Source organism: uncultured Sphingobacterium sp., assembly GCF_964277905.1.
Taxonomy (GTDB): Bacteria; Bacteroidota; Bacteroidia; order Sphingobacteriales; family Sphingobacteriaceae; genus Sphingobacterium; species Sphingobacterium siyangense.
Genome location: NZ_CAXYKD010000029.1, coordinates 57536 through 115206, shown reverse-complemented (window position 1 = coordinate 115206; position 57671 = coordinate 57536). Strand labels below are relative to the sequence as shown.

Here is a 57671-nt window from a genome sequence, read left to right as displayed (position 1 = left end):
GGAAAAATGGCGGGTGATGCAGTTAAATTTTAATGCGGAATATAAGATCACAAATGATTTGATCGCTAAGGGAACAGTAGGCTATTATCTGGCCAATAAATGGATGGATAATCAGGAGTTTACCTATAAACTATATGGCTACGATGAGAAGACAGATACGTATCCGGTAACTTTTAGCATGGACAACCCTTGGCGGGAGAGATCTATTTCGCAGGTTGAAGAAATCTCAACCCAATTTACCTTAAATTATAACAAGCGATTCGGTAAACATGGAATCAATGCCGTGCTTGCTGCTGAGTCCATAAAAAGGGATAATCCAGATGTTTATGTACACGATCGTCCAGCCTCTAATGCCTTGAGTTTGATCTATTTTCAGACGATGGACACCTACAATGATACTGGAGTGAATACCCAGGCGAGAGCCGGTTTTGCAGGGCGGGTCAATTATGATTACGATCAGAAGTATCTTTTGGAGCTTTCTTCGCGCTATGACGGTTCATGGAAATTCGCGCCAGGAAGCCGATGGGGATTTTTTCCTTCGGTATCTGCAGGCTGGCGTGTTTCATCTGAAAAGTTCTGGTCTGAAGGTATGAGAAAGGTATTTGACGATGTGAAGTTAAGGGGATCTTATGGTGTATTGGGCGATGATAATTTGGATGCCTGGGAATATTTTGCTTTTGGTTATCTAAGTGGATATAATTATTTCCGAAAACCAGTCCGTGATGGCTATCAAAATATCGTCGGTTCAACAATTGACGGGAAGTATGTTATCGGTTCTCAAGCACGTGGCCTTCCCGTTAAAACGCTTTCTTGGATTCAGGCCCATATGCTAAATGTTGGTTTGGACTTTAGTACACTAAAAGGTAAATTAACAGGTTCGGTAGATGTCTTCCGTCGAAAAAGAACAGGGCTGCCTGCCAAGCGAGAAGATGTATTGATACCGAATGAAGTAGGCTTTAGTTTACCTTATGAAAATCTGAATTCGGATATTCATCAAGGTATCGATGGATCATTAATGTGGCGGAGTAGCGTCAATGGATTTAACTATTTCGTAGGCGGTAATTTCACTTTCGCACGGCAAACTGACGGCGAACAATATAAACCACGTTTTGGAAACTCTTTGGATCAATATCGAAAATCGATCTATGACCGTTATGCCTTTCTCAATTGGGGATTACATTCCATTGGACAATTCCAGTCGTGGGAAGAAATTGCCAATTATGATATAGACAATGACCGTAAAGGTAACTCATCGTTACGGCCGGGTGATATTAAGTATGAAGATATTAATGGCGATAAAGTGATCAATGAGCTGGATGAACGGCCAATCGGATATCGACAAGGCGGTCTTCCTTATTTTAATTACGGAATTAACCTTGGCGGCCAATTTAAGGGATTTGATTTGGCGATGGATTTCACCGGAGCAGCTTTTGCTTCTTTTAATCCCAGTTATGAAGCTGTTTTCCCTTTCCATGATGGTGGCAACAATCCGCAATACTATATGGAAAACCAGTGGATGCTGAGCGATATTACGGATCGAAATAGTGCATTGATCCCAGGAAAGTACCCTACATTAATTAAAGGAAATAGAGATCATAGTAATTATTGGCATAGCGACTTCTGGCTTACCAATGTCAACTATTTGAAATTAAGAAACCTGCAGATCGGATATACTTTACCAGAGAAGTGGATGAAACCTCGAGGAATTCAGAAATTGAGGATATATACCATGATGCAGAATCTGTTTAGCATAGATAATTTGGGTGATATGAAGATCGATCCAGAAATCACAAGTGATTCGGGCGTTCAGTACCCAACAAACAAAGTTATAAATGTTGGTGTTACCTTAACTTTTTAATAAGATGATAAATAAGAAAGTTATTTTATTGGGTGTATGTCTCGTATGTACATTTTCAAGCTGCAATAAATTTTTGGAACGGGAATCACAGGCTATTTTTACCGACGATCAGATATTTTCGGATCAGAATATGATAAAATCTGTGCTAGCGAATTATTATGGGCGGATTAGCTGGGGACAGCAATTTGGTGATAATGGATCTTTTGCGATGTTAGATGAGGCAGGATTTTCAAGCGGTGGTCCCAATACAATGCAGGAATTTCCGGATGACTTTTGGCGTATGTACGATTATGAACTGATTCGCAATTTGAATCAATTTATCGTAGGTGTTCGTCAGTCATCATTGGACGAAAATAATAAAAAGAGCATCGAAGGCGAGGCCAGATTTATTCGTGCTTGGACCTACTTTAATATGATCAAGCGTTTGGGCGGAGTTCCTTTGGTGGGTGATAAGATCTATGATTATACGGGCGGCATGGATCCAGCAGAGTTGCAGATACCTCGATCAACAGAAGCAGAGAGTTATAATTACGTGATTAGCGAATGTACCGAAGCGGCTAAAATGCTCGGTATAGAGAGAACAATAAGTTCCGCGCGAGCTAATAAATGGACAGCTTTGGCACTCAAGGCGCGAGCAAGTCTGTACGCCGCTTCTATAGCGAAGTATAACTATAAAACACCGGATGTCAAAACAGCAGGTAATGAGGTGGGGATTCCGGCAGCGGAAGCCAATAAATATTACCAGATAGCTTATGAATCCGCATTGGATATTATCAGCAATAGCCCTTATGCGCTCTATAATGGAAATGCCGACAAAGGAAAGAACTTCTATCTTGCTGTAAGTTCAAAATCAAGTAGCAATGAAGTTATTTGGGCCAAGGATTATGCGTATCCAGGTGAAACACATTTTTTCACCAACAATAACATTGCCTCATCCGTCCGTGGAGATATTGATGCCAATTTTGTTACGCCTGTTTTAAATTTGGTGGAAGCATTTGAATATACAGATGATCGAAATGGAGCATTGAAAACGAAGACTGCTACGGGAGATTACATTTACTATAACAATCCCGAAGAGATATTCGCCCATAAGGACGCGCGTCTGTATGGTACTGTGATTTACTCTGGTGCTGATTTTGCTGGTACAAAAATCACTTATCAAGCCGGTGTTAGATACAAAGAAGGAGGTGTTTGGAAGACGATGACCGCAATACCCGGTACTTCTAAGCCCGAATTCGGAGGAATTATTACGAGTAAAGATGGACCTACGACTTCCAACGATATGTATGTCAACAAAACTGGGTTTAATATCAGGAAATTTATCGACGAAAATAAAGATGCCTCTACTCGTGGGCGTGGATCAGATATCTGGTTTGTGCGCTTCCGTTATGCTGAATTTTTGTTGATCGCTGCAGAGGCAGGGCTTGAACTTGGTAAACCGCAAGCTGAGTTAACGGGGTATGTCAATAAGATTAGGGAGCGCGCGGGGATACAGGCATTGACAACCGTTTCCCTGAATGATATTATTCAGGAGCGCCGGGTTGAATTTGCCTTCGAAGATCATCGTTATTGGGATCTGAAGCGTTTGCGAATTGCCCATGAAATCTGGAACGGAAGCGCTGATAATTACAATGCGGTACACTATGCTCTATTTCCATATAAAATATATGCTCCGGGGGATCCGAACGATGGTAAATGGGTTTTTGAGAAACAGAAATCGAGTCATACGCTCTATCCACGAAATTTTAAATATCAAAACTATTATAATTTCATTGACCAAAATTGGATTAATAACAATCCGAAGCTAGTCCGAAATCCTTATCAATAGCATTACTCTTATGAAAACTTTTTTTTGTAAATTAATAGTCAGTTTGTGTTTGCTCTTGGGTGTTTTTGCTTGTGGCAAAGATAATTATGATGCGCCACAAAGTACATTAACTGGTCATGTAACCTATAATTCCAAAGCTTTGGGGCTGAGAGGATCCAATCAATCGGTCTATCTTCAACTCTGGCAGGATGGTTATCAATTTCGGTCTCCTATTAATGTTTACTTGACCCAAGATGGTTCGTTTTCCGCAAAACTGTTTGATGGAAAGTACAAATTGGTGACGACAAGTGGAAATGGACCATGGTTGAGCAGTACCGATACCTTGCTGGTTGATGTAAAGGGTAATACCACAGTAGATTACCAGGTGAAACCTTATTACATGATGAGTAATATAACCTATAACGTACAAGGAAATACCCTTAAAGCATCTTTTGATATCGAAACGATAGATGCTTCAAGAACCATTGATTTAGTCACTTTACTGGTCAATGATACAAAATTTGTGGATTTGGGCCAATATACTTACAAGATTGAACAAACTGGAATAAATGCCGGCCATGTCGAATTAGAACTGGATATCAAAGATATTTTGACGAAGAGTGCTGCAGTGTATGCACGAGTGGGATTGCGGGTAAATGGTATTACTGAAGCCCTGTACGATAGTGAACCAAAGAAACTAAAATAAAAAATGATTAAAAGAATTGGCTTTTTAAACTTATTGATGGGGATTGGTTTAGCTGCGTCGGCACAATCCGGAATTGCGACTTCCGTAAACCAATTGCCCTTAACAGGTAAAAATACACAATATGTAAATAATAGGGCTCCGTTAAAACAAAATACCCTGCTGAAGTTGCCGGTGGGGAGTATTATGCCCGAAGGCTGGTTAGGGAAGTACCTCGAGTTGCAAAAAGATGGTCTTACAGGCCATTTGGGAGAAATTAGTGCCTGGTTGTCCAAAAAAAATAATGCTTGGTTAAGTACGGATGGGAAAGGAGATTATGGCTGGGAAGAAGTTCCTTATTGGTTAAAAGGCTACGCTAATTTGGGCTACATCTTGAAAGATCCTAAGATAATAGCAGAGTCAAAAATCTGGTTAGAGGCCGCGCTAAAAAGCCAGCGTCCTGATGGATACTTTGGCCCATTGATCCTGCGTAATAACAAGCCGGATCTTTGGGGTAATATGTTGATGTTATGGTGTTTGCAGTCCTATTATGAATATAGCGGTGACCAGCGTGTTTTAACGTTGATGACCAATTATTTTAAATGGCAGGCCAATTTGCCGGATAGTTTTTTTCTCAAGGATTATTGGGAGAACAGTCGTGGTGGTGACAATTTGCTATCCGTATATTGGCTCTATAACAGAACACAAGGTAATGAATGGTTGATGGATTTAGCGGATAAAATCCATCGGAATACAGCCAATTGGCGGCAGAAAGATGATTTGCCCAATTGGCATAATGTCAACGTAGCGCAGTGTTTTAGAGAGCCAGCAACCTATTATCTGAAAAGCCAGTCGACTGCAGATCTTAACGCAACCTACGATAATTTTAATTTTGTCAGACAAGTATTTGGTCAGGTTCCGGGCGGCATGTTCGGTGCCGATGAAAATGCACGTCCGGGATATACCGATCCCCGTCAGGGAGTGGAAACCTGTGGAATGGTGGAGCAGATGGCTTCCAATGAAATCCTTCTCGGGATAACAGGCGATCCTTTTTGGGCGGATCATGCGGAGGAAGTTGCTTTTAATACCTACCCAGCCGCTGTGACAGCCGATTTTAAAGCATTACGCTATATCACGAGCCCTAATATGACTATCAGCGATAGCCATAATCATGCTCCTGGGATTGATAATAATGGGCCATTTTTAATGATGAACCCTTTCAGTTCACGTTGTTGTCAACATAATCACAGTCAGGGCTGGCCATATTATGCGGAGCATCTGTATATGGCAACAAATGATAATGGTGTTGCGGCAGTACTTTATGCCGCATCAAAAGCTGAAGTCAAAGTCGGAAACAATCAATCCATTCAGATCAGACAAGAATCCAATTATCCGTTTGAAGAATCGCTGCGATTTGAAATAGGAACACAGGGTAAAACGGTTGATTTTCCCTTTTATCTCCGTATACCTGCCTGGGCGAAACAAGCCAAAGTAACGGTTAATGGTAAAAGTCAGGCTATAGAAGCTGGAGCAAAATATATTCGGATTGAACGGAAATGGAAAGACGGCGACAAGGTCGAACTCTCCTTACCGATGACCATAGATCTGAAAACATGGACTGCCAATAAAAATTCAGTTAGTATCCAGCGTGGACCATTGACCTATGCACTCAAAATCAAAGAGAATTATGTGAAAAAGGATAGTAAGGCTTCGGCAATTGGGGATTCTAAATGGCAGGAGACTGCAGATCCATCAAAATGGCCATCCTATGAAATCCTTCCTGCAAGTGACTGGAATTACGGACTTGTACAAAATCAGCTACAAGCTGTTGACCAACTAAAAGTAGTCAAACGACCATGGCCTAAAGACGCATTTCCTTTCGACGCAGAAGCAGTACCTATTTCGATTCTTGTGAAAGCGAAACGTATTGATGGATGGAAAATTGATGAAAATGGACTAACGGGCGTATTGCCCCTGAGTCCGGTGGAAAGCAAGGGCGAGGTACAGGAAGTTGAACTGATTCCCATGGGAGCAGCACGTTTGCGCATTGCTGCTTTTCCAACTGTGAAATAATGTAAATACGATATATAAATAAATGACTTAACGATTTTTTATGATGAAGAAAACCTTATTTTTTGCCAGTTTGATGATGGCAGCACAATTGAACTTTGCTCAGGATTGGAAACCCGCAGGGTCACATATATTAACCCCTTGGGGCGAGAAAGTAACGGCACAAAAGCCACATCCTGAATATCCTAGACCACAATTAACCAGAACCAATAACTGGCAGAATTTAAATGGACTATGGAAATATGCTGTCACTCCAGTAGGTACTAAAGAGATTCCTCGTCAATGGGACGGCAATATCCTTGTTCCTTTTGCTATTGAATCGGCATTGTCCGGTGTTGGTAAAGAGGTCGGAAAAGATAAAGCGTTATGGTATAATAATACCATAACATTGGACAAGTCTGTCAATAAAAATAAGGTCCTGTTGCATTTCGGTGCCGTAGATTGGCAATGTGATGTGTATGTAAATAACCAATTGGTCGGAAGACATGAAGGTGGTTTTGATCCATTTTCGATGGACGTGACAAGCTTTCTAAAGAAAGGCGCAAAACAGGAAATAGCCATTCGGGTATGGGATCCGACTGATGATGGCCCACAACCACGGGGTAAACAGGTGAACAAGCCGAATGGTATATGGTATACACCAGTGACGGGAATTTGGCAGACCGTTTGGTTAGAAAGTGTCCCCCAAACTTACATCGTGAGTACCAAACAGACTCCGCGTTTGGACGATGGAGTCTTGGCCTTTCAGGCTTCCGTAGAAGGAAGTCAAGCCGGTGACGAAATAAAGGTGCGTGCATTGGATGGCGGAAAGGTTATTAAAGAACAAACAGGACAACCGAATACATCGTTCGATCTTTCGGTACCTAATCTGGAGCCATGGTCCCCAAGTAACCCTAAGCTCTATGATCTAGAAATTCAGCTGATTCGAAAAGGAAAAGTCGTAGATCAGGCGAAAAGCTATTTTGCCATGCGGAAAATAGCCATGCAGAAAGACGAAAATGGCGTTCAACGTTTAATGCTAAACAATAAGTTTACTTTCCAATATGGTCCATTGGATCAAGGCTGGTGGCCAGATGGTCTACATACAGCACCTACGGATGAAGCGCTGAAGTTTGATGTTGTCAAAACAAAGGAAATGGGATTCAATATGATCCGTAAACATATCAAAGTTGAACCGGCGCGCTGGTACCGTTACTGCGATAGTATAGGTATGCTTGTCTGGCAAGATATGCCTAGCGGCGATCTTGGCGGAAACCATTGGGATATGCAACCGGGAAAGATTTCGGGAGGAAATAGGGATAAAGTACGTTCGCAGGAATCTGAAGGGTATTACAGAAAAGAGTGGAAAACCATTATGGAAGTGTTGCACAACTATCCAAGCATCGTCATTTGGGTACCTTTTAATGAGGCTTGGGGGCAATTCAAAACGAAGGAAATAACGGAATGGACAATGGCTAATGACCCTTCAAGACTCGTAAATAGTGCCAGCGGTGGTAACTTTATGGAAACTGGACATATCTTGGATATCCACAATTATCCCGATGCAGCCATGCCTGATCCAAATTTATTCGGCGCTAAACAAGTGCTTGCTTTGGGTGAATTTGGTGGTTTGGGATTACCGATCGATGGGCACTCCTGGCAACAAAAAGACAACTGGGGATACCAAAGTTTTAAAAATAAAACGGAATTATTGGAGCGCTATAAACGTCTGATCCATGACTTGACACGTCTAATTCCTATGGGATTGTCTGCCGCTGTTTATACACAGACGACAGATGTGGAAGTAGAAACAAATGGTTTGATGACCTATGATCGTAAAGTTGTCAAAATGCCTGAAGCAGAATTAAAAGCTGCACATCAGGCGCTTTATAATGCACCTACCAAATAACTGATAGCGATATGGCCGCAACTCGGGTTGCGGCCTAAATTTATCGCTGAAAGTATACCTGTCAACCTAAACCTGTTTTATACAAAATCAATGAAATTAAAATTACTAATTGCAACGGCTATTGTATGTCAATCGGTATCGTCGTTTGCACAAAAACAAATCCTTAAGAATGATCTTCGCGCGCCTGCCTATCCTTTAGTAACAATTGACCCCAATACAAGTGCCTGGTCCTATAGCAACGAATTGAATGCGGATGTTGTACGCCATTGGACCGGAAAATCCTTTCCCTTATTGGGCGTCCTTAAAGTGGATGGGAAATCCTATCGCTTCTTAGGTAAAGAAGAAGCTGAACTCTTGCCTTTGGCACGGATGGGTGAACATGCGGCTTGGACCGGAAGTTATGTTGTCAATGAACCCGCCCCAGACTGGATGAAACCTTCATTTGATGCACGGCAATGGAAGACGGGGGCAGCGCCATTCGGTACCAAGGATAAAGAACCCAATGTGGAGACTGATTGGCAGGAACCTAAAATTTGGATTAGAAGGGAAGTTGAACTGAGTGAGGATCTTACAGACAAATCCGTATATATAGAATTTACACATGACGATGACGCTATTTTGTACGTCAACGGTATTGAGGTTGCTAATACAGGCAATTCGACAGGTAAAAATAGTCGGATCAAGCTGCCCGATCATGTCGTAAAAACATTGAAGAAAGGAAAAAATATACTCGCGGGTTATTGCTATAATAGGGTAGCTAATGGATATTTTGATTTTGGACTCTTTACAGAAAAAGAAGGTAGTATTCAATTTGACAATGAAGCGAAGCAGATTGCTTCCAATGTGCAGGCAACGCAAACACATTATTCGTTTAACTGCGGGCCGGTCGATTTAAATATTACATTTACTGCGCCCATGTTTCTGGATAAATTGGACTTAATGGCTAGACCCGTAAATTATCTTTCCTATACGGTCCATGCGAAGGATGGCAAGAAACACCAGGTGCAACTTTATCTGGAGGCAGCACCAAATTGGGCACTGAATTCTCCACTTCAAGATGCTGCAAGCAGCTCCTTTGTTTCAGGAAATCTCCAGTTTGTAAAGACAGGAAGCAAAAGCCAGCAGGTTCTAGTAAGGAAAGGTGACGACCTACGGATAGATTGGGGATATTTCTATATGGCTGGCGCAAAATCAAAGACAAAGTCTGCGGTCGGAAGTAGCCATCAATTACGGTCTAATTTTCTGAAGAGTGAAAATAGCTCTTCTTCAAATGGAGGGCAACAATTGGCACTGATGCAAACTTTTGATGTCTCATCAAGCTACCAGGATAAGATCTTGTTGGGGTATGATGACCTGTACTCCATCCAATATTTTGGACAAAATTTACGACCTTATTGGAATACCAATGGAAATAGTTCCATTGAGAAACAATTTGAACTGGCCGACAAAGAGTATACGGCTCTCAAAAAGGCTGCTGATAAATTTGATGCCGAATTATGGGGTACAGCTTTGCGCAACGGAGGTGAGGACTATGCCGCATTATGTGCCTTGGCCTATAGGCAGGCAATCGCCGCTCATAAACTTGTAAAAGCACCCAATGGCGATCTACTTTTACTGTCCAAAGAAAATGACAGCAATGGGTCAATAGGAACTGTTGATGTAACCTATCCTTCGGCTCCGATTTTCCTTTACTATAATCCGGAACTGGCAAAAGCACTAATGAACGCCATTTTTTATTATAGTGAAAGCAATAAGTGGACAAAACCTTTTGCTGCACATGATGTTGGGACCTATCCTTTGGCGAATGGCCAAACTTACGGTGGAGATATGCCTGTCGAAGAATCGGGAAATATGTTGATATTAACTTATGCTTTAGCAAAGGTCGAAGGAAATGCAGCTTATGCCAAAAAACATTGGAAAGTGTTGTCTACCTGGGTAGATTATTTAGTAGATAAAGGCCTTGACCCCGAAAATCAGTTGTGCACAGATGATTTCGCGGGCCATTTTGCGCATAATGCCAATTTATCAATTAAAGCTATTTTAGGTATTGCATCTTACGGTTATCTAGCCCAAATGCTTGGTGAAGAGGCTACGGCGAAAAAGTATCTGACCGAAGCAAAAGCAATGGCTATGAAATGGAAAGAGATGGCTGCAGATGGTGATCACTATAAGTTGACTTTTGATAAAACCGGAACCTGGAGCCAAAAGTATAATATGGTCTGGGATAAATTGCTTAAGATGGATATTTTTGATCCCTCTATTCGTGAAACTGAAATTAAATACTATCTCGGCAAACAAAATAAATACGGACTTCCCCTAGACAATCGTCAGCCTTATACCAAAACCGATTGGATTATTTGGACGGCGACCATGGCAAATGACAAGCCTACCTTTGAGGCATTTTTAAAGCCAGTCTACCATTTTATGAACGAAACAACAGACCGTGTTCCCATGTCGGATTGGACGTATACAGACCGTCCTAAGAGAGCTGGATTTAAAGCAAGATCCGTTGTTGGGGGCTATTTTATCAAAATGTTGGAAGAGAAATTGGGAAAAGCAAAATAGCTTTTCCTGTGATGAAGAAAATAATATAAAAAAATAATAAGATGTTGAATGCAATGTTGTTCAGATATTGGATCGGCGGAGTTGCCGTACTGAACTTGTTGAGCTCCTGCGGAAGCTCTACAGGTTCAGTTAAGCAGTCGGGGCAAATAACAAATGCTACGGCTCAGCATAAGACCTACAGCAATCCGGTTTTTGAGCCTATACTTGCTGATCCTACAGTCGTTAGAGATCCACAGAGCAAAATGTTCTATGCGTACGGGACAGCCGACAATTGGGGCGACGGAAAGGGACAGCGTTTGGTGTCTATTCTACAATCGGCTGATCTTGCTCATTGGACCTGGATTGGCACGGCCTTCAGCTCAAAACCGAGCTGGAAAGCCGAGGGGGGAATCTGGGCACCAGATGTGGTGAGGTTAAATGGTAAGTATATCTTATATTATGCTTATTCAACATGGGGAGACCCCAACCCCGGTATCGGTGTAGCCCTAGCAGATAGACCGGAAGGCCCCTTTATCGATCAAGGTAAACTTTTTGATAGCAAGGAGATCGATGTACCAAATTCAATAGACCCTTATTTTTTTACAGAAAATGGGCAGAATTATCTGTTCTGGGGTAGTTTTAGTGATGCGAATACGCAGGGAACATATGGTGTTGAACTCGATGAAAATGGGACTGCGGTACCCGATTTAAATAAAAAATTTAAAGTTGCTGCTGGGGATTTTGAAGCTGTTGTGATCCATAAACGGAAGGGATACTATTATTTTATCGGATCCAAAGGCTCCTGTTGTGAAGGAGAAAAAAGCAGTTATCATGTTCTTGTGGGTCGCTCTCGCAAGCTGAAGGGACCTTATATCGATCAAGAGGGGCGTAATCTTACACAACGGGGGAGTGGAACGTTGTTGTTAAAAGGAAATGATCAATTTGTGGGGACAGGTCATACTTCGCGCATTATTACAGATGATAAGGGAAAAGATTGGATACTCTATCATGGTATGGACCCAAAGCAGCCTCGTGTTGCGACGGGGGGAAATCGTCGGATGCTATTTTTGGATCAGATTGTCTGGGATAAGGACTGGCCCAAAATTGAAGGGGCAACCAGCAGTGTTGCGGCGCAACGGGCCCCAACGTTTAATTTTAAATAGAATTTTCAATAGCTAGCAGCGGATGGTCTACCTTTGTCGGTCTGGATTTTCGCTGTCCATAAAAAATATGATACATCAAACGAAGAAACATTTTGAACTTCTTGACGCCATGCGTGGGGTGGCCGCAATTGCAGTCGTACTGTTTCATTTTATGGAAATTGCACAGCCGGATTATCGCAATAGTTTTATTCCACATAGTTATTTAGCCGTTGATTTCTTCTTTTGTTTATCGGGTTTTGTAATTGCCTATGCCTATGATCAAAAGCTGACCACAATTAGTCTAAAACGATTCTTTCTCTTGCGTTTGCTAAGATTGCACCCATTGGTTATAATCGGCACATTAATTGGTTTATTGGCATTTATTTACGACCCATTCAGTAATTTGGCCGCCTCATTTTCCGTCTTACAGAAGATAGGGATGTTCATTAGTGGGATAACCTTGATTCCATACCCAGCTGTACCAGAGCGATATTTTAATCTTTTTCATTTAAACCCACCTACATGGTCGCTATTTTGGGAATATATCGCCAATATAGCCTATGCTTTGATACTGGTACGGATTCCAAAAAAGGTTCTTTGGGGAATAGTGCTCCTTGGTGCGGCAGCGCTATGTGTCGAATCATTTCGTTCCGGCTATTTAGCTGTAGGTTTTGGGGCAGATAATTTTTGGGCTGGGGGAATCCGTTTATGGTTTTCATTTTCAATGGGACTACTTATTTTTAGGTCGAACTGGACTATTTCGAACAAGCTACCTTTTTTCAGTGTTCTTGGTCTGCTTGCTGTCGTATTTTTCATTCCGTTTTCTGATGTTTATGGTAAGTACATCGATCCTATTGTCGTTATCTTTTATTTCCCTTTATTGCTCATGCTGGGGATAGGAGGACTACCTGTTTTTGGAGGTGTAAAGAAGTTATGCAAGTTCTTAGGTGATATTTCCTATCCGCTCTATATCATTCATTATCCATTTATCTGGATTTTTATGAGCTATGTGGAGCTCCATCACCCATCGAATAAGCAAATGGCTGTGATTATTATAATTGGAATGCTGTCGTTGATTTTTTTAGCTTTATTGGCCTTTAAATATTTAGATGAGCCTATTCGGAAATATTACAGCCGGAAACTAAATTAAATGGCGATGAAGCCAGGTACTGATGAACTGGAATACCTCTATTTTGCAGTCTTCATTTAAAATTTCATGCCGCATGCCTGGATATAATTTAATGGTTATATCGGTCTGCCCCTGTGCACTTAACTGCGCTACGCTCTTTTCAACGCCCATTCCAAAATCTCCAATTGGATCATCCTGTCCGCTGATAAATACAATTGGAAGATTTTTTGGGATATTCTTGGTAGCTTCGATATCTGTCGCTTGCAAGGAAAGGTCTAACACGGTATGAAATCCATTGTTGGTAAACAATCCCCCACAAAGTGGATCTTCCAAAAATGAAATACGGTTTGTCTTGCTTACGCTTAACCAATTGCTGTTATTTTGGTTGGGCTCGTTCTTAAATCGAGCATTATTACGTTTGTCAAAAATACGGTTGATCAATTTACTTCTTCTTTTGGGGGCAATACTATTGAGAAGAGTGAGTAAAAGGCAAAAAGCTGTGGAACCTTTTTGACGTTGGCCTGTCCCCACGATAATGGCCCCCTTAAATTGCTGGCCAATTTTTTGTAAAACGCAGCGTGTGACAAAGGATCCCATGGAATGCCCTAAAATAAATTGAGGCGGTTGCGGATATGTTTTTCTCAAGAAATTACTCATTGTAATGGCGTCATCAATGAGTTGTTCTTTAGCCCCATGCTGTTTAAAATACCCCAATTGATCGGCATCTAGAGCTGTCTTTCCATGACCCAATTGATCGTAGGTTAAAACCGCAAAATTCTGTTTAGTCAGATAATTGGCCAATTCTTCATACCGACCACTATGCTCCTGCATGCCATGTACCAGGAGTATTGTTGCCACTATCTGATTGTCGTCGGGTACATACAAACGATAGAAAATTTTATGTTCATTTTCAGTCGTCACGCTGATTGTATAAAAATTGGATGCTACCTTGCTCATTATACCTCTTTATTTTAAGTAAACTAAGATAATTTTAGTGCATTTGCAAGTTTAACAATCTTCTTTCCGATTTTGTTCGGATGAGACCGAAAGGCTTTAAGGGCAGTTGATCAATGAAAATTAGCACGATTAATTTTTGTGGTTTGGGAATATTTTTTAGATTTGCATTAATTTAGAATTAATTTAAATAAAGTGGTTATTCTATTTTAAACATGGACTTGTCTGTATGCAGAAATTGCTGTACAAAATCGAATTCGGAAAGCTCCCTTGTTCTTAAAATATACGCATTTACACTTATATTCTGATGAAAACAGCACGATGTATTTCGACCCAAGTTATCGTATGACTGTAGCTCAATTTGCCGAATAATTGAGTGGGAATGAATAGGCCATGTTACTTCATCACCTTCAAAAGACAAATAAAAGGATGAAAAAGACACTTTTAGCAGCTTTATTATTCGCTGCAACTTATGCACAGGCGCAAACGAACTCGTTAATGAACGGCGAGTTTTGGAAAGGTAAACCTACCTTGACAATTGTTAAAGAAGAAATCAGCAAAGGAAATAGCCCTTCTCAGCCTAATGCGGCATCCTTTGATCCAGTCACCATGGCGATATTAAATGGCGCTCCGACGGATGTTGTCAAGTTTATGATCGAACAAGAAGGGAATAGTGTAACGAAGAAGACGCATCACAGCCGTAGTTATTTACACTGGGCAGCGTCAAGTGGAAATGCAGAGCTTGTCGAGTTTTTAATTGCAAAAGGATCGGATGTCAATTACCAAGATAGCCATGGTTACCCAATTATTGCTTATGCAGCTTCGACAGGAAATACAAATACTGCCGTATATGATGCTTTGTTTAAAGCAGGTGTGAATCCCAAGCAAAAATATGAAGGTGGTGCTACATTAATGATGCTTGCAGCGTCTGCAGACAAGGACCTTGCATTGACGGATTATTTCATTAAAAAAGGATTATCTATTCAAGATAAAGACGAGTCGGGCCGTACAGTGACGGATTATGCGGCTAAACTTGGAAATACCGAGCTCATGGAGAAATTCATCGCCCGTGGCGTAAAACCAACCAATAATGCGTTATTTTTTGCGACTCAGGGTTCCAGACAAGCATCGAATGGTTTGTCGGTTTATACCTATTTGGTTGAAAAGTTCAAATTGGACCCCAAGGCTGTAAATAAAGAAGGAGCGACAGTGCTGCATGCTTTAGTTCGCAGACCAGATATGGCCGTGATCAATTATTTTTTGGATAAAGGTGTAGATGTCGCAAAAGCTGACAACGAAGGAAATACAGCGCTTATGGTGGCTGCTAGTGGTAAGGATGCTAAATTGGTCGAGCTGCTGCTTACTAAAGCGAAGAACGTAAATGCAGTAAATGAAAAAGGCGAATCTGCATTGACCAAGGCTGTAGCGAATGGGGCTCCCGAAATCGTGGCATTGTTGATTAAAGATGGAGCTGATATCAAGCTATTGGATAAGGAAGGTAATAACTTGGCCTTTTACTGGTTTAATTCCTACAGAGAATTGCCTCAGGGCGGCAGACCCGGTGGACAGGGAAATGCTTCACAAGGGGATGAGTTTAAAGAAAAATTAGCGATCCTTAAGACGAATGGATTGGACGTTGTTGCTCCACAAAAAAATGGTAGCACATTGTATCATTTGGCAGTAGCGAAAGAGAATGTGAAGCTTATCCAGAAAGCCAGCGAACTTGGAGCAGATATTAATGCACAGGATAAAGAGGGAACGACGGCACTACATAAGGCAGCTCTCATAGCAAAAGACGATTCCTTGCTAAAAACATTGGTTTCCCTCGGTGCAAAAAAGGAATTGAAAACAGAATTCGATGAAACGGCTTATGATTTGGCGAAAGAAAACGATTTCTTGTCTAAATCCAATGTGCAGCTTGACTTTTTGAAATAAAATTAGATACAACTGAAGATGAATAACATAGTTAGAACAACGATAGCCACCCTTTTATTTTCGATGGCAGCCCTAAGCTCTTTCGCACAGGCAGCTAAATATAAGTGTATGATCCAAATGAATGCCTATGAAGGTGAGAAAGCCTACGTGGTGATTTCACTGATTAATCCTAGTGGAGCTTACGAAAAAACACTCGCCGTATTGGGATCTGATAAACAATGGTATAATACAATCAAGGAATGGTACAAGTTCCAAAATAAAACCAAAGAAAAGCTAAATGCGGTGACGGGTGCGTCAGTTGGTGGCGGTGACCGTGCCATGCGCACATTGGATATTGATGAAACGAAGTTTAACAAAGGGTATAAACTCCGTTTTGAATCTGCTGTAGAGGAACAAAAATACCATACTGCTGATGTTGAAATTCCTTTGACAAAGGAAGCTATCACTGAAAAAGCTAATGGCAAGGGATATATCAAACTTGTTAAGTTAAATAAAGTACAATAAGAAAAGGGGTAAAAATGCTGGTATCTATTTGGAGGTATGCACATTTAGCCTTAGCTATTGTTTCTTCTATCTTTTTACTTTTATTATCGATAACTGGCGTAATATTGGCCATTGACGCCGTCAACGAAAAAATTCCCCCTTATCGGGTTGAACATATTGAAACGTTAAACCTTGCGCAGTCAGTAACAGCTTTGCGCAAGGTTTATCCTGAAATCATAGCGATCTCGGTAGATCACAATCAATTCGTGAGCATTGATGCCATAGACGCAGATGGCAACACCGTGAAAGGTTATATCGATCCGAATACGGGGCGTCTGCTTGGTCCTCAATTGAATAAGTCCCAATTTGTTCAATGGATTACAGCTTTACACCGCTCACTCTTTCTTAAAGTGACCGGTCGGGTGATTATTGGTGTGGTTTCATTTCTGTTGTTTCTTATTACTATTTCAGGAATTATTCTGATTGTCAAGCGTCAACAGGGCGTTCGACATTTCTTTGCTAAAATCAACCGTGACTTTTTCGCACAGTATTTCCATGTTGTTTCAGGACGTCTATTTTTGATACCAATTTTGATATTGGCCCTAACAGGTACCTATTTATTTCTGGTGCGTATTGAAATCTTAAAAAAGCCGAACCAAACAATTGAATATCCCAATAAGATGAAGGAAGATGTCCAATTGGAGGTGGCAAAATTTTCAATATTCCAAAATACGAAACTTGTCGATTTGAAGACGTTGGAGTTTCCGTTTATGGAAGACGATCCTGATGAGTTTTTTATATTGAAGCTTCGCGATCGGGAATTGACTATAAATCAGTTGAATGGAAGCTTGCATAAAGAAGTAAAGTATCCCTTTACAGCATTGGCCGAACAGTTTTCTTTGGACCTCCATACGGGCAAAACCAATATCATATGGGCCATTATACTGGGGCTCGCATCTTTGAATATTGTGTTCTTTATTTACACGGGCTTTGCAATCACATTCAAGCGCACGCGTACTAAAATCAAGAATAAATATAAACCTGAAGAAGCAGAGATTGTTATCCTTTTCGGAACGGAAAATGGAAGCACGCTTTTTTTCGCCAATCAGATCCATAAACAGCTCTTAGCGGATGGGCAAAAATCGTTGCTGCTCGGAATGAATCAATATCAATGCTTTCCAAAGGCAAAACACTTGCTTGTGTTTACCTCAACATACGGGCTAGGAACTGCACCATCCAATGCACTTCAATTTGAACATAAGCTCAACAGCCATCCACAAGAACAAAACGTACAATTTTCGGTTCTGGGCTTTGGTTCAAAAGCCTATCCCGACTTTTGTGCCTATGCGCGCGAAATTGATCATTTATTAGAAAAACAAGCCTGGGCTTCTCGACTAACAGATTTACACACAGTTAATGATAAGAATGTTGATGAGCTTATTTCATGGATACATCAGTGGTCTGCTCAGACCAATATTGCATTAGCTTCTGCACCGGCCATTTATAGTGCTAAAGTCGTCGGATTGACGAAATTTAAGGTGATAGCGAAGTCTACTGTTTCAGCTAGTAATACTACCTTTACTTTGGTCTTGAAACCTTCAGGTAAAATTAAAATGCAATCGGGCGATTTATTGGCAATCTATCCCGCGCAAGATCAACGTGAACGTTTTTATTCGATAGGTTACAAAGACGGTATGGTTCAGCTTGTGGTGAAATTGTTTCCTGATGGATTTGGCTCGAGCTTCCTTTATCGATTGGAACCGAATCAAACCCTGCAGGCACGTGTCATGGTTAATCCAAGTTTTCATTTTCCGAAAGCGGCAAATGCCGTTGCTTTAATTGCGAATGGTACAGGGGTAGCACCTTTTCTAGGCATGATTTCAGCGAATGAAAGTATGACTCCTTTGCGTCTGTATGCTGGTTTTCGCCATCGAAACGAAATGACAGCACACTATATAGATTTTGCTGATGAGCAGATAAAGCTGGGACATCTGAAACAGCTTGAACTGGCTTTTTCACGCGAGGAAAATGCACAATATGTCATGGCTTTGATTCGTCGGGATGCGCTATATTTTGTCGAATTGCTTGATAAAGGAGGTTATATATTGCTTTGTGGAGCATTGCGTATGCAGCATGATGTTGAACATACTTTAAATGAGCTACTTTTGGAACATGTCGGCAAAACTATTGCAGTATATAAAGAAAATGGACAGATCTTAACCGATTGTTATTAGTAAATTGGTGGTACAATAGCATATTCCATCGGTAAGACTGCTTTTGGTACGCATCGACTTTTTAATCCCTTTTTCAGATCAATCTCATGAAGAACAATAAACAATGTGGCCTGCTTTTAATACTCTGCTTTGTATCCATTACTTCAGGGATTGCGCAGGTCTTGGTAAAGCGACAGGTTACCCTTATGGGCTCTGTTTTCGAAATTAGCTTGGTAGATCGGGATAGCTCGATTACAAATCAACATATCGATGAAGTCATCTCCGAAATAGATCGAATAGAAAATCTGATTTCAGAATGGCGTCCGCAAACCCAAATCGCAGCGGTAAACCGCAATGCAGGGATTAAGCCAGTTAAGGTGGATAGAGAAGTGTTTGAACTAACACAACGTGCAATCCAATATGCTCAAAATTCAGGTGGTGCTTTTGATATTAGTATTGTTGCCTTAGATAAAGTTTGGCTATTTGATGGTAGCATGACCACGATGCCCTCGGAAGAAGTGATTAAGAGGTCTGTCGAGAAAGTTGGCTATCAACATATTCGCCTCGATAGTGCGGCTTCGACAATTTTTCTGGAGTTACCGGGTATGAAGATCGGTTTCGGCTCTATTGGGAAAGGCTATGCGGCAGATAGGGGCAGGGAAATAATGAAAGCAAAAGGGATTGAAGCAGGTATAGTGAATGCTTCTGGTGATCTGTCGGCTTGGGGAAGCCCACCCCAGAACGATGCATGGAAAGTGGGCGTAAACAATCCGTTCAAAGCCCATCGAATGGTCAAAGTTCTTCGTTTGAATGAAATGGCCGTAGCAACTTCGGGCAGCTATGAGAAATATGCGGAGATTAATGGAAAACGTTATTCACATATTATAAATCCGGTGACAGGTTACCCTGCTACGGGATTAACTTCAGTGACGATTTATGGACCCTCAGCGGAAGTCGCAAATGCACTAAGTACCTCAATCATGGTACTGGGCGAGAAAGAAGGAAAAAAATTGATTCAGCGTTTTCCAGCATACCATTATATTTTTATTACCGATAAAGGTAAGGTCATTCCGCAGCGCCGGAAATCTTAAACCATGGAACTACTTTTTTATGTTGCATAAAGTGTATAGAAAGCATAGCCTATTAGCTGATTATCTAGTATATTTATGCGAACAAAGCGTATACGAAAGACGACGAAAAAAGAATGTGTGATGTTGTTCATCCGGTGGAAGTCAGCAAGAAAGTAGATCCTTGAAAATAATTTAAAGTAAAAGTTCGACTAGTTCGTCTATGCTGCTATGGACATTGCATACCAAAATCATATGGCAGAAAAAAATTCCAGATCATTTACGGATATCGTTAAGACTTATGGAAGTCAACTGCTACGTTTTGTTAAGGGGAAAGTAAAGAAAACGGAGGATGCAGAAGATATCTTACAGGAGGTCTGGTATCAATTTAGCCGTTTGACCAATATGGACGAACTGGAGAATGCAGGCGCATGGCTCTATGCTGTCACACGGAATAAGATTACCGATAGTTATCGGAAAAAGAAAAATGAATCGCTTGACGATATGATAGCAGGTGATGATGATAGTGAAAGTACTTTTCCCATTCGTCAGTTCCTTTTGGCCGACGACTCCAACAATCCCGAGCTAAAATTATTTAAGGATATTTTTTGGGATGAGCTGATGAAAGCATTGGAGGAATTGCCGGACAAGCAACGTCGGGTGTTTGTGCTAAATGAGCTGGAAGAGAAAACACTTCAAGAAATTGCCGTTATGGAAAATGAGAACCTAAAGACGATTATCAGTCGAAAAGGGTATGCCGTGAAGCACCTGCGGGTACGGTTGCGAAGTTTGTATGAAGAATTAAAATTTTAAAAGGATTAAGCTATGAATGGAAGAATGAATAGACAGCGGAAGGGTAAATTCGCTTTTATGTTTGTCGCTATTATCATTGGTGTTTTTTTGTTGGTAGCCTTACTACAATATTTATGGAATACATTAATGGTTGATATATTCAATTTAAAAACAATTACCTATTGGCAGGCACTGGGACTCTTTGTTTTGTCAAGAATTCTGTTCGGCAGGGGTTTTGGTAAACCTGGAGGGGGGAGATTTCGAAAAGGTTTTCCGCGTCAGATGGAAAAAGGAGAAGATCTTTCCGATGAGGAAAGGGAGCGTTTGAGGGCAGAATGGAAGCGTCGTTTTGGAGGACGATGTGGATTCTAAAAAAAGAATAAAAATTTTAAAGTAAAAACTGTTGTTGGGCGTCTTCTTCTATAAAGGCGCCTTTTTTTATGCCGGTATCCTGATTCTAAGGGAATAGCAGAACGCGATGTTCTGTCAGAATGGATGTTGGACAGCATAATAATTAATTACAAAATACGAATGGTCAAGGAGAATGTCGTTTTCAATCAGATGAAAATGGAGGAAGCCAGCAACCATTTTACAAAAAAGATGTATTCAAATGAAAAATAAACTTCGATTTATATTGCCTCGCCTGATTGTGCTTACGGCAATAGCTGGATTAGCAACCTTGATTATTGGGACGATCTTTAAACTCTTATTGTTTGGGACAGTTCTCTTCGGAATAGGAAGCTTCGCGGCAGCAAGAATGCGTAGGAGAGATAGACAAGCATTCAAAATGGATAGGACTCCGGTATATCCGAATGTTCACCGTCATTACAACACTGCGGTCGCTATCGTACCATTACAAGGACAAAAACGTGCTAGGAAAGCAACGATAGTTCCCGTTTATTAAGGTTAAAAAACTGCAAAGACGAAGCAATTCGTCATGTATTAGTTCAACGTATTATTCAATATTAAAAATTAAAGACATGTTTAAAAGAGATCATTATACCAGAGGATATTCAAATCATAACAAATTTTGCGGACAACATTTTAAAGACCGTTTTGAAAAATTTCAACAACATTTTTTTGAAGATGAAACCGCACACAGTGGTGGCGGACAGCAATCTGTTCCTGTAAATATTGTAGAGAATCAAGAATTCTATGAAGTACAGCTTTTTGCTGCTGGCCGTAAGAAGGAACAATTCCAAGTCAGTATAAATGACGGAATACTAAAAATTTCATGTACAGAGAATGCACAGGACAATGCCATAGATTATATTTATAAAGAGTACGATGGAATGGCATTTGAACGTGAATTCCAATTAAATGAACAAGTGCTTACGGATAATGTGCATGCGAGCTTCGAGGATGGCGTATTGACCGTCATTCTTCCAAAAGATCTTGAAAAAGTAAAACGACCACAAGAAGTTGCTATTGATTAGTAAAAGCCAGTTTTTGATTTGGGCGCACATCAAAGTAAAGGTTGCTTATGTGCGTAAACTTAAATCAGCATAAGGGCTCATTTTGAAAAAGGACAGCATCGAATTTTGCTGTCCTTTTTTATTTTACGTATTATTTATCGCCAATCTCCACGCAATGCAGTGGATTTTCTTGATCAGAACCTTTTAAGTTTTTTATGTAGTTGTTCGCTGCCAAATCGCCAGAAGAAATAAAACAAGCCAGTAACAACGATTATAGCCATAAAAGGCACAAATATGGCGAGTATGGTTAAAATCGTAGAACCGATGGTTTCCATTGTCGAAATCATAAAATTACCAAAACCGGCCGTTCCGATCGAAGAGGCGGCTCGGGTGCCTGCCAGGGCCGTGCTAATGGTTGCTGCAGTACCGCCACCGGCGATTATGGCCATAGCCCAGCGGAAAAAAGGAGAAATATCTGTAAACTGTATAGCGAAAAGTAAAGTGCCGGCTATGGTTGCTAAGGGGATGGATAGGCTGTCCAATATGTTGTCTATAAAAGGGATGTAATACCCCACTATTTCCAAAATCATGGTTATACTTGTTGCCGCTAAAACAAGCGGTGAACCCGCCCAGGCTAATTCATTGCCAACTTGGAACAATTCCAGCCGACAGCCAAGACTCAATAAAAATAAGGGCATGAAAATTCGGAAGCCAGTGGCTGCTGCCAAACTCACTCCTATAAAAGCACTCACCAAAAATGTAGAAAGTTCACTCATGGCCACTATTTTTTGATACAACCTAATTGTAGAATAATAAAAGAATGGCTTTTGTTTTAGCAATGCTAAAAATCCGCGTTTTCTGGAGTCTCGCTAAAAGATGATTTTCAAGTTTTTATATACCTAATGATGGTGTATATAGATTTTGATTATAGTGTATCGAATCATTCGATGTACAAGCGGGAGCGCATTTGTGTAATTTTATGAAAGTGGAAGTCAAACAATTTGATCACTTAAGGTATTATATAAATAAACTTTCTTTTCATATGGACAACAACGAAAAAGACATTAGCAAATGCCCATTTCACAATGGTACTATGCGCAACGCCGTTGCGGGAGGGGGAACTCAGAATCAGGATTGGTGGCCAAATAGACTTCGTGTAGATCTGTTGAGACAACATGCGAGCAAGTCAAATCCGATGGACGAAGGCTTTGATTATGCAGAAGCATTTAAACAATTGGATTTAGAAGCTGTAAAAAAAGATTTGCATGCATTGATGACCGATTCACAGGATTGGTGGCCGGCAGATTTTGGTCATTATGGCCCATTATTCATCCGGATGGCTTGGCATAGTGCGGGTACCTATCGGGTAAGTGATGGTCGAGGCGGAGCTGGGTCTGGTCAGCAACGTTTTGCACCCTTGAATAGCTGGCCTGATAATGTGAGTTTAGATAAAGCGCGTCGCCTGTTGTGGCCTATCAAACAAAAATATGGTAAAAATATCTCCTGGGCAGATTTATTGATCTTAACCGGTAATGTCGCTTTGGAGTCTATGGGCTTCAAAACTTTTGGTTATTCCGGTGGGCGTGTGGATGCTTTTGAACCAGAATTGGACGTGTATTGGGGCTCTGAAACAACATGGTTAGGCGGTGATATTCGTTATGCACATGGTTCAGAAGGTGTAGTTGAAGCACATGGTGTTTTGTCTGCCGATGATAATGCAGATGGTAAGCAACACTCACGTAATCTTGAAAAACCGTTGGCAGCGGTACAGATGGGGTTAATTTATGTTAATCCAGAAGGACCGGATGGAAATCCTGATCCTATCGCGGCTGCAAAAGATATACGAGATACTTTTGGTCGAATGGCTATGGATGATGAGGAAACTGTCGCTTTGATTGCAGGTGGACATACTTTTGGAAAAACACACGGAGCTGGACCTGCCGACAATGTCGGAAAAGAGCCTGAAGCTGCCGGTATAGAACAACAAGGATTAGGTTGGAAAAGTACTTACGGCAGTGGAGTAGGTGCTGATGCAATTACTAGTGGACTGGAGGTTATCTGGACACAAAAACCGACGGAATGGACCAACCTCTTTTTTAAGAATCTGTTTGAGCATGAATGGGAATTGACTAAAAGCCCTGCAGGAGCACACCAATGGGTCGCCAAAGGAGCCGATTCGAATGTTCCAGATCCTTTTGATCCCAATAAAAAGCGTAGGCCAACGATGCTGACGACAGATTTATCGTTGCGTTTTGATCCAATCTATGAAAAGATCTCGCGTAAATTTTACGAAGATCAAGATGCGTTTGCTGATGCATTTTCTCGTGCCTGGTTTAAATTAACACACCGTGATTTGGGGCCAAGAGAGCGTTATTTGGGGGCCGAAGTTCCTGCTGAGGAATTATTGTGGCAAGATCCTATTCCGGCTGTCGATCATGTTGTGGTCGATGCGGATGACATTAGTACATTGAAATCCGCTCTATTGAACGCGGGTCTAAGCTCTGCCGAGCTCGTAACGACAGCTTGGGCGTCAGCTTCTACATTCCGTGGGTCTGATATGAGAGGTGGTGCAAATGGCGCTAGAATACGTTTGGCTCCGCAGCGGTATTGGCAAGTTAATAATCCAGCACAATTGCAAAAAGTTCTTACTGCGCTGGAGCAGATTCAGCAGGATTTTAATGGAAAACAACAGGGCGGTAAAAAGATTTCATTGGCAGACTTAATTGTCTTGGGCGGTGTAGCCGCGATAGAGCAGGCAGCTCGTGCTGCTGGGCATGATATCAAAGTACCGTTCCATCCTGGGCGTATGGATGCTACACAGGAGCAAACTGATGTGGAATCCATGGGCTATCTTGAACCAATTGCGGATGGATTTAGAAACTATCGCAAAGGTGCTTATACCGTGTCTACGGAATCGTTATTGATTGATAGGGCGCAGTTGCTGACCTTATCGGTTCCTGAATTGACTGTTCTTATTGGCGGTATGCGTGTTCTTCAAGCCAATTTTGATGGTTCTCAACTAGGCGTAATGACTGACCGACCTGGCCAACTGACCAATGACTTTTTTGTTAATCTATTGGATATGGGAACAGCTTGGAAAGCAATCTCTCCGGATCGGGAAGTTTTTGAAGGATCAGATCGTAAAACTGGTATTAAAAAATGGGAAGCAGGAAGAGTAGACCTTGTTTTTGGTTCAAATGCTGAACTAAGAGCCGTTGCCGAAATATATGGCAGTGCCGATGCAAACGAAAAATTTGTACAAGATTTTGTGAAGGCATGGAATAAAGTGATGGAGTTGGATCGCTTCGATTTGCATCGCTAATGAATAAAAATTAAGCCTTTCAAAAAGCCAGTCTCCTATCGAGGCTGGCTTTTTATGATTTTGCTATAGGAGAAAATATCCTGTATTTAGCTGCGACAAAAAATACCCAATTTTTGCCTCTAATATCATTTTAATCTCACTTTAACCAAATTTTAATTTAATATATATAGAATTATGGAATTTTCTTCGGGTGTTTCCTATTTTGTGAAATAAAATTCAAGATTTGTGCTACTTTTTCTTCTTTGATCGGTAGTAACTTTGTATTGGTTTCAAAGGAATCTTTGCAACTTTGTTAGGTTAAAGCTATGTGGAAGCACTTTATTTTTCTGTTTGCAGCACTGTTAATATCATTTAAAATTTTAAATGCAAACAGTCTTGTACTGAAAAGTGATAGTTTTAAATCTCCGTATTTATCTTCAAAAAATTCTTCAGAAAACGCAAGCCAATTGCGTATAACCCATTTTCCAAAAGATCATAGTCACTTTTGTTCGCTCTACCCATCGCTTCAATCCATTGTTGCAGAAATGGACGTGGAAGTGGCACAAGATTGGTTAATGGACCGTTGGTTGGTAACTGTTGATTTGCTTTGGCATGAACTACTGCCATCCCCGTTGCAGAAAGACTATCGGTATGAACATACCTTAGATCTTGAGCCTATACCCATAGCTCGATTTTTGCTGTTTGAGCAAATCAAAATTCCATGCTAAAGCGTAAGCTTTTCTTCACATCAGACCGGCAAAGAAATCTGCCATTTCTTTTCTAAATTTATTTATTTCTTAAAATATACCAATGCACGAGCTAAGTATAGTAAAGGATATTTTTGATACGCTGACCTCGCATTATGAGGCTAGGGTAGATGATATTCAAAAAATTCAGGTTACAGCAGGATTGTTATCCAATGTTCAGCCTGTATTGATTCAAAATGCATTTGATGCTTTTATTGCTGAAAATACGCAATACCAAGATATGGAAATGGAGGTCGTTGTAAACGATATCATTGCATATTGTGAACATTGTCAGAAAAATTTCCCTGTTCATTTTCATCGATTTGTCTGTGACTGCGGACAACCCTCCAGCACAATTGTTCAAGGAAATGAACTCTATATTTCAAAAGTAATTTTTAAAAAAGACTAAAAATCGTTTATCATGTCAGACAATACTCCAAATCCTAAAAGTTTAGGTAACCGTGTAGGTTCGGTTCAATGTGAAAATACAACACTACATTTATTAAAAGCAAATGATTTCGTCGCAAAAGCCATCCGCGATAGACTGAAAGATGTCTGTGTGATCAATGTATGCTCTTCCCCGGGTTCGGGCAAAACAACCTTGATGCAAGAAACCGGTAAACGTTTGTCGAAGGATTTGAATATTGCTGTTTTAGTGGGCGATCCAGAAACTGAACGCGATGCGGTACGTATGCGCGATGTGGGCATCAATGCCTTGCAGATTGTCACTGGAGGAATGTGCCATATTGAGGCACAAATGATCTTACAAGCCCTGGATCATATTGATATTGAAGGAATAGATCTGTTGTTTATCGAGAACGTCGGAAACTTATTGTGTCCATCAGCATTTGATTTGGGTGAAGATTATCGCGTAACCTTATTGGCGACAACAGAAGGGGATGATAAACCAAAAAAATACCCACGTATGTTTTTAACAAGCGAATTGATGTTGGTTTCCAAGGCGGATTTATTACCATATGTACCTTTCTCGGTTGATGCGGTAACGAAAGACGCGCGCGAGGTAAATCCTAATCTGGAAGTTATTACAATCAGTACATTAAATGGTGACGGCCTTGATACCTGGTGTGATTGGTTGAAAGAAAGAGTTCAGGCAAAAAAAGATCAATACAAAGCGCTTGAAGTAAAATAGTGAACAACAGATAAAATGAATAGGATAATAATGATCCATGTTTTATTGTTATCCTGTTCAATGTTGACGCAATAGTGCTGTTTTTTGAGGAAATAAATAGCACTGAAAACAAAGCCAAACGGTGCTGTTAACATGTGATGAAGATAAGTTTACAAAAATGAATAAGCTGCCCATACCAATAGATAAAATTGTCGCAAACAAGGCGTTTGCCCTTAGCGACGTCGATCAAGTGCATCTTGAGTGGTATGAAGTCCATAAAAGACGCCTGACGCGTAATACAATAAACGGAAAAGCAATCCTTATGCAATTGGACCAGGGAGCGGAATGGCACCATGGTGATGGTTTATTTCATCAGGAAGCGTTACAAGCGATCCTGGTTGTCAAGCCTTCGTTGACGATAAGATTTAATCCAACGGATTTGGTTCAGCTTGCAGATTTCGGTTATTTCATCGGAAACAGACATCTGCCGATATTCAACGTAACAGATGCCGAATCGCTTCGTCTTCCTTACGATGGACGGCTTTATGAACAGGTTCTGGCAAAATATGGAACGTCGATTCAGTTGGAGGAAGCCTTACTGTTATCCGAAGATTTGATTCGTTTGCAGGCGAAAAATAAGAATAATCCAGATTTGAAAGGAGTAGACGGGCATATTAGCCTGGGTGAACAAGTTCGAAAAGATAATTAAATGAAAGTGAATCGAATTATAGTTGTATTGCTTTTGGTATGCTGTGGTATATGGAGTGCCTGCCAAAATCGGCAATCCGGCACGCTCAACAGTCAAGTGAAAGCAGTCGATAGTAGAGGGAAGGAAGTTGTGTTGGCGCATGTGGCAAAGCGTGTAGTTGTACTATTCCCTTCGCTTGTTGATGAAGTGTATATGTTGGGCGCTGAAAATAGCCTTGTAGGTATTCCTGAACAGGTTTATCAGCTCGAAGATACCTATAGCTTTTTATCCAAATTGGATCAAAGAATTGCAAAAAAAGAACTGGCAACGCCTACCTTCGCAGGCCAGGCAAATAATGTAGAAAGCATAGTGGGCTTGAACCCTGATCTTGTTTTGACGTTCAATACTGATCAGGATAATATTTCTCAATTAGAAGATCTTGGAATTCCCGTGTTTACTTTTTCTTCGCAGGATGAAAAAAGTATTTTTAATGAACTGATAGGGATGGGAGCCTTACTTGGAAAGAAAGCGCGAGCGGAAGAAATTGTTCAATTTGTTTCGGCGGAGATCAAAAAAATGACTGCTCCCAAGGATCAAATACAGAAGAAGGTTTATTATGCCTGGTCTAAAGGTAGAGTACTTTCGACATCCGGTCGTGGTAGTTTGATTGATATGGCGATCCGGCTTTCGGGCGCAGCTAATGCCTGCCCGTTAGAAATGGAAGCCCCAAATGTCGGTGCGGAAACGATTTATAAATGGAATCCGGACCTCATTATTCTTTGGAATTCTAAATTGGCAGACGTATATAATCTGAAGGAACTCGCGGCATTACCTGCAGTGAAAAATAAACAGGTATTTGTGATGTCACCGTCTTTCCCATTCGATCCACATACCGTCAAATTTATGCTTTTTGCCAAACAGATTAGACATTGGTGTTTTTCGGATTATACGAAACAGCAGCTTGATCAGGATATGACCATAGCTTTTGAAAAACTATACGGTAAAGCAGGACTACTTCAATGATACATCGATTAAAAAAGCTGTTTCTGCTAGTTGTTTTACCGCTGTTGGTTTTATTGCTTTCCTTACTTGTAGGATCGAGTCAGAACATTGGTTTTGTCGAGCTCTGTCAACGCATCGGATTGGAAGTGGGGATTTATATCGGAGACCATAATACGGTATTGAAAGATAACATGGACACGATATTGTGGCAGGTACGTTTACCACGGATTCTGTTGACCTTTATGGTCGGAGCTGCTTTAGCGTCTTCTGGTGGAATTTTGCAGGCCATTTTTAGGAATCCAATCGTTGATCCTTTTACATTGGGTATTTCTTCGGGATCTGCTTTTGGGGCCGCATTGGCCATGTTGTTCCCTTTATTGTCAGTCAATCTATCGGCATTTCTGTTCGGTGTATGTGCTGTAGGTTTGACCTATTTTGTTTCAAATGCGGGCTTGAAAACTTCGATTGTTGGAATGGTGTTAGCTGGAATGGTTATTTCCGGTGTATTTACAGCAATGTTAACCCTGTTACAATACATTAGTGATCCCTATAAATTACAAGCTATTGTGCAATGGACAATGGGGAACCTACATACAGCATCATGGTCGAAAGTACAGCAAGCGTTCCTGCCGATCACAATAGGATTGGGGATCCTGATCCTTTTGCGCTGGAAGCTGAATCTTCTCTCCCTTGGTGATCAAGAAGCAATTGCTGTTGGCGTTAACCCGAAAATATTGAAATTGGTCTTCATTGCTGTAGCAACACTAATTACAGCGTCTGCCGTGGCAGCTGTAGGCGTAATTAGTTTATTTGGATTAATTGTACCACATATCAGCCGCATGATCTTTGGACCCAATAACAATATTATTGTGTGGGCAAATATCAGTATTGGAGGTACTTTCTTATTACTTATCGATGATTTTTCTAGGGCTGTTATGCCATTTGAAATTCCGATAGGTGTTTTTACGATGATTATTGGTGCTCCCTTGTTTATCTACCTGATGCGCCGTAATGAAATCAACTGGAATTCATGAGTAATTCGATTCATATCAAAAAACTTTCTTTTGCCTATGGTAAGGATATCATTTTAAATGATGTAAACATGTCATTTCCGGAAGGAAAGCTTTCTGTTATTCTTGGTCGAAATGGAAGTGGTAAATCGACTTTGTTTAATATTATTGCCGGGCTGGAAAAAAAATATAACGGATCAGTTCTTATCGGTGAAACGGAACGCCGCGATTGGAAGGTTGGTCGGGCCAATTCATTGAAATTGGGTTTTCTGAATCAGTTCCATCAGACCACATTTCCTTTTAGCGTTGTTGATGTTATTCTGACGGGACGAGCCTCATTTTCTCGTTTTTCACCAAGTAAGGAAGATTTCGAGGCAGCTGAACAGATCTTGGATAGATTTAACCTCACACATTTAAAAGACAAACCCTATACCTCTTTGTCTGGAGGAGAGCGACAATTGGTATTACTTTGTCGCGTGTTGGTACAACAACCTGATTTATTATTGCTTGATGAACCCACCAATCATTTGGATCTGAAATACCAGATTGCGGTTCTGCAGACAGCCAAGGAGCTGGTCAAAGAGGGGACAACCGTGTTATGTGTGATGCACGACCCCAACATGGCGTACCTTTTTGGTGATCAGTTTTATCTGATGAAGGACAATAGGCTCGTGGATCTGCACGGTCTGGAGCAGGAGCAAGTACGAGAATTATTGGAACAGACCTATCAACTTCCTTTGATCAGTTTGGAAAATCAAAAGAAATGGATGTTTGTTCCGATGCTGGGTGCGGATAGGGCATTTGACACCATTGCGGGTTCAGCGCATAACGCCGAAGCCAAAACTGAAATGAATACGCCATGACGAAGCTGCCTAAATAGGTGTCTTTATGAAAAATCATGGTTTGTACCTGAGATGCTCAGTTTACTGTGCAAATATTTTAAAAATAGCTATAACGATATGAATACCATCAAAGACAGCGGCAATATATTGGTTAATAATCAACTGATGAGCAAGCGATGTTTTCCCACACAACCCCATTTGAAAAATATCAGCATATCTCGTGTTGAAAAGGAAGATATTGATGTCGTATTACCTTATGTTATTGAATTTCGAAAACAGTTGTTCCCGATGTTGGATGCACATAAGCTTCCCAAAGATCTACTGGCATTTTCAGCCGTGTATCTTGAGGCTGAGGCTGGTGCGTTCTTGCAGGCAAAAGATCAACAGGGTAAACTGATTGGCGTCGTTGGTATGCTGGCTTATGATTACCGTTTCCCGCACTTGGATATTGATAGAAGGAAAACGGTGGAAGTTGCTCGACTTTTTGTGGACCCGAGTTACCGTAGGTCAGGTTTGGGAACGGCCTTATTCAAGGGCTTGGTCGCTGTAGCTAAGGAGAAAAGTATTGAAAGGCTTTATTTACATACCCACCCATTCCTCACTGGAGCCTATGAGTTTTGGGGAAAACAGGGATTTCAATTGAAAGACTTTTGTAATGAATCGAATTTTCCAACGATACACATGGAATTATTCGTTGATCGTATTGCTTAAACCCAACAGTGGGTATGCCAAAAAATATATAATTTATTCGAATGAACAACGTAATGAAAGCGCTAGCTTTCGCTTTATTGACAAGTGCTTCCGTACCGGGAGCGGTGTATGCACAACAAGGTGTGGCACTATTTGGTAAGATCCAGGATGAAAACGGTAATCCAATCTCAGGGGTCACATTAACCCTGGCAGATCGACAACAACAGACAAGTTCTAATGCTCAGGGCGAATTTAGTTTTACCGGAATAACTTCTTTTCCTGTACAGTTACGTGCAGCTGCAATCGGGTATAAGCCTGTATTGCTAGATTTGAACACGGCCAACTGGAATGCAAAAAAAGGAGTTCGATTGCTTATGGTAGCCGGTGATAATACATTGGATGAAGTATTGGTTACGGGTAGACGCAACAATTCATATCTGACAAATAATATGGAGCTGGGGGGTAAATTTGCAGGAAAATTAAAGGTTCTACCGCAATCTGTCGCTGTACTCAGTAAGGAATTTATCGAAGATAAACAGGCTTTTACTACTGGAGCGCTGGTACAGGACCTGGCTGGTGTGACAGAAGCATCTTCCTATGATGATGTTGTTATCCGTGGTTTCAAAAGCGGTTACGAAACGGGTGTTCGACTTGTCAATGGTTTACGCTCGGGGTATGGTTATGGTAACAGTTATTATAATTCACCATTAACGATCAATCTTGAAAATATCGAGGTTTTGAAAGGGCCTGGGGCATCTTTGTTTGGGGATATTGTGCCGGGTGGTACAATTAATATGACGACAAAGAAGCCTTTGGAAGATTTTAAGGGGCATGTGAATTTTGCCGGCGGTAGTTTTGAAACGATGCGAACTACTGTGGATCTCGGTGGACCATTGGATAGTGCCAAGCGTATTTTATATCGTTTTAACGCGGGTTATGAAGATACGAAGACTTTTCGTGACGTAAATCGTCAGAAACGAATGATGATTGCTCCTTCCTTTACCTTCAAACCAGCTGAAGGTACTGTGGTTGATATTGACATGGTCTATAATCAGTTCAACGGTTATCTTGATCGGGGAATGGGTATTAAGGAAAATAACTTTTATGCGTTACCAAGATCATTTACGTTGAGCCAGCCTTCTGATTTTTATAATTCCAAGACTTTTTCATTAAGCGCTCGATTGTCTCAGCGTCTGGCAGAACATGTTAGTTTGAATCTGAGCTACATGAAATCCATCTATCAGGAGGATGTCAATGAACACCGGACAATGAATACCTTTGCTGATGCACCACATAATACCATTATGAATATGCGCTTTTTTGATCGTCATGGACGCGATTATACCGATAATGTTGTCGGTTACGTTAAGTGGGATCTTTTGGGCGATAGAGTTGATCATCATTTGGTTGCCGGGATTGATTTTGCCCAATATCGAGGCGACAAAGAAAACCAATTGCGGGAGGCTAGGCAGCAAACTATAGATGGTAAAGTTGTTCCTTTGACTTTTGATTTGAACAATCCCACTTATACGACTCATGATCTGACGAATTATGTATGGCGTACGGGAGTCGCTTATCCTTTTTTGAGCCCTTATAAAACAACGGGTAAATATATACAGGATCAAATCAGCATTGACGACCGACTGAAACTTATTGTAGGTCTACGTCATGAACACTATTCTTCTGAAACACTTGATGGACAAAATCGGTTTCATGCGACACAAAATGCCTTATTACCTCGTTTTGGTGTAACCTATGGAATCAATAAACAGATTAACTATTTTGCAAGTTATTCACAAGGGTTTGTGCCTGTAGGCGCCAATTTTATTCAGAACTATAAAGATTATGGAGCCGATAAACCCTTTGATGCCGAGCGGAGTTTCCAGGTGGAAACAGGGGTGAAGACGGGTTTCTTTAAGGAACAATTGCAAGTTGATCTATCCTTATTCCGAATTGAACGACGGAATATGCTCATCGCCACAGGGGCTATCAATGATTCAGGACTGCCGGAGTATAGACAATCTGGCAAAGCGCTATCGCAGGGTGTTGAACTCGATGTGCGTGGGCAGTTGACGCGGGAATTCCAGGTTATGGCCAATTATACCTATAATGATACGGAGGTGAAATCATCCTCGGTTCCTTCTGAAATAGGGCAGTCCCTGCCAGGAGCACCCAAAAATATGGCGAGTGCCTGGTTAAAATATGTGTTTTCAAATAGTACCTTAAAAGGCTTAGGTTTTGGTGCTGGTGTTTACTATGTAGACCGTAAGCGGATGGACAATAGTATCGGAAAGGATAGCGATGGAAATGCACTCTGGGGACAATGGCCATCTTATACAACTGTTAATGCAGCGGCCTTTTACCACGTTGGTGCTATGAAAATGGCCGTAAACCTGAACAATGTATTCGATAAATATTACTTTTTAGGTGGTTTTGACTACACGAGAGCCTTTGCTGGTGCACCGAGAAATATCATGGTATCAGTTGGTTACTCTTTTTAAATTCGAAAGATTGATCTAAAATCTCCAAAGCGGGCTTTTTCAACAAATTTGGACTATTTAATTCAAGATTTGTACTAGTCAAGTAGCCCGCTTTGGTTGTAAATTTGAACAACAAATAATAGAATTGTGAACACAAGAATGAGGTATAGTTTAGTCTTTTTAGTTTTCCTTTTGAGCACCCTGCTCATGAAAGGAATAGCTATACCGACGCATTCTACTGTCCAAAATGTACCCGTCTTCCGGATAAGCCTGGCGGCTTTACATGCTCATGTAGAAAAAGGTTCAGGAAATTCCGAGCGGGAAAATTTGGTCGCTGCGGTTAAAGATCATGATGTTTATGATATCACCGAACAGATGGACCTCAAAGATGAATGGAGCAAGCTGCTCTATTGGGGAGTGCTTTCAATTTGTCTTTTTGTATTCTGCTATCCTGTACGTCTCAAAATTCAGAATAACAGAAAACCTTATATGGATCGATTGATCCTTCCGCCAAAATATATTCTTTTCCAAAGTTTAAAGATCCCGTTTCTGGGGTAAAAATTTCCATTTCTTACAACGGTTGAGAAAAGACAGACCTTGCGCTGCGTAGGGGTGTAATCTGTCCTATTCATCACGATTTTGAACGATTTTTTTAAGTCGTATGGCCTTGTCGTGACCGGTACTCACCGTGACTTGTTTTAATTCGAATAACAACAATTTAAATAATATTTATATGCATTTATTACCTAGAGAGACAGAGAAGCTATTGCTTCATCTTGCCGGCGAACTAGCGAAAAAACGTAAAGCTAGAGGACTTAAATTAAACTATCCGGAGTCTATTGCATTGATCAGTAGTGAACTTTTGGAAGCTGCTCGTGACGGACGTACTGTTGCTGATTTAATGCAGTATGGTGCAACGTTGTTGACACGTGAAGATGTCATGGAAGGTGTCCCTGAAATGATTCATGATGTACAGATTGAAGCTACATTTCCAGATGGTACAAAACTGGTTACTGTTCATAACCCGATTCGCTAATTGTTAAAAATATAATCTATGATCCCAGGAGAATTTTTTATTGCAGATGGCTATGTTATCTGCAATGAAGGTAGAGAAGTTACAAAGATCACTGTGACAAATACAGGTGATAGACCAATTCAGGTAGGTTCACATTTTCATTTCTTTGAGGTGAACAAAATGATGGAGTTTGATCGTGAAAAAGCATTTGGCAAACGGTTGAATATTATCGCCAGTACAGCAATTCGTTTTGAACCAGGTGAATCAAAAGACGTCGAATTGGTCCCGTATGCAGGTGCAAGAAGGATCTATGGCCACAATGATTTGGCAAATGGAGATACCGAAACCGAAGTTGCGAAAGCAAATGCAATGAAAAAAGTAAAAGAACAAGGCTTTAAAAACAAAGTATCATGAGTTTAAAAGTTAGCAAATTAAATTATAGCGCCATCTTTGGCCCTACAAGTGGAGATAAAATCCGTTTAGGAGATACAGATATCATTATTGAAGTCGAAAAAGACTACGCTTACTACGGCGATGAAGCCAAATTTGGCGGTGGTAAGACTGTCCGTGACGGGATGTGCCAATCTTCAGTTCATACACGTGATGAAGGTACACTGGATATGGTGATCACTGACGCTATCGTCATTGACCACTGGGGTATCGTGAAAGGCGATATTGGTATCAAGGATGGTAAAATTGTTGGTGTTGGTCGTGCTGGAAATCCGGATACGATGGACAATATTACACCAAATATGATTATCGGTGCTTCTACTGAGGTACATGGTGGATCGGGATATATCTTAACTCCAGGTGGTATTGATACCCATATTCACTATATCAGCCCAACACAAGTTGAAACGGCCTTGTATAGTGGTGTTACAACAATGATTGGAGGTGGTACAGGTCCAGCGGATGGAACAAATGCAACTACAGTAACACCGGGTAAATGGAATTTACGCCGCATGTTGCAAGCTGTTGAAGACCTTCCAATGAACTTCGGTTTCTTTGGTAAAGGAAACGTAGGTACGGAACAACCTATTGTGGAACAAATTGAAGCAGGCGCGCTAGGCGTTAAAATCCACGAAGATTGGGGTGCTACACCAGCAACAATCGACAGAGCGTTGACTGTTGCAGATCAATACGATGTGCAGGTTGCAATCCATACAGATACCTTGAATGAAGCGGGTTTCTTAGAAGATACGATCCAAGCTATCAATGGACGTGTCATCCATACATTCCATACAGAGGGTGCTGGTGGTGGTCACGCGCCAGATATCATCAAATCGGCGATGTATCCAAATGTTTTGCCAGCATCGACAAATCCAACACGTCCATTCACAAAAAATACGATTGACGAGCACTTGGATATGCTGATGGTTTGTCACCACTTGAGTAAAGAAATTCCGGAAGACGTAGCTTTTGCTGACTCTCGTATCCGTCCGGAAACGATTGCCGCTGAGGATGTACTGCAAGATCGCGGTGTATTTAGTATCATGAGCTCGGATTCGCAGGCAATGGGTCGTGTAGGTGAAGTCATTACACGGACTTGGCAGACTGCAGACAAAATGAAGAAACAAGTAGGGCCATTACCTGAAGACGAAGGCAAGGACAACGATAATTTCCGTGCACGTCGTTATGTAGCGAAATACACGATCAATCCAGCAATTGCTCATGGTATTTCCAAATATGTTGGTTCAATCGAGCCCGGTAAAATTGCCGATATGGTGATCTGGCGCCCTGCTTTATTTGGCGCAAAACCAGAAATGATTATTAAGGGCGGGATGATTATCGCTTCAAAAATGGGTGATGCGAATGCTTCTATTCCTACACCACAACCAATTATTTTAAGAACAATGTTCGGTGGTTTAGGTAAAGCTGTTCACCAAACTTGTTTTGACTTTGTCTCTAAAATTTCATTGGAAAAAGGAATTAAAGAAGAGTATAAATTGGAAAGAACCTTACTTGCTGTAGAAAATTGTCGGAATATCTCCAAAAAAGATATGATCCACAATGACGCTACACCTGAAATTATCGTCAATCCAGAGAATTATGAGGTAAGTCTTGACGGTGAGATCTTGCGATCAAAACCGGTTGATACAGTTTCGTTGGGACAACGATACTTCTTGTTTTAACCCTATACTACTTTTTTATGGCGTGATCCGATATCACGCCATAAACTATGAAAAACAATATGTTGATGAAATCATCATGGGCTTATCAAAAGCGCATAAAGAGAGGGAATAATGACGGCTCATGATGCTTCATTACTGCTAAAATACGATTTACGCTAATGAAAAATTTGAAGACATTTTTAGGCTGTTGTATAGCAATAGCATGCTTTACGATACAATCGGCCTATGCGCAAAAGGGGGGTATCATGGTTTATGGGTCACTGAATTACCACGAAACAACAGCGGGGCATCAATTTAGTGCCGCTCCGGTGGGTGCTGCCTATTTTTTCACCGACAACATGAATGCGGGGCTAAACTATGGATTCAATTCTGCTAAGGATAAAGCACTGGATTTCACAGATCATTCGCATGAAATAGGACCTTTCTATAGTAATACTTGGCCTCTGAGTGAGCATTTCATGTTAATTGGTCAGGTTGATGTGCACTATTTGTGGGGCGATCAACATGTCGCTACCGGAGGTACTATGGTCGATGGTAAATACAATGGCTATCTATTCAGAGTGTACCCGCTTGTGGGTATCGCCTTGGGAAAAGGTTGGGCATTAAAAGCTAAAGTGGCAGAATTGTCTTATAAAAAGAGAAATAGTAAAGATGCTGCTATTCCCAATGATCACGAAGTCATTACGGGAATCAATGGGTCTACAGTAGGTTTAGGCTTATCTAAAAATCTATTTATTAAAAATTAAAAAATGATAATCACGGAAATCACAAGGAATATTCAGGGTGAGCAGATCAATAAGCGTCTTGATTCGCTCGCTATTGAATGGTATGAGTCGACCAAACGTATTCAACGTTTACGTACAGCGGAGGGAATGGATATTGCCGTCAAATTGTTGGGTAATACCTCCAGTTTGCAGGATGGTGATATCTTGTACGAAGATGAAGAGAAAATGGTTGTGGTAACGATCAAACCTTGTGAAGTCATCCGTGTCATGGCAATTGATTTCCTGCGAACTGCTTTTGTAGCCAGTGAAATTGGAAACAAACATTTGCCTCTATTTGTGGAGGCAAATGAATTGCTTATGCCTTATGAAAGATCAATGTACGAGTGGTTAGCGAAACAGGGGTTTGACCCGCAACGTTGCGAGCGCCAACTTTTACGTCAGCTCAATGCAAATGTCGACCCAAAACATCATCAGAAGATGAAGTTTTCGACGAAGAATATACCGCTCTTAATCAGCGGTAAAGCCTTCATGAATTCGCAAGGGCCAGCAGCTATGAACGGAGATTGAAGATCCTTTCTGTCCGATAAGCGAGCGTAGCGAGCGCATTGATGTCTTAATGGGAAAAATAGGGATCAAAGGAAAAACTTGGTCAGCTTGGATGCCCAATGATAGAGAAGATTACGCAAGGGGCTGATTGGTCCTTGAAGATATATACTTACAATAAAAAATAATGTCAATGAAAAATACATTTCTAGGCAAGTTACTTCATCTAGCAGATCCTACATTGCCAATTGGTGGGTTTACCCATTCAAATGGACTGGAGACCTATGTGCAACAGGGCTTGGTCTGTGATAAGGCTACGGCGGACAATTATGTGCGTCATAACCTCTGGTATAATCTGAAGTACAATGATGCTGCTTTGATGAAATTGGCCTATGAAGCAACTTCTTCGCAGGACATGGATGCATTGATCGCCCTAGATCAAGAATGTACAGCATTAAAAAGTCCAAGAGAAATTCGCGATGCCAGTAAAAAACTGGGCGTCCGTATTTATAAAATATTCAGTCGGTATCAACAGCAGGATTTTATGCTGTCCTGGGGTGAATTAATCCAAAAGAAGGAAGTAGATAGTCATTACTGTTTGATGTATGGCATGTTGGCGTCACTTTTAGAAATTCCTTTGGAAGAAGCGTTACACGGCTTTTATTATAATGCCGCTATTACGATGGTGACCAATGCTGTTAAACTGGTGCCATTAGGGCAGTTGGATGGCCAAGATATACTTTTTGGTTTACATGATGATATACTTGATCTCTGCAAAGAGACCTTAACAGTTGAACGGAATTTAGTGGGCTTATGCAACATTGGATTTGACATCCGTTGCATGCAACACGAACGATTATATTCTAGAGTTTATATTTCTTAAAAAACAATTACAATGGAAAATAGAAAATATGTTAAAATAGGGGTTGGTGGACCAGTAGGGTCTGGTAAAACAGCATTATTGGAAAGATTGAGCAGACGTTTGATGAACGAAATTGATCTTGCAGTAATTACGAATGATATCTATACGAAGGAAGATGCGGAGTATATGGCCAAAAATAGTTTGCTGCCCCGTGAACGAATTATCGGTGTAGAAACCGGCGGTTGCCCGCATACGGCCATACGGGAAGATGCGAGTATGAATCTGGAAGCTGTAGATGAACTAGCAAGTCGCTTCCCGGATTTAGAATTGATTTTGATTGAAAGTGGTGGTGATAACCTAACTTCTACCTATAGCCCGGATCTCGCCGATATTACCATTTTCGTAATTGATGTTGCCGAAGGTGAAAAAATGCCTCGTAAAGGTGGTCCAGCAATTACTAGATCTGATCTTTTATTGATCAATAAGAAAGATTTGGCACCCTATGTAGGCGCAAGCTTAGAAGTAATGGAGCATGATGCACGTAAAATGCGCAAAGGTTCTCCATTCTTATTTTCAAATCTAAAAACCGGAGATGGTCTGGAAGAGATTGTAGGCTGGATTAAAAAATACGCACTCCTTCAAGATGTTGAGGAACCTAATTTACTACGTTAGTTATGATCTGTTCTTTAGATATTAAAATAGCACATCGCGAAGGAAAATCCTTTTTAAAAGATGCATATGCGACACAACCGTTTCGTATCGTTCCAGTTGGACAATATCAAAAAGACAATGCAGCGTATTTGATGATTATGAGTTCATCGCCTGGTTTGTTGGATGGAGATGACCATCGTATTCAAGTTGATATTGCTCCGGGGGCTAAGTTGCAGTTACAAACGCAAGCTTACCAGCGTTTGTTTCATATGAAAGGCCATTCGTCCCAAACTATGGAAGTGAATATTGGTGAAAATGCTGTTTTTTCTTATGTGCCCCATCCTGTAGTACCACAACATTCGTCTCATTTTTTGAGCCATAACATTGTACATCTTGCCTCTAATTGTCACTTATTGCTTAGTGAAATCGTGACTTGTGGTCGGAAAATGTCCGGAGAAGAGTTTATGTACAATCACTTTCAAAATCTGACAGAATGTTATGTCAATGGTAGGCTTGTTGTGAAAGATAATGTATTGCTGCAGCCAGATCGTATGCCTATACAAGGCTTAGGTATTTTGGAAGGCTATACGCATCAGGGAACTTTGATCTACCTTAATAGTGCCGGCTTGAATCCAAGTGACTGGATCGAGACTTTCCATGAACAATACGGGGAAACCAAAGACGTTGCGTTTGGTATTAGTGAATTGCAGCACGACGGTTTTATGGTTCGCGTTTTAGGTTACGGTGCCGAACAGCTTTATCTTCTTTTTAAAGAAATGCAGAGCGCATTATGGGACAACATATTTTTGAATAACAACTAATTATATTCCAATGAAAAATAACATCCTAGCTTTTGTAAAAGCTTTTTTTAAAGGATTTGGGCAAATTATGTTACAGGGTAACATTTGGACGGGTATTTTATTTATAGGCGCCATTATTTATGATTCGGCACTAATGGGCTTTGCGGGAATCCTCGCCAATATCGTTGGGGTATTGACTGCCAAGTTGATGAAATTTGATGAGGATCATATCAATGATGGACTCTTCGGATTTAATGCTACGCTTTATGGTATTGCTTTGGTTTTCTATTTTCAGACAAACGTCTGGGTATGGGGAGCTTTAATCGTCGGATCTGCATTGACCACCATCTTGATGGGATTTGCATTAAAGAAAAACCTGCCGGTATTTACATTTCCTTTTATCTTAATTACCTGGATCGCATTGTATGTGTTGAGTATTCCAGAATTGGCTTTACGGACGGTACCCGAGCATTTTGTTGATATTCAGGAAATGGATGATTTCTTAATCGAAGGCCATGCCTTTGGTCAGGTTATTTTTCAGGGTAGTTTAATTGCTGGATTGATCTTTTTCATTGGGGTTTTCCTGAGCAATCCCATGGGAGCACTTTACGGTTTCGCTGCTGTTATCATCAGTGTTTATATTTCGCATCATGGCCATGAATCTGCAGATATGACCAATAATGGCATTTTTAGCTTCAATGCGGTCTTGGTTGGAATCGCTCTGAGCGGCCCACGTGTTCGTGACGGTGTCTATGTGCTGATCGCAGTTATTATCGCCACCTATTTCGATCACTTTTTGATTCACCATGGGTGGACGACATTGACTTTCCCATTTGTTTTTGCGATGTGGGCGATGCAACCGGTCAAACTTGTGGATAAATGGTTGGTGAATAAATTTTCATCAGCCGAAGGGACTTCCTAGTCCTTTTTGTGAACTAAAATTTTATGTATGTTTAAATTTCGTTTAATAAAACTATTCCCAATAATGCTCTTATTGGGAATTCATGTAAATACGGTCTACGCGCAAGTCAGTCCGCCGGGATTAGGAAAAGCAAGGACCGCATCTTGGTCCGTGCTGGGCTTACGCCGGAAACTGGATAGTGCGGGAACCAAAGAGGCACTAACCTACATTGGTCTGGGAACCAAAAGTACGCCCGACGATTCAAATCCATTTCATAAGCAGGCTATTTGGGTTTTAAACCATGAAGTCTATCATAAATTTGCCAAAAATCAACAATATAGCTATGCATTGAGCTATCGTCGCCAAAACGTTTATGATGAGGCGGCACCCTACCATAATGAAGGTGTCGAGCAAGAATTTAGGTTGTATGGGCGATATGCGTATACATTTACCCTGAATGATCGTTTGAAATGGAAAAATACCTTAAGGCAAGAGTTTCGAAAGTTCTTTACAGCTGATTTTCAGAAAACAGAAGAGAATTTTCAATTTAGGACCCGCTTGAAGTCGCAGCTAAATTTTAAAATTTCGGCTAAAAATAAACAAGAATTGGCTTTGAGCGCAGAAGGGCTTTTTGCAATCAGTAAGCTCTACGAACCTGCTAGTGCATGGTCTAGCTTTGCTTATAAAGAGACCCGTCTGGGTTTCTATTACATGACAGATATTCCTAAGACGCCTTTGCGATTGGATCTGGGTTATATGAACGACTTAATTAAAGGCTATGACAAAGTAGATTTTGGCGTTCATTATTTGGCCGTAGATTTAATCTGGAATCTACCTTACAGTAAAAAACATTAGCCCGCCATAAACTTATGTTTTCTATAGTCACTGGGTGAATACCCAGTGATTTTTTTGAACAGCCTAGTGAAATACGAAGGCGATTGAAATTTCAATTCAAAGGCTATACCGGCAATATCTCTCGTAGCATCCTGCAGCAGAATCTGGCTATGTAAGATACTTATTTCGCTAATCCATTGCTTCGGTGGTTTATTGGTCGCTTCTTTAACACATTTATTGAGGTAGTTTTCTGAAATATGCAATAAATTGGCATAGAACAATACGTTTTTATGATCGATATGGAATTTTTGTACATATTCGCGAAAACGGAAAGCAATATCTAGCTGTCGGCTCATCGGGGCCTTTGTTTCAATATCCGATTTTATCACCTTTAATAAGATACACTGCATCATTGAAATGCAGACTTCCATCACACGGCCCTCAGTAAAAAGTTCTTCTTCCAATAATACCAACATTTGTTGGATCCAATGTGCTACATGGGCTTTTAGTGTGGTAAAAGGATGGGAATTGAAAAATTTAATATCGTTTATACCGAGTTCAATATCAGTCACAATTTCATTTTCATAGACCACAAAAAAACCTTCTACATCATCAGAGATTGCCAGTGTGGCCGTGATATTGCCTTGTTTGATGTTAATGACTTGATTTTCAGTTAATGTGTAAGATGCGCTTTCGAGATGTTGGGTTAGGGATCCCTTCGTTACAAAAATGAGAAAATTAAACGTTGTACGATAGGGGATGACAGGCATCAGGATACTGCGTAGGTAATTCTCAATTCGATAGACTTGAATTTTATTTTCATTGAATAAATTGTGCTCAGAAACATCAGGTAGAAATAACTTTTTGTACTCGTAATTGTTGATGATCTTAATCGAATTTTTCATAGTCTTAAAACAACGTACTTACTAATGAAATCAACTAAAAAAGAATAGTTGTATGTATGACAAATATACTTAAAAGTTTGCGAAAAATAGGTTAAAATCCAATGCTTTCATTCAAGTAATTACTCGTGCTAATGGAGTGTAAAAGCCTATTTACTACATATTCTCCTGATTTCCTTTTAGAAACTCGGAGGTGAAATGTTGTTGCTGTTTTTCGTGGCTAAATTTCTCCCTATTATAGGAAGCCGAATGACCTTTGGGTATCGATAAGGTGGACCATTTATCATCCAAACATATTTTTCCGATATAGAGAATCTGCCCGATGTGGTAAGGATAATGTGCGAGTTGCCGCAAGATCGCTTCCATGACGGTATGTCCCTGATTACGGATATAGATGATTTTAACGAGATCTTCTTCTCCGAGAGATTCAATTGCTTGAAATAGACAACCCCATCCAGCATTCCAATAGGTGATAAGCTCATCGCGATCTGTCCAGCTGTTCTCAAATTCCTGATCCCGGTTCCTATTTTCTTTTTCACCATCTGTGCTGAGAAAATCCGTCCAACGGGAAAGCATATTTCCACCTAAATGTTTTACAATTAATGCAATGCTATTGCTTGAATCATTTGGATGCCAAAAGAGCTGTTCAGTGCTTAGTTGTGTAAATGTCTTATCACCCAATGATTTATAATATTGAAATTGCTTTATACAAGTCGCTAAGAAATTATCCATTACGCCGAAAGTTTGTCATTTATATGCATATTAATATACAAAAATGTCGTGAAATCGAGACCTAAAATAGTTTTTTTGAGCAGAAATCTGGTGTTGCTATCGATCTCACTAATTTCCTGATACTGCTTTTTGAAGTGATTAATGTGTAAATTTAGAAGGAGAAGGAGAAGGAGAAGGAGAAGGAGAAGGAGAAGGAGAAGGAGAAGGAGAAGGAGAAGGAGAAGGAGAAGGAGAAGGAGAAGGAGAAGGAGAAGGAGAAGTGTGAGCAAAAAGGTCGATAAAAGCAAAGGTGATACTGGGGTATGTATCACCTTTAAGCTAACTAAACATTAAACATAAACAAACAGTCTTTATTAAAGACCACACTAAAAATTATAGTACTACTCTGCCGCTAGTTGATTTGTCAACTTGGACATTTTTTGGTTGATTTTTTAACGCAATTCTTGCAGATGTAGAAACCTTTCCTTGTAAGTTTTCTTTCACGCTGAGCGTTACATTTGCAGACGAATTCGCTTGTATTTGGGCATTTGTTGTTGAGAAACGGCTCATATCAACCGATGCCGATGAGTTGGTGTTCAAATTTAAATTTGAAGCACTTCCCGAAATGTCTTGGCTGGACGAACTACTTGCAGATACCTGCAAATTTTTACTGCTCACATTCGTTGTTAAACTACTCGAAGAACTTGTTGAAAGGCTTATATCATCCGCAATTAATCTTTTAAGGGATATGCTTGCTGAAGAAGATACGTCAACAGAAATTTTATCGGCCTTAATTGTTTCATCAGTATGAATTGAACTGCTAGAAGATGCCGAAAAACGTGTTGGTATCTTGCTTGAGTAAACAGTTACGCGATTGTTTCTCGCATTTCTGACAGAACTGTTTCTTTTATACTGTACATAGAGTGTACCGTTTTTTACAGTCGTTTCGATAAGGGATAAATGCTCGGGATTATCTGCTTCAACAACAACCTCGTTGCGATTAGAGTGAATATAATCTACACGTAATGAAGTTGCCGATGAAATGCCATCTGGAGCAGTGATTTTGCGTGTTTCGCGTTCTTGTGCCTGAGCTACATATAAAAATGAAATAAAGGCAATGGTTAAGATTCTTTTCATTATTTTTCTATTATTAGTTTAAATTTATTGTTACTGAAAGTTTCATTTTAATTTCCCTTTTTATCGTTTCTTATGTGCTTATGCACACGCTCTATTGTTAACTGCCACCTATAGTATAATAGTAATGCCAAAACTTTAAATCCGTTTAAAATGCTGATTAACACTAGTTTTGTTCCTGAGTGCTATTTTCGTTAATGCTCATTTTTGAACATCAACTGTTCGGTATCGGACAATAGTTTGTTTACCATACCCTTCGTTTATAGGCTGCTAACCAGAATTGATACTCTAATTGGGAAGCTGTTATAAATACTTGTCGCATCTTCTCCCGTTTTGTTGCAGTAGTTTCTGCTGCAATTTTGTCAACGTAGTTTTTCGCCTTGATAACGCCCTGCGCAAAATCTTCACCGCTATAGGTTTCTATCCATTTGGAATAGGGATTTCCTTGTGTATTTGCTGTCGATACAATGTGATCTCCGACCTCCTTATAAATCCAAAAACAGGGGAGTGTTGCCGCCATAGCGACCTCAACGCTCTCGAAAGCGGCTACGCTTTTAAGAAAATGGACATAATGATGGCAGGTTGGTTCGATCTTGTTGTTCTTGTCGGCAGGACTTAAACCAAATTCTCGAAAGTAATTTTCGTGTAATGCCCGTTCAACAAGAAGCGCATTGCGACCAAATTCGAAATAGTCCAATGCTTGTTGGTTATCCGCACTTTTTGCACCTATAAAGGCGAGCACACGGCCAAATTCTTCTAAATAGAAAGCATCCTGCTGCATGTAAAATTGAAATTTATCCAGGGGAAGACTACCATCACTAAGCTGAACAATAAACGGCATAGTAAGTATATCAGAATAAATAGCTGTAATGGATTCCCAGGCATGATCAGTCCAGTTCATATTGAATAAGTTTAATCGGATTGTGGAAGTGATTTAATGGCCCATTTCCTTTGCCAATGACGAGATCTTTGCTACCAGCTATTGCTGCGTGTATATAGGTCAATGCGAAGTCTACTGCGCTATCGAGACCAACGCCTTGTGCCAAATGGCTCGCAATTGCTGAAGAAAGCGAACAACCGGAACCATGTGTATTTTTGCTGTTAATTTTTTGAGATTTGAATTCAATTGGTGGACTCTTGTGCTGGAACAACAGGGATGTTAATTCTTGACTTTGTAGATGCCCGCCTTTAATCAAAACGGATTGACAACCTTTCGCCAATAGGCTATTTCCCGCTTTTTTCATCTTCTCGACATTGTCAATAACTTCGTCTACTAAAACACTTACCTCGTCTAAATTTGGTGTAATCAGCGTTGCTAAAGGAAAAAGAAGTTCTATACAGGCTTGAATTGTATCATCGTGAATGAGCTTGTGCCCGCTGGTCGAGACCATGACTGGATCAAAAACAATAGGTCCCTTATATTCTTTTAAATAGCTGCTAATAAGCTCCACAAGTTCAATATGGTGTACCATCCCTATTTTGATTGCATCGGGATAGATGTCGTCAAAAATAGCATCCAATTGGTCCTGGACGGCTGCTGTAGGAATGTCATAAATACGTCTTACACCTTGTGTGTTCTGAACGGGTAAGGCAGTTAACACATTCATGGCATAACAACCTAATGCAGATATGGTTTTGGTATCTGCTTGTATACCTGCACCACCGCTACCATCGAACCCTGCAATGCTGAGTACGGTAGGGACGCGGTATTTTTTATCTTTTGTCATTTTAATAGTTCTTTTAGTTGTGCACTGGCAGCTCTGGGATCTTGACTTTGGCATATGGCCGAAACGACTGCAATGGAGTCTGCACCGGCATTCCAGGTCTCTTCTGCTGTTTGTAAATTCATCCTTCCGATAGCGATCAATGGTTTTTCCGTCCTACTCCGAAGTTGTTTTAAACCCGCAATTCCCCATTCAGTAACCGTATCCACTTTTGTTTTCGTAGAAAAAATGGGGCTTACACCAAGGTGGTCGACGGCGTACATTTGTTGACTTTCCAGTTGTTGCATGTCTTCTATGGACCAGCCTATGGTTAATTTATCACCATATTTTTCGCGAATAGCGAGCGGCTGCAAATCATTTTGACCCACATGTATCCCCCATGCCTCGATTTGGGCAGCGATTGCTACGGCATCATTGATCACGAGCGGAATACCATAATGATCGGTCAGTTTTTTCAAACGGATGGCTTTATTCAAAAATGTGGCCGGATCGTCAGCTTTTTCGCGCAATTGTATAAGATCGACTCCACCAATAATGGCTTCTTCGGCAACATTGAGCCAATTTTGAGGATAACAGTCCCGCTCAGAAATCACCAAATATAAAGGGTAGGGAAAAAGCGGATTAATGCGCATAGCGTTTGATCTTGAGCTTTGATTTTAGACGTTCTGCATTGAGCTGATAGAGTTCATCATAGAGATTCAATTGCAGGGTACCCGGTCCAGCTGCTGTTTGGGCAGCGAGTTCTCCCGCTAAGCTCAAAATGGATACACCGGCAACAGCTGCTTCAAAATATTGGTCTGTAACACCTAGAAATGCACCAATAAGCGCAGTAGCGCTACAGCCAAGTCCAGTTACCTGTGTCATTAAAGGGTTGCCATTAAAAACTTCAACCCGGTATTGCTGTGAAAGGATATAGTCTACTTCTCCAGAAATACAGATAATGGAGCCGGTTTGCTCTTGCAATAATTGGCCAAATCGGAGGGCATCTTTACTCGCTGTCGTGCTGTCGACTCCTTTTGTGTTCGGTTGGTTGAAATTGTACAGCGTCATGATTTCTGAAGCATTTCCACGAATAACCGTGGGTTTGAGATCCAGTAGATTGGATAATAAATCATTGCGGAATGCTGATATCCCAGCACCAACAGGATCAAGTACCCATGGCCGTCCAATGGTATTGGCATGTTCGGTAGCAACCAGCATAGCTTCGGCAGTATCTTCACTCAAGGTGCCGATATTAATGACAAGAGCTTGTGCAATATCGACAACCTCGCGTACTTCTAATGGGCTGTGTACCATCACAGGGGACGCTCCTAAGGCTAAAAGTGCGTTGGCAGTATTGTTCATCACGACTAGGTTTGTGATGTTGTGTACAAGGGGTTTTTCGACCCTCAGCTGCTCTAATAAATTGATAATTGAATCTTCCATTTTTTTACATATGCTAAGATATACTGTGTGGCCTTGGAGGGAAGAAGAGCAATAGCCTGTGCAGTAAAGGAGTATACTGTACAGTGGATTTTTGCTTTTCCCTACGCCGGTATAAACCGAATCAGGTTCAAAGGGACTATCTCAATTCTATACAGAATACCCCCAAAGCCAGACCAAACTTAAACAAAAAAGAGGACATTTCATATCCGTCATTTTTCGATCATTAGCTTGTTGAATTAATCGGCCGGATTTTGATCGGCACTAATTTCAATGTATTCAACGGGTGTATAGGTAACCCGGGCAAAATTTTTGGTCAAAAGTTCGGTTTCCAAAATCTTTCCACCCTGAAACTTTAAAAACTTCTCGCGCCAAATCTCATTTTTCCGAAAGAACTGATTGTCTATTTTAAGAAATTGATGTTCTTTTTCAACGACATGGTACGCGAAATCCAGTTCTTGATCAATTCTTAATTCGCCCTCTAAACATTTGTCTGTGAACCAGAGATTTATTTGAAAGGTGTAAGGCGTGTTGTTGGTGAATTGATAGTCGCGATAATTATAAAAGACGGTAGCTCCACTACCGAATGGCAAAACACGGCCATCGTCCGGAAATGGATCAAAAGAGTGGTGATAACGTTCATTGACGGTGAGTGGGCTATGGATAACAAGCCAATGGATGAGGTTGGATATTTGACAGATTCCACCGCCAATACCCGCTCTTGCTTCACCAAAGGATAACTCCATGCCGGGCAGATATCCTTTTTTTACAGTGGGTAGTCCAACGAGTTTACAAAATGAAAAGGTTTCCTTCGGTCTGATCAGAATGCTATTAATCTGTGCTGCTGCAATTTTCAGGTTGGTAACTTTGTTAATCTGCAATTGCATATTATTTTCGCCCAGTTTTTTTAATAAGACAGACTGATGCTTTTTAATACGAAAGGGAAGTTTTTCAGTTGATTTAGCTGTGCTGTATTTCTTATTATCAAATAGCCAAACGGCTTTGCGCTGCACTCTTCTCGCCCATACTGCAATAAAATAGAGTATGGGATGACGTTGACTGATCAGTTTTCTTTTTCTCAATTTGACGTTTATGTATCGCTATCAAAATTAGTGCAGAAATATGTTTTTTGCCGAATTTCGTCGAATATTTTTTTATCAAAATCACGAATCTTATTGTCTGAGCTTAGTGCAGTTTTTCAGTTCGTTTAGTTGGTTTTCTTTGCCTGTATGTATTTCGCTGTTAACTTTCCCTCCTTGTTATAGATCAAGCTTTCGTAGGCACAGTTTCCGAGATCTTTTACAATAGATTTTTGTTGTAATACACCCTCATAATAAAACTCATCAATCGTTTCGTTGGCTCGGTACGATCGCTTGATTTCGGCTGTCAGTCGATCGCTTTGATCGAAGGTTTGGCGTAGTGTGTAGTCACTTGTTTGCGGACTATCATACTGATAGCGGACGCGACTTTCTCTTTGATCATTTCTGCCCGAAATCTCTTCAGTAATTCGATTCTGTTGATCATAACTGTAAATGGTCCAGTCTCTCCGTTGATAGACAAAATGAATGGATTCACTTTTTATAACCTGGAGTTTACTGTTCAAGTGATAAATCATCGCCGATTCGAATGTAGGATCGTAGGAAATAATGGCATTTGGGAGATACCGGTAAATTGTACTGCTGCTCCACTTACTATTGCGAAGGTACTGTATGGAGTCGATAAGTCCGAATTGATTATAGCATCTTTTGTTGTAATAATTATTTCCCCCGGAAAGATTGTTCGATGTGATCTCTTTGCCTTCTTCATATACCGTCGTCATAATTGCACCGGATTGCACCGCATTTTCGTCCGAAAACTGCTGCATTACATAAGTGCCGTCACATTTATTCTTACGCTGACTGTAATAAAGAGGAAGAGCGGAATTTGCGATAATAGCCGCTGCATATTGCCCGGATGGAATAAATTGAACTTGTGCGATTGAATCAAAGAAATGTGAGGCATTATATTGTGCAGAAGCTTTCTTTGACGCAATTTGTGTGCTGGTGTTTAATATCGGTTTGGCTGCTGCCAGATAGGTATTACTATCGTATATGATCTTGGGTTTTGCTAATCCATCAAACAAGATCATGGCATGACGTTGCTTCAATGACAATACGTCGATAGTCCATTGGTGATTTTTAACGATGAATGTGAGTTTTTTTGCATCCGTTTTTGTGACCAGTAACTTTGTTGTGCTATAAGGCACTAGTTTGAAAATCTCAGCAGCATTTTTTTCGTGTAGACGCATGATAAAATCAGTTGATTTATCGGACTCATTGGTTACAAAAATAACTGCATGCGTTGGGCTAGCTATTGTTAGCGATTTTACTGTTTGCGATGCTGCGCTGGGGCTATATAACAGCAATATCAACAACTGAATGATAATCGGATAAATATGCAGTTTCGCGTTATAATTCATTTGGGTCGATATTGCTGTTTGCTATTTAATTTAATACTTCTTTCAAAAATAATAAGGTGTGCTCCCAGGCACGTTTAGCCATTACGGGGTTATATTCGGCTGACTCGGGATTCGTAAACGTATGTCCAGAATTTGCGTAGGTAATTATTTGCCAGTCTGCTTTTCCTTCATTTAATTCCTTGACCAACCCATCGTAATCTTCTTTTGATACGCTTTTATCGGCTGCTGGGTGCTCAACGAGTACTTTTGTTTTGATCGAACCATTGGGTCTGTCGGCAGCTTTGGATAGGCCTCCGTGGATACTGATCACTGCATTGACGGGGAAGCCGGCCCTTGCCGCTTCTAAGGCTCCTGAACCTCCAAAACAATAGCCGATGATAGCAATTTTCGTCGGATCCGCACCCTCTTTTTTCAGTTGTTCCAATGCGAGCATTATGCGATGCTGATAAGCTTTATAGTCTGTCTTGTAGTGGCCGGCAATTTTCGAAGCTGCGGTGTTGTCCGAAGGAATATTTCCTTCACCGTAGATGTCGGCAATGAAAGCGATGTACCCTTCTTTTTCAAGAAGCAATGCAGCTTGTTTCGCTTCGTTGTCAATTCCCTTCCATGCCGGAAGAATTAAGACAGCAGGGCCTTTTTTTGCCCTATTGGCGGTTACCATGCCGTTGAGTTTTTGTTCACCATCCTGGTAAGAAACCTGTTTTAATTGTTGGGCCTGCGTAGTCATGGTGACCATAGTAAGCATCAATAGTGTCATAACTGTTTTCATCTGTAAATAATTTGTTCCGCTTATTATTTTGTGTGATCAGAAATGAACCTAATTTGGAGTCCATCTCAACTAAATATAATTTTCAATGTACATTTTTTTCACTGTCTCCAATCTGAAGCTACGACTTGATGGATTCAATGATACCAATAACATCGAGCTGTCCGAGACCTTGATCGTGTGCTTTCCCGTAGGTTTCGAGTAAGGTCTTGAGGAGGGGATAGTCAGCACCGGCTTGTTGAGCCAGTCGAATATCTTTCAGCATAAGATCTAGCGCGAATGCAGGACTGTAGTTTTCTTCCACCAATAATGGTGTTTTCACTTTTGTTGCCCCACTGCCGCTGGCACTATCGTTGATGATTTCGAGCATATCGCTTCGTTGAATTCCCAGTTTATCTGAAAATAAGATCGTCTCCGCGAGACCTTGGTAGATGGTGGAAAGGAAATAGTTGATCGCAAGTTTAGCGGCAATTCCCTGGCCATTTTCGCCAAGATGTTTGATCGATTTTCCCATCTGCTCGAGGTATGGTCGGGCGCGATGAAGGTCTTCGGGATCACCACCCACCATAATAATAAGTGTACCCTCAGTCGCTGGTTTGGTACTGCCGGCAACGGGAGCATCGATAAAAGCAGCGCCTTTTTCTTTTAGCTTAGTGGCTATTGAAATACAGCGTTCACGAGATATTGTACTCATATCGACAAATAATTTGCCCTTGATCTCCCTTTGGAGGATTTTTTCATAAACTTCGTTGACCGCTTCATCATTGGTGAGCATGGAGAATATCATATCGCTATGATCGACTAATTCACCTATATCTTCTCTGATAATTGATTGCTCTTCAAAGCCTGCTGCTTTAACCTTGTTTCTATTGTAAACAGAAAGGGGGAATCCTGCTTTTTCTAGATTTTTAGCCATGGGGTATCCCATGTTTCCTAATCCTATAAATCCTAATTTTTCTATCTTCATCTAAAAATTACATTAATTGCTCTTGAAATTTACGTATAACTAAAGATACGAATGTTTTGCTCATTCCACCAATACCCTAATTTCGTTACGAAGCAGCACTATTTTATCTTCCTGTTCCAGTTTTTTTAAAATTCGGGAGACAACGACTCGGGATGTATTTAAATCGGAAGCGATATCCTGATGCGTAAGGGTGAGTATTCGGTCGTCATTCAGCTTCACTTTGGCTTTTAAATAGTTGATGATGCGTTCTTCCATGTTGGAAAAAGCTAGACTATCAACAGCTTGTAACATTTCGTCCATACGGCTTGAATAGCTTGATATGATGAAATTTCGCCAGGAAGGGTATTTTCCCATCCAAAGGTTGACAAGCTCATTTGGAATCATGGCTACAGTCGTTGTTTTTTCTGCGAGCGCACGAATTTCACTTTTTTTATTCCCGAGGCAACAGGCTATTGACATTGTACAGGTTTGACCTTTTTCCAGATAGTAGAGCAACAATTCGCCTTTATCTTCGTCCTCCCGGACAATTTTTATTGCCCCATCCAAGAGGAGAGGCATCGCCTTGATATATTGATTGGTATCAATGATGAGATCACCTTCACGGAACGTTTTTATATGCGCGTTTTCCGCTATTTCAGCGATTAATTCCGGTTCAAGAATGCCTGTATAAGCTTGTTCTATGGATAACATATTTTTTAAATTAGTTAAAGTTAATTATTTATAGGCTTATTTCAGCTGTTGTGGGAAGAAAAGGAGGTAGGTAGAAACGACGGATTGAAAGAAACAATTTTTAGCACCGCATGGGGATAAGCTATAAAATCTTGTATGCAATTCATAAAAATCGTAAAATTGATAAATTTTGATTTATTCAAAACAGACAAAATATTATTCTGATTATTTTTGATGTTTTTTCATGAATAGGATGGATGTATTGTATTTATTTTATGTATGCTGTATTTTTATTGCCTCTTTTTGCTGAAATTTGCTGTTTTTCTGTGGAAGATTAAAATTTATTCTTTCTATATAGAGATACTGCATGATATTGGTATTGTTAAAATTAGTTAAAAAGACAATCAATTCCTAATTTTGCGGCACAAAAACAAAACAATCACATCTAACATGAAAAAGTCTTTACTTTTTTTTGCCCTTGTTTTTGCTAGTTATAGTGCCGTTCAAGGTCAAACAGCAAATACTGGTTCGGTTTCAGGAGTTGTCAAAGAAGCTACTGGACAAACGGTTAAAGGAGCAACCATTAAAATTACCCACATCCCAAGTGGACAAGTAGTAAGTGGCTCAGCCGATGCCCAAGGAAAATTTCAAATTTCAAATCTTCAAGAAGGAGGCCCCTACAAAGTAGAGGTAACTTACATTGGCGAAACGCCTGTTGTTTTCGAAAACATCATGCTGAAATCGGGGGAATCGTTGAATATCAATCCAATTTTTACGGCTGGATCTTCAACAAATTTGGATGAGGTTGTTGTTGTCGGTCATGGGGTTATCGATATTGCGGCAGGAAGAAAGACACCGATTGCCGTTTCGACGATCCGTAAGCAGGATTTAGAGGAAAGGGTAGGAGCACAGGATATTACTTCAGCATTAGCTAATACCCCTTCGGTTTATATCACTGGTCAGGCAAAAGGTTTTGGTGAGTCTTCTATGACAACACGTGGTTTTGATCAGTCCAATACAGCATTTTTGTTGAACGGTCAGCCTATCAATGGTATGGACAATGGAAGTGTATATTGGTCAAATTGGTCGGGGCTTACAGATATTGCCTCTTTAGTGCAGATTCAACGTGGTTTGGGATCATCTAAATTAGCGATTTCATCTGTCGGCGGAACCGTAAATTACGTGACACAATCCACTGCAATGAAAGAGGGTGGTTTTGTTCGTACCACTGTTGGTAACGATATGTTTATGAAGGCAACAGTCGGTTACAATACCGGTCTGATGAAAAATGGTTTTGCTGTTTCGGCTATGTTTACACAGTGGTCAGGTAACGGTTATATGGATCATACGGAAGGTGCTGGACAAAGTTATTTCCTGTCTGTTGGATATAAAGCGAATGAAAAGCATAACCTGAACTTTATGGTAACGGGTGCTCCACAGTGGCACAACCAAGGGTATACCTCAAAATTGTCTAACTATCTCGCTAATGGCAGACGTTATAACGACAATTATAAGGATGCAAACGGCGTGATGATGAATGCACAAAAGAACTTTTATCATAAGCCAGTAGCCAACTTGAACTGGGACTGGACGATTGATGATAAATCATCTTTGTCAACTGTCATTTACGCATCGTTAGCCGCTGGGGGTGGCCAATCGCTAAGAAGTGATAAATACAATACAGGCAAATATTTAGCTGCTGATGTGAACAATCACCAATGGTTTGGTATAGTTTCTAACTATAATCGTAAACTTTCAGAATCCTTGAATTTCAATGTCGGTTTTGATGTAAGGGACTATAAAGGTACACACTATCGTAAATTGACAGATCCACTTGGAAATACAAATGGTGTCGTATTAGGCGGTAATGTTAATTTCCCTAATAAGCCATTGGTTACCAATACATACTCAACGAACCCTTGGAAAGCTTTCTCGAGTAAACCTGATTCGCGTGAAGATCGTTTAGCTTGGGATTACAATCAATACATCCGTTACGGAGGTCTGTTCGGTCAATTGGAATATGCGAAAAATGGCTTTACAGCGTTTTTCCAAGGATCGGTTTCCGAACAACAAAACAAACGTTCTGATTATTTTCAATACACACCAGGTAATGAGGATTCTAAAGACGTGAACAACTTTGGCTACAATACGAAGGGTGGTGTAAGTTATACATTGGGACATCATAGTGTTTTTGGTAATGCGGGGTACTATTCCCGTCAGCCTTATCAAAACAATATTTTCATGAATTTTGCAAATGATATTAATGAAAATGCTGAAAATGAAAAAATCCTTGGTTTAGAGGCTGGTTATAAATTTGCTTCTCGATTCTTGGATGTGAATGTGAATGTTTACCGCACAACTTGGGAAAACCGTGTTACGGGTAGTTCGAGTTTAGCGACGGCAGATGATGTGAAAAAATACAATCCAACAAATGATCCTGGTATTTTGGTCGAAGGTGCCTATTTATATACAACAAATTACGGTGTAAAACAGGTGCATAGAGGGGTAGAAGTTGATTTTGAGGCCCGCCCAATCGAAAAATTAAGCCTGACAGGGTTTTTATCGATAGGTGACTGGAAATACGATGGTGCAGTAAACTCTGTTATACGTAACGATAACCGCGTCGAATTGGGACGTTCTCAGGTTAACTTAACCGGTGAACATGTTGGTAACGCAGCGCAAACTTCTTATGGATTTGGTGCTAAATATAAAGTGTTTAAGGGTTTGTCTGTAGACGCAAACTACAGATACTATGAGCGTTTGTATGCATCGAATTATCGTAGAGAAGTAATAGATGGCCAAACTTATGGACGCTATATGAAATTACCGTCTTTTAATCTTTTGGATGCCGGTCTTTCTTACAATGTCAAAGTAAGTGACAAGAACAGCATGAGTTTCCGTGTTAACATGAACAATGTGTTGAATAAGTTCTATATTTCGGAAGCTACTTCGAGTAACTTGGTGACAGATGTGAACAATACTTGGAATGGTATTGATACTTCCAATTTTGTTTTGATCGGACAGGGTAGAACTTGGAATGCATCTGTGAAATTTACATTCTAATAAGATTTACGTCGAATACAAAAGGCCCACAATTATTTTGTGGGCCTTTTTTTGTTTTTTAATAAAAACTTAATAATTTTAGGTGATCTAATTGTCAACCTGATGTTGCATAAATTAATTTGTCTGGAAAATTTACAGATCGGTACTGTCCATTTTTCTGCTTTTGTTGTTAATTTGGATGGTGGAAATACAGGCTTTGCTTTATTTATTAACCAAGAAAATGACCCAATCTTTATTTTTCGAAAAGAAAAGAAGAATGAGGTATCTTTCCATGTAAATGAAGAGCAATTCTTTTGGATTGTAAAAAACAGCCAGTTTACACCAGGAGAACGTCAAGACTTTTTTGCTGAATTTGTTGAGTTCCTGCGTCTGATGGAAGAGAAGGTTTCCAATTATGTTTTCAAAAAGGAAAAATTAATCAAATTTACAAATTCGAGGGATATTGTCCGCTATAAATACTTATACCTGACAGGTGAAATTAGTTGATAAGAATACCCGATTATAATACCCGATCGCCCGTTAGATTTCTTTTGTAATGAAATTTAGCTTAGTTTTGGGTATGAAGCATATGTTTTCAAATCTAGCTGTTATTCTACAAAACAATACTTTTGTGGAATCAGATTTTACACTTCCAGTACCCGTACTTCTTGCTAAGTTTTCTTTTTTACCTATTTCATCATTTTTTCCGGAAGCGAGTTCATCTTTTTCCGCTGATTGGCTAGATACCGTCCAACAGAGCGCGATTAGATCTACATTGGAAGGATTTAATGTCGGAATCAGTGGCGATGGCAATCCTGTCGCCTTACTTGAGCAGGCGATTGCTTTGACCAATCATGCACTTGCCTATAGCTATTTGGGGCTTTATTATTTTAAAATAGCTGCATATGACCAAGCTATTGCAACGTTTACAAGCGCAATCGAACAGTATAAAGAGGAGCCATTTTTTTATGCGAGCCGTTGTTTAGTTTATCGACTCATCGATGAAGACGAAGGTGCTTTCTATGATTATCAGATTGCCAAGAGACTGGATTTTAATTATCATAGTGTATTGGAATGGGCGGAGAATCAAGCTGAACTCACTTACTTTGAGGCCGATAATTTGGTTATTCAAGAGCTGGAATCGAAGCCAAAGCAGCTGAGTACTGACGAAATAAATTCATTGGGACTTGAATATGTTCATTGCTATAGCTATCTAAAAGCAATCGGTCTTTATTCTGCTGCTATTGCGGAGTCCGATAACAAGGATAGCAACCTGTTTGTTTTTAGAGGAAGTTTGTATCTGAAATTGACCTGTTTTGAATTGGCATTGTCTGATTTCAATCAGGCCATTGCTCTTGATGAGAATCGTTCTGCCGCCTATATATTTCGCGCTAAAGTGTTTGAATCCTATCGTAATTACCAAAGTGCGCTGGAAGACTATGCCAAAGCGGAGGAAATAGATCGTGATTCATCGATCGTATACGAAGAAAGGGCATCTTTGTTTGAGCGATTGGGGAATTTTGAGGAAGCATTATTGGATTTTGAC

At 40.4% G+C, this 57671-nt stretch carries 53 protein-coding genes, 1 pseudogene and 1 riboswitch (2 of these 55 running past the window's edge); of the genes and pseudogenes, 39 read left to right on the top strand and 15 right to left on the bottom strand.

The window, feature by feature from the left end; all coding sequences use genetic code 11:
- The 8 genes from ACHWSC_RS13190 to ACHWSC_RS13155 all read left to right on the top strand — a co-directional run.
- A protein-coding gene (locus tag ACHWSC_RS13190; RefSeq protein ID WP_394677055.1) for a SusC/RagA family TonB-linked outer membrane protein crosses the window boundary here: on the top strand, positions 1 to 1858 show its 3' portion. Its footprint begins 1334 nt before the window's first position; the window shows 1858 of its 3192 coding nt (coding positions 1335–3192); its start codon lies beyond the left edge, outside the window; the stop codon is at positions 1856 to 1858.
- A gap of 4 nt (positions 1859 to 1862) precedes the next feature.
- Entirely contained in the window at positions 1863 to 3686 is a 1824-nt protein-coding gene (locus ACHWSC_RS13185) for a RagB/SusD family nutrient uptake outer membrane protein (RefSeq protein ID WP_394677054.1), read from the top strand.
- Between the two features lie 10 nt (positions 3687 to 3696).
- Positions 3697 to 4371 carry a DUF3823 domain-containing protein gene (locus tag ACHWSC_RS13180; protein WP_394677053.1) on the top strand — a complete coding sequence of 225 codons (675 nt, stop codon included), beginning with the start codon at positions 3697 to 3699 and terminating at the stop codon, positions 4369 to 4371.
- 3 nt (positions 4372 to 4374) lie between these two features.
- Positions 4375 to 6420 (top strand): beta-L-arabinofuranosidase domain-containing protein, encoded by a 2046-nt coding sequence (locus ACHWSC_RS13175; protein WP_394677052.1) that lies wholly within the window; start codon positions 4375 to 4377, stop codon positions 6418 to 6420.
- A 40-nt stretch (positions 6421 to 6460) separates the two neighbouring features.
- Positions 6461 to 8305, top strand: a complete 1845-nt coding sequence (locus ACHWSC_RS13170; RefSeq protein ID WP_394677051.1) for a glycoside hydrolase family 2 protein — start codon at positions 6461 to 6463, stop codon at positions 8303 to 8305.
- Between the two features lie 90 nt (positions 8306 to 8395).
- Positions 8396 to 10870, top strand: a complete 2475-nt coding sequence (locus ACHWSC_RS13165) for a glutaminase domain-containing protein (RefSeq protein WP_394677050.1) — start codon at positions 8396 to 8398, stop codon at positions 10868 to 10870.
- Positions 10871 to 10911: 41 nt separating this feature from the next.
- Positions 10912 to 12012, top strand: a complete 1101-nt coding sequence (locus tag ACHWSC_RS13160; RefSeq protein WP_394677049.1) for a family 43 glycosylhydrolase — start codon at positions 10912 to 10914, stop codon at positions 12010 to 12012.
- A 67-nt stretch (positions 12013 to 12079) separates the two neighbouring features.
- Positions 12080 to 13141: an acyltransferase family protein gene (locus tag ACHWSC_RS13155; protein ID WP_394677048.1), complete on the top strand. Its 1062-nt coding sequence runs from the start codon at positions 12080 to 12082 to the stop codon at positions 13139 to 13141.
- Here ACHWSC_RS13155 and ACHWSC_RS13150 read toward each other — a convergent pair.
- Positions 13133 to 14077 carry an alpha/beta fold hydrolase gene (locus ACHWSC_RS13150; protein WP_394677047.1) on the bottom strand — a complete coding sequence of 315 codons (945 nt, stop codon included), beginning with the start codon at positions 14075 to 14077 and terminating at the stop codon, positions 13133 to 13135. The genes ACHWSC_RS13155 and ACHWSC_RS13150 overlap by 9 nt on opposite strands.
- 426 nt (positions 14078 to 14503) lie before the next feature.
- Between ACHWSC_RS13150 and ACHWSC_RS13145 the strand changes: the two genes are divergently transcribed.
- The 8 genes from ACHWSC_RS13145 to ACHWSC_RS13110 all read left to right on the top strand — a co-directional run bounded on the left by ACHWSC_RS13145 (position 14504) and on the right by ACHWSC_RS13110 (position 22000).
- Positions 14504 to 16009, top strand: coding sequence for an ankyrin repeat domain-containing protein (locus ACHWSC_RS13145; RefSeq protein WP_394677046.1), 1506 nt, complete (start codon positions 14504 to 14506; stop codon positions 16007 to 16009).
- Between the two features lie 18 nt (positions 16010 to 16027).
- Positions 16028 to 16513, top strand: coding sequence for a DUF2271 domain-containing protein (locus tag ACHWSC_RS13140; protein ID WP_394677045.1), 486 nt, complete (start codon positions 16028 to 16030; stop codon positions 16511 to 16513).
- Between the two features lie 14 nt (positions 16514 to 16527).
- Positions 16528 to 18726 (top strand): PepSY domain-containing protein, encoded by a 2199-nt coding sequence (locus ACHWSC_RS13135; RefSeq protein WP_394677044.1) that lies wholly within the window; start codon positions 16528 to 16530, stop codon positions 18724 to 18726.
- Positions 18727 to 18812: 86 nt separating this feature from the next.
- Complete coding sequence (locus ACHWSC_RS13130; RefSeq protein WP_394677043.1) at positions 18813 to 19796, top strand: FAD:protein FMN transferase; 984 nt, start codon at positions 18813 to 18815, stop codon at positions 19794 to 19796.
- A 231-nt stretch (positions 19797 to 20027) separates the two neighbouring features.
- Complete coding sequence (locus ACHWSC_RS13125; protein ID WP_313181953.1) at positions 20028 to 20585, top strand: sigma-70 family RNA polymerase sigma factor; 558 nt, start codon at positions 20028 to 20030, stop codon at positions 20583 to 20585.
- A gap of 12 nt (positions 20586 to 20597) precedes the next feature.
- Complete coding sequence (locus tag ACHWSC_RS13120; protein WP_394677042.1) at positions 20598 to 20936, top strand: hypothetical protein; 339 nt, start codon at positions 20598 to 20600, stop codon at positions 20934 to 20936.
- Positions 20937 to 21174: 238 nt separating this feature from the next.
- The gene (locus ACHWSC_RS13115; RefSeq protein ID WP_075993452.1) at positions 21175 to 21468 is read left to right on the top strand and encodes a hypothetical protein; all 294 of its coding nucleotides are present in this window, start codon (positions 21175 to 21177) and stop codon (positions 21466 to 21468) included.
- 76 nt (positions 21469 to 21544) lie between these two features.
- Complete coding sequence (locus ACHWSC_RS13110; RefSeq protein WP_394677041.1) at positions 21545 to 22000, top strand: Hsp20/alpha crystallin family protein; 456 nt, start codon at positions 21545 to 21547, stop codon at positions 21998 to 22000.
- Between the two features lie 173 nt (positions 22001 to 22173).
- Here ACHWSC_RS13110 and ACHWSC_RS13105 read toward each other — a convergent pair whose 3' ends face one another.
- On the bottom strand, positions 22174 to 22755 hold the full coding sequence (locus ACHWSC_RS13105; protein ID WP_394677040.1) for a DUF4126 domain-containing protein: 582 nt from the start codon (positions 22753 to 22755) through the stop codon (positions 22174 to 22176).
- Between the two features lie 266 nt (positions 22756 to 23021).
- On the opposite strand from ACHWSC_RS13105, the gene katG reads away from it, so the two are divergent.
- Positions 23022 to 25301 carry a catalase/peroxidase HPI gene (katG, locus tag ACHWSC_RS13100; RefSeq protein WP_394677039.1) on the top strand — a complete coding sequence of 760 codons (2280 nt, stop codon included), beginning with the start codon at positions 23022 to 23024 and terminating at the stop codon, positions 25299 to 25301.
- Between the two features lie 396 nt (positions 25302 to 25697).
- Here the strand turns inward: katG and ACHWSC_RS13095 are convergent, their stop codons facing one another.
- Positions 25698 to 25907, bottom strand: a complete 210-nt coding sequence (locus tag ACHWSC_RS13095) for a hypothetical protein (RefSeq protein WP_394677038.1) — start codon at positions 25905 to 25907, stop codon at positions 25698 to 25700.
- Positions 25908 to 26090: 183 nt separating this feature from the next.
- On the opposite strand from ACHWSC_RS13095, the gene ACHWSC_RS13090 reads away from it, so the two are divergent.
- From ACHWSC_RS13090 to ACHWSC_RS13000, 19 genes and pseudogenes are all read left to right on the top strand, one after another.
- The gene (locus ACHWSC_RS13090; RefSeq protein WP_394677037.1) at positions 26091 to 26435 is read left to right on the top strand and encodes a hydrogenase maturation nickel metallochaperone HypA; all 345 of its coding nucleotides are present in this window, start codon (positions 26091 to 26093) and stop codon (positions 26433 to 26435) included.
- Positions 26436 to 26447: 12 nt separating this feature from the next.
- On the top strand, positions 26448 to 27176 hold the full coding sequence (gene hypB / locus ACHWSC_RS13085) for a hydrogenase nickel incorporation protein HypB (RefSeq protein ID WP_075993447.1): 729 nt from the start codon (positions 26448 to 26450) through the stop codon (positions 27174 to 27176).
- Between the two features lie 157 nt (positions 27177 to 27333).
- Positions 27334 to 27864 carry a hypothetical protein gene (locus ACHWSC_RS13080; protein ID WP_394677036.1) on the top strand — a complete coding sequence of 177 codons (531 nt, stop codon included), beginning with the start codon at positions 27334 to 27336 and terminating at the stop codon, positions 27862 to 27864.
- A complete protein-coding gene (locus tag ACHWSC_RS13075) occupies positions 27865 to 28866 on the top strand; it encodes an ABC transporter substrate-binding protein (protein ID WP_394677035.1) in 1002 nt (333 codons plus the stop codon).
- On the top strand, positions 28863 to 29879 hold the full coding sequence (locus tag ACHWSC_RS13070) for a FecCD family ABC transporter permease (RefSeq protein ID WP_394677034.1): 1017 nt from the start codon (positions 28863 to 28865) through the stop codon (positions 29877 to 29879). Before ACHWSC_RS13075 ends, ACHWSC_RS13070 begins: the two co-directional genes overlap by 4 nt.
- Positions 29876 to 30718 carry an ABC transporter ATP-binding protein gene (locus tag ACHWSC_RS13065; RefSeq protein WP_394677033.1) on the top strand — a complete coding sequence of 281 codons (843 nt, stop codon included), beginning with the start codon at positions 29876 to 29878 and terminating at the stop codon, positions 30716 to 30718. Before ACHWSC_RS13070 ends, ACHWSC_RS13065 begins: the two co-directional genes overlap by 4 nt.
- A gap of 96 nt (positions 30719 to 30814) precedes the next feature.
- Positions 30815 to 31408, top strand: coding sequence for a GNAT family N-acetyltransferase (locus tag ACHWSC_RS13060; RefSeq protein ID WP_245972824.1), 594 nt, complete (start codon positions 30815 to 30817; stop codon positions 31406 to 31408).
- 41 nt (positions 31409 to 31449) lie between these two features.
- Positions 31450 to 33888, top strand: coding sequence for a TonB-dependent siderophore receptor (locus ACHWSC_RS13055; protein WP_394677032.1), 2439 nt, complete (start codon positions 31450 to 31452; stop codon positions 33886 to 33888).
- 186 nt (positions 33889 to 34074) lie between these two features.
- The gene (locus tag ACHWSC_RS13050; protein ID WP_201667739.1) at positions 34075 to 34425 is read left to right on the top strand and encodes a hypothetical protein; all 351 of its coding nucleotides are present in this window, start codon (positions 34075 to 34077) and stop codon (positions 34423 to 34425) included.
- A gap of 175 nt (positions 34426 to 34600) precedes the next feature.
- Positions 34601 to 34903 carry an urease subunit gamma gene (gene ureA, locus ACHWSC_RS13045; RefSeq protein ID WP_075993440.1) on the top strand — a complete coding sequence of 101 codons (303 nt, stop codon included), beginning with the start codon at positions 34601 to 34603 and terminating at the stop codon, positions 34901 to 34903.
- Between the two features lie 18 nt (positions 34904 to 34921).
- Positions 34922 to 35227: pseudogene (gene ureB, locus ACHWSC_RS13040) on the top strand (urease subunit beta); the annotation flags it as partial.
- A gap of 65 nt (positions 35228 to 35292) precedes the next feature.
- Complete coding sequence (gene ureC, locus ACHWSC_RS13035; protein ID WP_070567879.1) at positions 35293 to 37014, top strand: urease subunit alpha; 1722 nt, start codon at positions 35293 to 35295, stop codon at positions 37012 to 37014.
- Between the two features lie 158 nt (positions 37015 to 37172).
- On the top strand, positions 37173 to 37760 hold the full coding sequence (locus tag ACHWSC_RS13030) for a hypothetical protein (protein WP_088162253.1): 588 nt from the start codon (positions 37173 to 37175) through the stop codon (positions 37758 to 37760).
- Between the two features lie 3 nt (positions 37761 to 37763).
- Positions 37764 to 38306: an urease accessory protein UreE gene (locus ACHWSC_RS13025; protein ID WP_394677031.1), complete on the top strand. Its 543-nt coding sequence runs from the start codon at positions 37764 to 37766 to the stop codon at positions 38304 to 38306.
- Between the two features lie 169 nt (positions 38307 to 38475).
- On the top strand, positions 38476 to 39165 hold the full coding sequence (locus ACHWSC_RS13020) for an urease accessory protein UreF (RefSeq protein ID WP_115050528.1): 690 nt from the start codon (positions 38476 to 38478) through the stop codon (positions 39163 to 39165).
- A gap of 12 nt (positions 39166 to 39177) precedes the next feature.
- Entirely contained in the window at positions 39178 to 39816 is a 639-nt protein-coding gene (gene ureG, locus ACHWSC_RS13015; protein ID WP_075993436.1) for an urease accessory protein UreG, read from the top strand.
- A gap of 2 nt (positions 39817 to 39818) precedes the next feature.
- Positions 39819 to 40616: an urease accessory protein UreD gene (locus ACHWSC_RS13010; RefSeq protein ID WP_075993435.1), complete on the top strand. Its 798-nt coding sequence runs from the start codon at positions 39819 to 39821 to the stop codon at positions 40614 to 40616.
- Positions 40617 to 40626: 10 nt separating this feature from the next.
- Positions 40627 to 41517, top strand: a complete 891-nt coding sequence (locus tag ACHWSC_RS13005; RefSeq protein ID WP_120332584.1) for an urea transporter — start codon at positions 40627 to 40629, stop codon at positions 41515 to 41517.
- A 27-nt stretch (positions 41518 to 41544) separates the two neighbouring features.
- Positions 41545 to 42351 carry a hypothetical protein gene (locus ACHWSC_RS13000; protein WP_394677030.1) on the top strand — a complete coding sequence of 269 codons (807 nt, stop codon included), beginning with the start codon at positions 41545 to 41547 and terminating at the stop codon, positions 42349 to 42351.
- Here the strand turns inward: ACHWSC_RS13000 and ACHWSC_RS12995 are convergent.
- From ACHWSC_RS12995 to ACHWSC_RS12940, 12 genes are all read right to left on the bottom strand, one after another.
- A complete protein-coding gene (locus ACHWSC_RS12995; RefSeq protein ID WP_075993432.1) occupies positions 42348 to 43235 on the bottom strand; it encodes an AraC family transcriptional regulator in 888 nt (295 codons plus the stop codon). The two genes, ACHWSC_RS13000 and ACHWSC_RS12995, sit on opposite strands and share 4 nt — an antisense overlap.
- A 153-nt stretch (positions 43236 to 43388) precedes the next feature.
- The gene (locus ACHWSC_RS12990; RefSeq protein ID WP_394677029.1) at positions 43389 to 43964 is read right to left on the bottom strand and encodes a DUF1572 family protein; all 576 of its coding nucleotides are present in this window, start codon (positions 43962 to 43964) and stop codon (positions 43389 to 43391) included.
- A gap of 372 nt (positions 43965 to 44336) precedes the next feature.
- On the bottom strand, positions 44337 to 45080 hold the full coding sequence (locus tag ACHWSC_RS12985; RefSeq protein ID WP_075993430.1) for a GIN domain-containing protein: 744 nt from the start codon (positions 45078 to 45080) through the stop codon (positions 44337 to 44339).
- A 241-nt stretch (positions 45081 to 45321) separates the two neighbouring features.
- Positions 45322 to 45978 carry a thiaminase II gene (gene tenA / locus ACHWSC_RS12980; protein WP_120332588.1) on the bottom strand — a complete coding sequence of 219 codons (657 nt, stop codon included), beginning with the start codon at positions 45976 to 45978 and terminating at the stop codon, positions 45322 to 45324.
- Positions 45965 to 46804 (bottom strand): bifunctional hydroxymethylpyrimidine kinase/phosphomethylpyrimidine kinase, encoded by an 840-nt coding sequence (gene thiD / locus ACHWSC_RS12975; protein ID WP_394677028.1) that lies wholly within the window; start codon positions 46802 to 46804, stop codon positions 45965 to 45967. Before thiD ends, tenA begins: the two co-directional genes overlap by 14 nt.
- Positions 46801 to 47433 carry a thiamine phosphate synthase gene (thiE, locus tag ACHWSC_RS12970; RefSeq protein ID WP_394677027.1) on the bottom strand — a complete coding sequence of 211 codons (633 nt, stop codon included), beginning with the start codon at positions 47431 to 47433 and terminating at the stop codon, positions 46801 to 46803. Before thiE ends, thiD begins: the two co-directional genes overlap by 4 nt.
- Entirely contained in the window at positions 47423 to 48226 is an 804-nt protein-coding gene (gene thiM, locus ACHWSC_RS12965; protein WP_075993426.1) for a hydroxyethylthiazole kinase, read from the bottom strand. Before thiM ends, thiE begins: the two co-directional genes overlap by 11 nt.
- 81 nt (positions 48227 to 48307) lie before the next feature.
- Positions 48308 to 48400: riboswitch (TPP riboswitch) on the bottom strand.
- A gap of 62 nt (positions 48401 to 48462) precedes the next feature.
- Positions 48463 to 49305, bottom strand: a complete 843-nt coding sequence (locus ACHWSC_RS12960) for a VanW family protein (RefSeq protein ID WP_236582807.1) — start codon at positions 49303 to 49305, stop codon at positions 48463 to 48465.
- A gap of 125 nt (positions 49306 to 49430) precedes the next feature.
- A complete protein-coding gene (locus ACHWSC_RS12955; protein ID WP_394677026.1) occupies positions 49431 to 50681 on the bottom strand; it encodes a hypothetical protein in 1251 nt (416 codons plus the stop codon).
- A 25-nt stretch (positions 50682 to 50706) separates the two neighbouring features.
- On the bottom strand, positions 50707 to 51450 hold the full coding sequence (locus ACHWSC_RS12950; RefSeq protein ID WP_313182006.1) for a dienelactone hydrolase family protein: 744 nt from the start codon (positions 51448 to 51450) through the stop codon (positions 50707 to 50709).
- A gap of 118 nt (positions 51451 to 51568) precedes the next feature.
- On the bottom strand, positions 51569 to 52414 hold the full coding sequence (locus ACHWSC_RS12945) for an NAD(P)-dependent oxidoreductase (RefSeq protein ID WP_394677025.1): 846 nt from the start codon (positions 52412 to 52414) through the stop codon (positions 51569 to 51571).
- A 60-nt stretch (positions 52415 to 52474) separates the two neighbouring features.
- Entirely contained in the window at positions 52475 to 53104 is a 630-nt protein-coding gene (locus tag ACHWSC_RS12940; protein WP_075993423.1) for a Crp/Fnr family transcriptional regulator, read from the bottom strand.
- 429 nt (positions 53105 to 53533) lie between these two features.
- Between ACHWSC_RS12940 and ACHWSC_RS12935 the strand changes: the two genes are divergently transcribed.
- From ACHWSC_RS12935 to ACHWSC_RS12925, 3 genes are all read left to right on the top strand, one after another.
- Positions 53534 to 56146, top strand: a complete 2613-nt coding sequence (locus tag ACHWSC_RS12935) for a TonB-dependent receptor (RefSeq protein ID WP_394677024.1) — start codon at positions 53534 to 53536, stop codon at positions 56144 to 56146.
- A 102-nt stretch (positions 56147 to 56248) separates the two neighbouring features.
- Positions 56249 to 56632: a hypothetical protein gene (locus ACHWSC_RS12930; protein WP_088162243.1), complete on the top strand. Its 384-nt coding sequence runs from the start codon at positions 56249 to 56251 to the stop codon at positions 56630 to 56632.
- Between the two features lie 124 nt (positions 56633 to 56756).
- Positions 56757 to 57671, top strand: the 5' portion of a protein-coding gene (locus ACHWSC_RS12925) for a tetratricopeptide repeat protein (protein WP_394677023.1). The gene runs 231 nt beyond the window's last position; 915 of the gene's 1146 nt are visible here — the first part of the coding sequence; its start codon is at positions 56757 to 56759; its stop codon lies off the right edge, out of view.

Coding starts and splice junctions, on each gene's coding strand:
- ACHWSC_RS13185 (WP_394677054.1), top strand. CDS start 1,863: ATGATAAATAAGAAAGTTATTTTATTGGGTGTATGTCTCGTATGTACA.
- ACHWSC_RS13180 (WP_394677053.1), top strand. CDS start 3,697: ATGAAAACTTTTTTTTGTAAATTAATAGTCAGTTTGTGTTTGCTCTTG.
- ACHWSC_RS13175 (WP_394677052.1), top strand. CDS start 4,375: ATGATTAAAAGAATTGGCTTTTTAAACTTATTGATGGGGATTGGTTTA.
- ACHWSC_RS13170 (WP_394677051.1), top strand. CDS start 6,461: ATGATGAAGAAAACCTTATTTTTTGCCAGTTTGATGATGGCAGCACAA.
- ACHWSC_RS13165 (WP_394677050.1), top strand. CDS start 8,396: ATGAAATTAAAATTACTAATTGCAACGGCTATTGTATGTCAATCGGTA.
- ACHWSC_RS13160 (WP_394677049.1), top strand. CDS start 10,912: ATGTTGAATGCAATGTTGTTCAGATATTGGATCGGCGGAGTTGCCGTA.
- ACHWSC_RS13155 (WP_394677048.1), top strand. CDS start 12,080: ATGATACATCAAACGAAGAAACATTTTGAACTTCTTGACGCCATGCGT.
- ACHWSC_RS13150 (WP_394677047.1), bottom strand. CDS start 14,077: ATGAGCAAGGTAGCATCCAATTTTTATACAATCAGCGTGACGACTGAA.
- ACHWSC_RS13145 (WP_394677046.1), top strand. CDS start 14,504: ATGAAAAAGACACTTTTAGCAGCTTTATTATTCGCTGCAACTTATGCA.
- ACHWSC_RS13140 (WP_394677045.1), top strand. CDS start 16,028: ATGAATAACATAGTTAGAACAACGATAGCCACCCTTTTATTTTCGATG.
- ACHWSC_RS13135 (WP_394677044.1), top strand. CDS start 16,528: ATGCTGGTATCTATTTGGAGGTATGCACATTTAGCCTTAGCTATTGTT.
- ACHWSC_RS13130 (WP_394677043.1), top strand. CDS start 18,813: ATGAAGAACAATAAACAATGTGGCCTGCTTTTAATACTCTGCTTTGTA.
- ACHWSC_RS13125 (WP_313181953.1), top strand. CDS start 20,028: ATGGCAGAAAAAAATTCCAGATCATTTACGGATATCGTTAAGACTTAT.
- ACHWSC_RS13120 (WP_394677042.1), top strand. CDS start 20,598: ATGAATGGAAGAATGAATAGACAGCGGAAGGGTAAATTCGCTTTTATG.
- ACHWSC_RS13115 (WP_075993452.1), top strand. CDS start 21,175: ATGAAAAATAAACTTCGATTTATATTGCCTCGCCTGATTGTGCTTACG.
- ACHWSC_RS13110 (WP_394677041.1), top strand. CDS start 21,545: ATGTTTAAAAGAGATCATTATACCAGAGGATATTCAAATCATAACAAA.
- ACHWSC_RS13105 (WP_394677040.1), bottom strand. CDS start 22,755: ATGAGTGAACTTTCTACATTTTTGGTGAGTGCTTTTATAGGAGTGAGT.
- katG (WP_394677039.1), top strand. CDS start 23,022: ATGGACAACAACGAAAAAGACATTAGCAAATGCCCATTTCACAATGGT.
- ACHWSC_RS13095 (WP_394677038.1), bottom strand. CDS start 25,907: ATGGCAGTAGTTCATGCCAAAGCAAATCAACAGTTACCAACCAACGGT.
- ACHWSC_RS13090 (WP_394677037.1), top strand. CDS start 26,091: ATGCACGAGCTAAGTATAGTAAAGGATATTTTTGATACGCTGACCTCG.
- hypB (WP_075993447.1), top strand. CDS start 26,448: ATGTCAGACAATACTCCAAATCCTAAAAGTTTAGGTAACCGTGTAGGT.
- ACHWSC_RS13080 (WP_394677036.1), top strand. CDS start 27,334: ATGAATAAGCTGCCCATACCAATAGATAAAATTGTCGCAAACAAGGCG.
- ACHWSC_RS13075 (WP_394677035.1), top strand. CDS start 27,865: ATGAAAGTGAATCGAATTATAGTTGTATTGCTTTTGGTATGCTGTGGT.
- ACHWSC_RS13070 (WP_394677034.1), top strand. CDS start 28,863: ATGATACATCGATTAAAAAAGCTGTTTCTGCTAGTTGTTTTACCGCTG.
- ACHWSC_RS13065 (WP_394677033.1), top strand. CDS start 29,876: ATGAGTAATTCGATTCATATCAAAAAACTTTCTTTTGCCTATGGTAAG.
- ACHWSC_RS13060 (WP_245972824.1), top strand. CDS start 30,815: ATGAATACCATCAAAGACAGCGGCAATATATTGGTTAATAATCAACTG.
- ACHWSC_RS13055 (WP_394677032.1), top strand. CDS start 31,450: ATGAACAACGTAATGAAAGCGCTAGCTTTCGCTTTATTGACAAGTGCT.
- ACHWSC_RS13050 (WP_201667739.1), top strand. CDS start 34,075: ATGAAAGGAATAGCTATACCGACGCATTCTACTGTCCAAAATGTACCC.
- ureA (WP_075993440.1), top strand. CDS start 34,601: ATGCATTTATTACCTAGAGAGACAGAGAAGCTATTGCTTCATCTTGCC.
- ureC (WP_070567879.1), top strand. CDS start 35,293: ATGAGTTTAAAAGTTAGCAAATTAAATTATAGCGCCATCTTTGGCCCT.
- ACHWSC_RS13030 (WP_088162253.1), top strand. CDS start 37,173: ATGAAAAATTTGAAGACATTTTTAGGCTGTTGTATAGCAATAGCATGC.
- ACHWSC_RS13025 (WP_394677031.1), top strand. CDS start 37,764: ATGATAATCACGGAAATCACAAGGAATATTCAGGGTGAGCAGATCAAT.
- ACHWSC_RS13020 (WP_115050528.1), top strand. CDS start 38,476: ATGAAAAATACATTTCTAGGCAAGTTACTTCATCTAGCAGATCCTACA.
- ureG (WP_075993436.1), top strand. CDS start 39,178: ATGGAAAATAGAAAATATGTTAAAATAGGGGTTGGTGGACCAGTAGGG.
- ACHWSC_RS13010 (WP_075993435.1), top strand. CDS start 39,819: ATGATCTGTTCTTTAGATATTAAAATAGCACATCGCGAAGGAAAATCC.
- ACHWSC_RS13005 (WP_120332584.1), top strand. CDS start 40,627: ATGAAAAATAACATCCTAGCTTTTGTAAAAGCTTTTTTTAAAGGATTT.
- ACHWSC_RS13000 (WP_394677030.1), top strand. CDS start 41,545: ATGTTTAAATTTCGTTTAATAAAACTATTCCCAATAATGCTCTTATTG.
- ACHWSC_RS12995 (WP_075993432.1), bottom strand. CDS start 43,235: ATGAAAAATTCGATTAAGATCATCAACAATTACGAGTACAAAAAGTTA.
- ACHWSC_RS12990 (WP_394677029.1), bottom strand. CDS start 43,964: ATGGATAATTTCTTAGCGACTTGTATAAAGCAATTTCAATATTATAAA.
- ACHWSC_RS12985 (WP_075993430.1), bottom strand. CDS start 45,080: ATGAAAAGAATCTTAACCATTGCCTTTATTTCATTTTTATATGTAGCT.
- tenA (WP_120332588.1), bottom strand. CDS start 45,978: ATGAACTGGACTGATCATGCCTGGGAATCCATTACAGCTATTTATTCT.
- thiD (WP_394677028.1), bottom strand. CDS start 46,804: ATGACAAAAGATAAAAAATACCGCGTCCCTACCGTACTCAGCATTGCA.
- thiE (WP_394677027.1), bottom strand. CDS start 47,433: ATGCGCATTAATCCGCTTTTTCCCTACCCTTTATATTTGGTGATTTCT.
- thiM (WP_075993426.1), bottom strand. CDS start 48,226: ATGGAAGATTCAATTATCAATTTATTAGAGCAGCTGAGGGTCGAAAAA.
- ACHWSC_RS12955 (WP_394677026.1), bottom strand. CDS start 50,681: ATGAATTATAACGCGAAACTGCATATTTATCCGATTATCATTCAGTTG.
- ACHWSC_RS12950 (WP_313182006.1), bottom strand. CDS start 51,450: ATGAAAACAGTTATGACACTATTGATGCTTACTATGGTCACCATGACT.
- ACHWSC_RS12945 (WP_394677025.1), bottom strand. CDS start 52,414: ATGAAGATAGAAAAATTAGGATTTATAGGATTAGGAAACATGGGATAC.
- ACHWSC_RS12940 (WP_075993423.1), bottom strand. CDS start 53,104: ATGTTATCCATAGAACAAGCTTATACAGGCATTCTTGAACCGGAATTA.
- ACHWSC_RS12935 (WP_394677024.1), top strand. CDS start 53,534: ATGAAAAAGTCTTTACTTTTTTTTGCCCTTGTTTTTGCTAGTTATAGT.
- ACHWSC_RS12930 (WP_088162243.1), top strand. CDS start 56,249: ATGTTGCATAAATTAATTTGTCTGGAAAATTTACAGATCGGTACTGTC.